The organism is Corynebacterium sp. ACRPO, assembly GCF_022347205.1.
In the GTDB taxonomy this organism is placed as follows: domain Bacteria; phylum Actinomycetota; class Actinomycetes; order Mycobacteriales; family Mycobacteriaceae; genus Corynebacterium.
In genome coordinates, this window is sequence record NZ_JAKRNE010000003.1 from 1 (window position 1) to 55,589 (window position 55,589).

Consider the following 55,589-nt stretch of genomic DNA (forward strand, 5'->3'; position numbering starts at 1 on the left):
GCTTCTTTTCAATCGCATCAATCTTGGCCTTATCAGCCGGATCTCGTCGTGCCACAGTAGTCATTCTGGTCCATCTCCTCATGCGGGTTAGGTACCCACACACAAACCATCAGACACTCTCATTGGATAATCTCCTGCTAACTGGTCTGCCCAAAGATGTGAAGCGACTGCGTTATACAAGACAAACTCACTCAAGTCATCGCGGTATCGCATACCAGCCCCCACCACTTCATACCCAGCAAAAGCCAACCCAGCCTCGAAATCAACCTCGACGGCTATGACAGTATCGATGGCTAATTCATGACGCACAATAGCAACAACCGTGAACTGGGGTTCTTTCCAGGTTCCTTCGTGAAAGTAACGGTTGTCCGAGGCAGTGAAACTATCAAGACGCGGAGCCAAATATTCTTCGATCTTTGAAAGATCTAGCTCTGCAATACCGATGCCCTCGGACGCGCTAGGCTTGCCTGTCATGACCTGACCATAACACCTCGCTATTGCCAACAGAACGCGTTACAGCAACGCAACTGGGATGAATGTCCGCATCGAGTTTGCGGCGACACAGAACCTTTCGGCGAAGCGCAATGGGCAGTCAGTGCCCAGAATTAAACCTCCTTAGCTCAAGAATGACTCAAGGTTCTCTGAGCTAAGGAGGCTAATGCCACTTGGGAAAGGCGTCCTCAAAACGCAAAGGAAGCTTTACTCCAAATCGTCGTGGGCAACGAGGCGTCGTGCAGCCTCGGTGATGGTGCCCGACAGGGACGGGTATACGGCGAAGGAATCGGCCAGCTGGTTCACGGTGAGCTGGTTCGTCACGGCCATGGCAATGGGCAGAATGAGCTCGGAGGCGGTCGGCGCAACGATGACGCCACCGATAACGCGGCCAGAGGTGGCGCGGCAGAAGAGCTTGACAAAGCCGTGCTGCAGGGAACGCATCTTGGCTCGCGGGTTGGTATTGAGCGGCATGGTGATGGTGCGGGCGGCGACTTCGCCGGCCTCAATCTCTGCCTGGGTGAAACCGACGGCGGCGATTTCCGGACGGGTGAAGACGGCGTTGGCCACGGTCTTCAGGCGCAGCGGGGAAACGCCCTCACCCAGTGCGTGGTACATGGCTACGCGGCCCTGCATTGCGGCGACGGACGCCAATGGGAAGAGGTCAGAGCAGTCGCCAGCGGCGTAGATGCCGGCAATATTGGTGCGGGAGACGCGGTCGACCTGAATGTGGCCGGACTTGGCGGTTTCCACGCCGACATTCTCCAGCTTGAGGTCCTGGGTATTCGGGACAGAGCCGATGGACATGATGACGTGGGAGCCGGTGATTTCGCGGCCGTCCTGCGTGGTGACCAGGACGTTGCCATCCTCGGTGCGGTTGACGGTTTCCACGCGGCAGTTCTTTTCCAGTTCCACGCCGCGCTCGCTCAGCACGGTCTCGAGGACGTCGGCCGCATCGGCGTCGTCATGCGGCAAAATACGGTCGCGGGAGGCAACCATAGTGACCTTCACACCCAGCTCTGCAAAGGCGGAGACGAACTCCGCACCGGTCACACCAGAACCGACGACGATGAGGTGCTCCGGCAGCTCGGTGAGGTTATAAACCTGCTGCCAGGTAAGGATGCGCTCACCATCCGGCTGAGCGCCAGGGAGAATGCGAGGGGTGGCGCCGGTAGCTACCAAGACGAGGTCTGCGTTAATGGTTTCTTCGTGGCCGTCCTCGTTGAATACGGCAGTGACCTTATGGCCGCCGAAGGCATCGGCTTCCTGATCCTCTGGGAAGTAGCCGCGGCCATCGATAACGCGGGCGCCCAAGGATTCCACGGTGGCGCGAATATCGGAAGACTGCTTGCTTGCCAGGTCCTGCACGCGCTTATTGAGCGCGGTCAGGGATAGGTCGGCCTGGCCAATGCCCTGGTTAAGTTCCATGTCCTCGGCACGGCGCAGGTCGGTCTTAATATTGGCGCCGGCGATGAAAGACTTGGAAGGAACGCAGTCCAAGATAACGCTGTTACCGCCCATGCCTTGGTCTTCAATAATGGTGATTTCTGCACCATATTTGGCGCCTGCCAACGCGGCCTCATAGCCGGCCGGGCCGCCGCCGATGATGACGATTCGCTTGGTCTGGTTCAACACGCACATGCTCCTTTATCGGCTCCACTTTAAAAGTCGCTTACGAGTCTAACGTGTAGGACCTTAAAGCGCGTTAGTCTGTCTCCGCATTCTCGCCTATGAACTGCTCAACCACGGCGCCAAAGAGTTTGATGCCCACGCCGATGGCCCTCTCGTCGACGATAAGATCGCCCATGTGCAGGTCATGCTGCTCGCCTTCGCCGGACCAGCAGCCCAGCCGCGCCATGGAACCAGGGACCTTTTCCAGGTACCAAGAAAAGTCTTCGCCACCGGAGGACTGCGGGGCTTGCACGACGGCCTGCGGGTCGATGGATTGGGCGGCGGAGGCAAGCAGGGCGGTTGCGACGTCGTCGTTAAGCACTGGCGGAACACCGCGGTTGTAGGTCAGCTCATGCTCAACGCCAACCGGCGCGAGGATCTGTTCCACCAGCTCGGTAAAGAGGCTTTGCATATCGCGCCAGATGCCAATATCGGCCGTGCGCATGGTGCCGGTCAGGCTGCCGGTCTCCGGAATGGCATTGGGCGCGTAGCCCGAATTCACCTGGCCAAAGACCAAAACGGTGCCGGTGCGCGGGTCAACCCGGCGCGAGAGCAGCGCGGGTAGCTCGGTGATGACCTTGCCCAAGGCGTAGATGACGTCGGCGGAAAGGTGCGGGCGGGAAGTATGTCCGCCTGGGCCCTTGATATTGAGCTCCACCACGTCGGTAGCAGAAGTGATCGCCCCGGCACGGATACCGATGCGCCCCACGCGCAGCTTGGGCTCGGCGTGGATGGCAAAAATGGAATGCACACCTTCCAGCGCGCCCCATTCAATAACGTCGGTCGCACCGCCGACCCAGACCTCTTCGGCCGGTTGGAAGATGACGCGAATGCCCAGCGGAAGATCGTGGACGCGTTGGAAATCCGCCAATGCGCAAGCCAGACCGAGCGCCACGGTGGTGTGCACGTCGTGGCCGCAGGCATGCATCTTTCCGGGAACTTCGGAGGTATATTCCAAGCCAGTGACCTCCGTGACTGGCAAGGCGTCGATATCGGCGCGGAAGGCCAGCCGGCCTAGCTCCGTATCAGGCCCGATATCTACCATAAGGCCGGTCTGTGGAAAGCGCTGTGGCTGCAAGCCATAGTCCTGCAAGACGGTGGCCAGGAAATTGGTGGTTTCCACCTCGTGGTTCGCGGTTTCCGGGTGGCGGTGGATATGGCGCCGCCACGCGATGACCTCCGCACGGTGGGCATTGAACCACTCGTTGATGAATTCCGAGATCATCCGCGTGCCTTCCCTGTCGTTGAAATACGTCTGGGTGCAAAGTCTACAACTAGACCATGCGGTTCAGTAACTCAGGTGGTGATGCGGGGTGCGCTAGTTCAGGGCGCCGTTCCACGTGGCGGCAAACCGACGCCGGTCCACATAGCCTTGTGGGAAGGGCGCGACGTCCTCGGCAACGGCCACCGCGGAATCGGTCAAATGCCCTTCCACCACGTCCCCACCAGCCGGCAGCAACACCGCTGGCGGGATTTCTAGGGCCAAGGCCAGCTTATATACCGTAGACAGCTGCGGATCGGCCATGGCGTGCACGCCATTCTCGTTGCGCTCCAGATTGGAAATTTGGCTGCGAGAGACCCCAGAAATCTCCGCCAGCGCCTGCTGCGAAATCCCCCGACGCTGTCGCACCCGCCGCAATTGTTGCGAAAATCCGTGGCCGTAGCTCGACCACATTAGATGAATGAAACTCATATTCTCCCCCTGGAAAGTGCGGTCGCCTTTCCAGGGAGAAGATTACCTTAAAGGTCGATATTGCGCGGACCGTAGAGGCGGTCGCCGGCATCGCCCAAGCCCGGAACGATATAAGCATCCTCGTTGAGCGAAGGATCGATAGCGGCGGTGACTAGGCGCACCGGCAGATCGGATTCAGCCAGCGCATCCACACCCGGCTGCGCCGAGACCATGCAGATGGCGGTGATATCGGTGGCGCCGCGGCCAGCGAGCAGGCGCAATGCGTGCAGCAGGGAACCACCGGTGGCCAGCATTGGATCCACCACGAAAACCGTACGGCCGGTCAGGTCCTCCGGCAATGCCTCCAGGTACGGCACCGGCTCGTGCGTCTCTTCGTTGCGGGCCATGCCAATGAAGCCGACCTGCGCATCCGGAATCATAGACAGGGCCGGGTCCACCATGCCCAGCCCGGCGCGGATGATCGGCACGATGATGGGCGGGTCCTGCAGGCGGGTTCCCTGTGCGGTAGAAACCGGGGTGGCGCAGTCGAAGTTCTCCACGGCAAGGTCGCGGGATGCTTCATAGACAAGCATGGCGCCCAAGTCTTTCAGGGCGGCGCGGAAAGCGGAGTTATCGCTGCGCGCATCGCGCATGAGGGTAAGGCGGGAGGCGGCAAGCGGGTGGTCTACTACGTGGATGTCCATGACCACCACTTTAAACTTTTTGGGAACCAAATGGGCCATCGGGCAGTCCAATAGGGCATGAGACCTTTCACGATCGATACTGACTATGCCCGCCACCTCGCCCGCGACCTGCACGCCCAGTCCCAAGTGGAGAATCCGCCCCATCCAATTTTGCCTGAAGATTCCGCATTCACAGCTTTCAATGAGGCCGTGCATGCCGCGCTCGATAATGTGGGCGCGCGCATGAGCGTGCTGCGCAACGATATGGGGCAGGTTGCCCACTCCGGTTTCCAGATGTCGCGCGAAGCAGAAGACACCGATGCCTCACTAGGCCAGCACCTTGGGGCGGCGATGTAGATGCTCGATACCGCGCTCAAGCAGATTGCCACCATGCAACCGGCACAACTTCCGGAAGTTGAGCTTCCTCGCGTGCCGGATCTCTCCGCCGCCGAGCCTTTGGCCGCTATCGCCCACGGCAATCCCGCTCCCCTACTCGAATCGGCGAAAACTATCGATCTCGATAATGCAACCATCTCTGCCGCGCTCAGCCAGGCCCGCACCTTGGTAGCAGGCACCATCCGGGATCTAGTGGGCATCGCCACGCAGCTGGTGCGCCAGGCCCTGCCTACCGCGCTGGGTTTCCTGTCGCTGGATCCATCGGCGCGTGCCGCCGCTCTGGCTCAGCTTCGCGCGCTTATCTCCCAGCACTTGGGCATGGCCACTGCCCGCGTGCAGCGCTTGATGGGCGATCTCAGCGCGGCCGCTCAGTCCTTGCAGCCGGTAGCGCAGCGGCCGGTGCACTCCGCGCTTGCCGACGCCCCCTTAAGCCCCACCGGTGCCCAGCACTCCGCCGCTCTTCCAGAACAATCCGCGGCGGGCGCTGGTGCCGGCGCCGATGCTGCCGCACACGACGCGCCTTCTCCCCCGCCCGCACCTGAGCCTTCTGCCGAGGGTGATTCGGCCGCCGGGCAGGCCGCGGTCGCCGCGGCGAAGAGCCAAGTGGGACAGCCCTACGTGTGGGGCGGCACCGGAAACGGCGGCTTCGATTGCTCGGGCCTTACCCAATGGGCTTATTCGCAGGCCGGGGTGGACTTGCCGCGCACGGCGGACCAGCAGGCGGTTGGTCAGCAGGTCAGCGCGGATCAATTGCAGCCCGGTGACCTAGTGGTATGGGATGGGCACGTGGCAATGTATTCCGGCAATGGCGAAATCGTGGAGGCCGGAGACCCGGTGCAAACCAACCCGCTGCGCACCACAAATATGGGTATGCAATTCAAAGGCTTTTGGCGGCCCACGGCCTAAGGCCGGTGCGGCCTCGCGCGCTGCTTAGGGCGTTGGGTAGACTAAAACGCCATGAGCACCCGCGCAATTGTACCTGTAAAGCTCTCGCTGACCGAGGGCGATTTTTATACCCTCTGGGCACCCAAGTGGCGCCAACATGGCTCCGAGTGGCAGGCCTTTTTGGGCGACGACGAGGCCGTCCTAGCCTTTAACTCACCCGCCGAGCTGCTGTGCTTCGTGGAGTCTGACACTAAGCACGATTTGCTGGACCACCCGCAGTGGGACCAGTTTGCTGGCCGCGATGCGGACCGCGTTACCCCGGCCGAGCGCGATGAGTATGACCTCATCGGCATGCCGGAGGCGCTGGCTGGTCGCCCGAGCCACCGGAACGTATCCACGGTGGCCCGCAACCTGGAGATGGCCTCTGCGCTTGCCGACGTCGCCGGTGCAGAGCACACCACCATCTTCTTCGCCTCCCACTCCATCCTGCGCAATGTCTCTCGCGGCGCCGACCACTACTCCGGCGAACAGGGCATGAGCGAGTGGTCCGGCGTGGGCCACGTCATCGCCGGCAACTGGAAGAAGGTCATCGAGGACCTGGATGAGCACGTCCGCGTGGTCTCCAGCGATGACTTTGATGCGGCCAAGGTTTCCGATGCCAAGGAGCGCATCTCTTCTGCTGCTGCCGCCTCCGCTGCAGCGGCCAAGGAAGCCGAGGAAAAGCGCAAGGCCGCCGCCGAGGCCGCTGACCCGTACGATAACTCCCCGTGGGCCGCGGCCGGCATCGATCCCATCAAGATCACCGCGCAGTCCAAGTCCGTCTACACCCTGCGCACCTACCTGGACCGCAAGCCCATCTTCTTGGGCAAGTGGGGCGAGATCTTCACCTTCGATTCCCCGAAGACCCTCGTGCGCTGGATCATGGACAACGATGACCACGACCTGGCACGCGTATCCACCTGGGAAGAGGTTGTCGCCGCCGCTAATGCCGGCGAGCTAGAAGTTCAGGTCCACCCGGATAACCAGTACTCCTTCAACGGCATCGTGCGCGATATCGAAAAGGGCCCAGAGGCCGTCGATTCCGATCAGATGGCGCGCTGCTATGAGGTATGCGCCGATGCTGCCGACTGGGCCGGGGACGATTCCATTAACTCCTATATGCTGGCCAACCCGCGCCTGCAGGACTACTTGGGCTACATGCTCGGCTCCACCGAGCACGCCGGCTACGTACCGTCCAAGCCATATAACGAGCACGCCGAGTCTTGGAAGGGCTTGGAGGATATGCTCATCAAGCGCTTCTCTAAGTTCTAAACCCACACGGTTCGCACGACCCCGGCCGCGCGTAGCACATCAGCCGCCCCCGCCATTGTCCCACTGCACAGCAGCTGGACGGTGAGGGGGCGGCTTTTGTGTCTAGTCGCTGCGTGCTTCTTCCTCTTGGCGTCGGGTCCGGTCGCGCATGTATTTATCGAAAATCAGCCACACTATCCCCAAACTGAGTCCAATAATGGAGCGGCCTAGAGTCCCTATTCCAAAGACTCCGCCCAGAATCAGACCGAGAACAATCACGCTGGCGAAAGTTACGACCCACGACACGTGCGTGTTGTATTTCATCGCTCGTGCTCCCTTAGTACGTGACTTTAGAGGTGGCGGCGAAGGTGGTCAATGAGGGCGTCGATAAGCTCGCGCGATTGTGGCGCCTTGGGTTTAATCTGGTCGAAGCCGTGGTAGGCGCCGGCCCACACGTCGAGGGTGGTATCCACGCCGGCTGCGTCGAGGGCTTGGGCAAAGGCCACGGATTCATCGCAGAAGAGGTCGATGCCGCCCACCCCGATCCACGTCGGCGGCAAGCCGGAAAGATCACTGCGCGTGGCTGGCGAAGCATAAGGCGGCAGGTCAACATCCAAGTGGTCATCTCCCAGGTACATGGACCACGCGCCGCGGTTCGGGCCCGCCGTCCAGATGAATTGGCCCACCGCACCGGACTTATCCGTGGTGCGGTGATCCAGCATGGGATAGACCAAGCCGAGCGCGCGGACCGGATGGCCCTCATCAAAGGCACGCTGCACCAGACCCGCGGCGAGGCCGCCGCCGGCGCTATCGCCAGCGACCGCGATGCGCGAGGTATCCCCGCCCAGCTTATCGCCGTGTTCTTGCACCCAACGCAGCGCGGCGTAGCACTCATCATGGTCCGCGGGGAACGGCTCCTGGGTGGATTTGTGGTAGCGCGGGGCCACCACGATGGCACCGAGCTCGGACGCCATGCGGGCATTCTGCGGGTCATACATGGCCGGGCCGCCGATGAGATGGCCGCCGCCGTGCGTCCACACCACCACGGGGCGCGGCCCAGCGGTGGCTGTGCCCTGGGAATCGCCGCGTGGGGTAAGCACGCGGGCGCTAAAGGCGTGGCCATCGAAGGAAGCGGAGAACTCCGTAATATCCACCGCGTGCCGCACCGGACGGGAGAAATCGATGCTGGCAAAGAAGCGGCTGGCGCGGGCAAAGGTGGCGTCGGCAAGCAAATGCATCGGCAGGTACAGAACCGGGCTGCGCAGGCCCGGTGCCACCTCACGCAGGTACGGCCGGCGGCTGAGCGCATACGCCGCCATGCCCGCGGCCCCGGCCACTCCTGTCAGGGCAGTCCCGGCCTTGAGGATTCGCGGGATGCGCATTTAGAAATCGCGCAGAATGCGCTGTGCCAGCGGCTCAGAGGAAGCCGGGTTCTGGCCGGTGTACAGGTTGCGATCCACGATGACGTTCGGGGACATCGGATCGGTCTCCTGGTAATCCGCGCCGAGCTCGCGCAGGCGGGTCTCCAATGCCCACTTAGCGGCGGCGACCATCTCCTCGCCTTCCTCGGCATTGCTAAAGGCGGTCATCTTGTAGCCTTTGAACGGCCAATTTTCGTTATCCAATGCCAATAGCGCGGCTGGGGCGTGGCAAACGAGGCCGAGCGCGCGGCCGGAATCCATACGCGCCTGAATCAACTTGGCAGAATCCTGATCGTAGGCAAGATCCTCCATCGGCCCGTGGCCGCCTGGGTAGAAAATGAGGTCATAGTCTTCCTCATTGACATCGGCCAGGTTCATCGGGTTCTCCAGCGCTACGCCTAACTCTGCCAGGTAATTTTCCTGCGCCATGCGCACGTTATCGGGCAGCACCTCCAGGCTGTACTCATCTACGACGGGAGCCTTCGCCCCCGGGGTGGCGAAGTGGATATCCCAGCCTGCGCCCTGGAAGACGCGGTGCGGGGCAATAAGCTCCTCGGCCCAATAGCCGGTCGGGCGCTTGGTGCCATCGGCCAGTGTCCATTCCTCAGCAGCGGTAACAACAAAAAGTACGGAAGGCATGTAATTCTCCTTTAATCGTTTCTATTCTTCAGCGGCGTCTGCAGCATCTGCGAGGGACCCTTCCGTGTCCGGGCCAGCAAGCTCCGGATCAGATAGTTCCTCGTATGCTGGCAAGATAACCGTTTCTAGCAGATGCTGCCGTAATTCCTGGTCAGCGAAGGAATTCTCCACCGCTTTGACGGTAAGATCGAAAAATTCCTCCAGCCCGTAGCCAAAAGTCTCACTCAGCGCAAGGAACTGCTTGGTCAAGGTAGTCGCGCCCGAGGAAATGGTGCAGGTAAAACCCAACTGTTGCAGCAGTGGCAGTGGGTGGTCGGTCAGCTCCTCGGCCTCCTCTAGTGGGGTAAAGACCAGGGGAATATGACGGTCGCGGATGTAGCCAGAGGCCTTACCCGGTACGATGCCTTCAATATTCGCAGTGAAGTCATCGATCATATTCACCGGGTGGATAAGGCGGTTCACGCCGGCCTGGACGGCGCGCTCTACTTCTGCAAAGTCCTCGCCCACGTGAATCTGGGTGGGCAGGTATGCGGCGCGGAAGTCTGCGGCCGCGTCCGCTTGGTCCTGGGGCAGGTTGTAGCCCACCACGGGGGCGTCGTCAGGCACTACTGCCTCAGGGGCCGTGCCGGCCAGCACAATGCGGGAGTCGAGGGAAGGAATGCGGGCTGCACCGGCGGCTTCGACAACCGCGGTAGTGTCTAGGCCGATCTCTGCTGGATCCAGGTGCAGTTCCGCATAGACCACACCATCGGCGGCCAAGGCTTCGTAGCGCTCACGGATGGTCGCGGTAAGTTCCTCCGGCGCGGTGGCCGTGGAGTTAATGGTCTCAAAGAGGGAGACCTTAGGCAGCTTGGCCACCAGGTCGGCGGCGGAGTCCTTGTTTTCAGGGCTAATCAAAGGCGCGTCATGCATGCGTCCCATCGTAGGCACGGGCCTAAGATGTGTCATGTCATGAAAAGAATTATCGCTAGTTCCCTCGTTACCGTCCTGCTCAGCGGCGCACCGCTCACGCTGGCGGAAGAGCCGGAAACTCCTACCACCACGCGCACCACCGCCCCGGATACCGATAAGTGCCCGCACGCCGAGCGCCCGGAAAAGGCCACCACCACCTCGGAGCGCTTGGCCCCTGGGCAAGCCTCACCCACCCCGCTGCCACCGGTGGACAGCGATGAGCCCTGCGGCACCACCCTGCCCGAAGGGTTCAAGGTGGATAAAGATGTGGTAGCTGCGGCGTGGATGGTCTCCGATATCGACACCGGCGAAATCATCGCGATGAAGGACCCTAACGGCCGCTACCGGCCGGCCTCCATCATCAAGGCACTGCTGGCGCTGGTGGTCATCGACGAACTGGATCTGCACCAGAAGGTCGAGGTGGGCGAAGAATCGGCGCAGATTGATGGCTCGGCGGTAGGCATCGGCCCGGGCGGCACGTACACGGTGGAACAGCTTTTGCAGGGCTTGCTCATGGCCTCTGGCAACGATGCCGCGCACGCCCTGGCGCAGGAATTGGGCGGCGACGAGGCCACGCTGCGCAAGGTCAATGACAAGGCGGCCGAGATCGGCACGAATTCCACTTATGCGGCCAGCTACTCCGGGCTCGATGCCCCGGGCATGTCTACCTCGGCCGAGGATATTTCCCGCATTTACCGCGCGGCTTTCCATAACCCGACCTTCGCGCGGATTGTGGATACGGAGTCCGTGGAGTTCCCCGGCTGGGGCGACCTTGATGGTTACCAATTAGGCAACGATAACGGGCTCTTCCTCAATGATCCGGACGGCATTGGTGGCAAGACGGGCTTTACCGATGACGCGCACCATACCTTCGTCGGCGCGCTCGACCGCCATGGCCGGCGGCTGCAGGCGGTGCTGCTCGATACCACCGTGGAGCACGGCCCGCGCGCGTGGGAGCAGGCCCAGAAGCTGCTGCACGAGGCCTATAAGGTGCATCCCGGGGATGGTGTAGGGCATTTGCTTGCCGACGCCCATTCCGACGCCAACTCCCCTGCGTCCCCTGCGGCAACGCCGGCGCCCGATGCCCAGGCGCAATCCGCGAACTCTTCCTTGGACGGGGTGCAGGGCTGGCTCGGCTGGGTTATCGCCGGCGCCGTAGTGTTGCTGGCTATGTGCGTGGGTGCTTTTTCACTACTTCGGCGTTAGCCCACTCATCGTGGGTGCCGCGGCGGTTATTCTTCTCCGAAATGGTGAAGGTATGCACGCCGGCGCCCACCCAGCTGGCGAACGTACCGGGGCCCGGCACGATATTGACTAGGCGCCACCACTGGCGCTTAGCGGACTGGGTGAGGCTAAGCCGCTCTTTGGTGTCGACATCGCGCACCGTGTAGCCCATCAGCAGCTTGGCCGGGCTGGCGCCGAGCCAACACTCGGTGCCCAAAACATAGAGCAGCAAGAGAATGGCGCCGCCAATAAACGTCGAAAGCTCATCCACACCGCCGGAGAGCAGCGCGACGCCGAAGCTACCGCTGATGAGTGAGAAAAAGAATAGGTCCAAAATGGCCATGCCGATGCGCGCATCTTGACCGGCGCGCTGGCTAATTTCGGCCGCTGGGTGTTGTAGCAGCGGTGCGGGGACGGCCGCGTTCGCCGTTGCCGGCGGGAATGGATTGTGCTGCGGGTCAAAGGGATTACGCGAATAGGGCGACCCATAGGGGCTCGCGGTCTGCGCAGATCGTGGTTCTTGCTGAGCATGACGGCCTGGCGCCGCCGCCTGACCGGGCTGGAAAGACTGAGCCTGCTGCTGGGACTGCTGTGGCCGCGGGTTCCACTGTCCTACCGCGCCCAGCTGCCCTAGGTCTCCCCAGGTGGGGCGCACTCCCGCCGCGCACGCCTTATCGTATTCCGCCCGCTTGGCAGCAGAGCCCAAGACGCTGGCAGCGATGCGCAGCTGCGCGCGCCGCGGATCTTCAATGTCTTGGCCTTGCTGCTCTAGCGATAAATCCTTGGACTCCAGTAAGACTAAGAGTTCCCGCTCGCCATCGCGGCGGTCTAGTCCCCATTCTTCATAAAGATTCGGTGCGATGTCATTGGCGTTCATAATGATTCATCCTAAAGCTAAACGACCGCTGCGTCCTCACCCCTAAGGAGGAGATTTTACTTACGGCGCAACAAGCTCCATGCGCCCACGGCCGCAGCACCCAATGCGGCACCGACGCCGAAGGTCGCACCTGCAGGCGCGCCTTCCTTGACCTCGTTGCGGACGCGAATAACGGCCGGCTCTGGGACCGGCGGGTGAGCGTACTTCAGGGACTCGGCGGTGGTGGCGGTCCACGCGGAGACGTACAGCACCACGCGCCAAATCAGATACATGACCACCATGAGCACGATGACGGGGCCGAAGACCGCGCCGGCAGGGCTGCCGGTAGCAGAGGACATGATGAGCGTGGACAGCTGCTTGAGCAGCTCAAAAGCCACGGCACCAATGGCCGCGCCGATAAGGCCGGACTTCTTCGGCACCTTGGTGCGCGGCAGGATCATAATCAGCCACCACATGACGATGAGGTTGGCCAGAAGGCCCACTGCCAAGCCGACAAAGAAAATAACCGAGTCCATGCCCGGGAAGGACTCGATTCCTACGCGCTCAAAGATTTTCTGGGTAAGGCCGGAGGACCCGGCGGCGGTGACGCCAAAGGCGATGAGGAATGCCACGATAAGGCCAATGAGGCCCACCAGGTCAGACAACTTCTTCTTCAAGAAGGAACCGCCCTCGTTGGCATCGATGCCCCACATGGCCGAGATACCGATGCGCAGGTTATTCATCCATCCCAGGCCGGACCACAGGGTGGTCAAACCACCGATACCGAACATGGCGCCGCGTTGGTCAATGGCGGTATCGAGGATTTTGTTAACCGTATCGCCCATATCGCCATCGATAGAACTGGTGATATGGGATTGCAGATCATTGAGCAGGTCCTCGCGGTTAGCCAAGACGGCGGCGACGGTGGCCACGATCAGCATGGCAAGCGGGAAGATGGAGAGCACCGAATAATAGGTGATGCCGGCGGCAAACTGGTTGCCGCCTTCGGCACCGTAGCGCTCGTTCATGCGCATGAGGTGGTCAACGAATCCGGACTTGGAGCGAATCTTATCTACCGCACCGGGATCGTCGGCATTGGCGCGTTCGATGCCGTAGTGGTCCGTCTTCTTCGAGGAGGATTGCGTGGTGGTAGGCACGTGCTTCCCTTCTTGCTCGCACAGTTTTTATCCCACCTAGAGTAACTGGCAAACCCCCACTTGTCCCTTTGTGGGGTGGGGCACGGGGGAAGCGGCCGCTTGCTACTTGCGCAGGCGGGGAAGGAAGCCGACCTTTTCATAAACGGCGTCGACAAGCGGCTGCGCAATCTCTTGCGCCGTCTCCGCGCCCTGCGCCAGGATGCGCTCGAGCTCGCCGCGGTCCGCCATCAACTCGTCATAGCGCGCCTTGAGCGGAGTGGTAAATTCCTGCAGCGCGTCGGCGGTATCGACCTTGAGGTGGCCGTAGCCCTGGCCGGCGTACTTTTCCACCAAGGAATCGATGGATTCACCGGTGAGCGCAGACTGGATGACCAGCAGGTTGGACACACCCGGCTGGTTATCGCGGTCGAAGGCCACCGAGCCCAAGTCATCCGTCACGGCGGACTTGATGCGCTTAGCCGAGGTCTTCGGCGCATCGAGCAGGTTGACCAGTCCCTTCGGGTTAGCGCCAGACTTGGACATCTTGGACGTCGGCTCCTGCAGGTCATAAATCTTTGCCGCACCCTCCGGGATGAATGGCTCCGGTACCTTGAAGGTCTCGCCGTACTTATTGTTGAAGCGCTCGGCCAGGTTGCGGGTCAGCTCCAGGTGCTGGCGCTGATCCTCGCCCACCGGCACATAATCCGGCGAGTAGAGCAAGATATCGGAGGCCATGAGGATCGGGTAGGTAAATAGGCCCACCGAGGTGCGATCCGAGCCCTGCTTGGCGGACTTATCCTTGAACTGGGTCATGCGGGAGGCCTCGCCAAAGCCGGTGAGGCACTGCAGTACCCAGGTCAGCTCCGCGTGGGCGGGCACGTGCGACTGCACGAAGAGCGTGGACTTTTCCGGGTCAATGCCCAAGGCAATGAGCTGTGCGGCACCCGCGATGGTGCGGTTGCGCAGCTCCTCCGGATTTTGCTCCACGGTGATCGCGTGCAGGTCAGGGATGAAGTAGAAGGCGTCATAGCCGTCCTGCAGGTCAATCCACTGCTTGAGCGCTCCCAGGTAATTACCCAGGTGATAGGAATCAGCGGTGGGTTGGATACCGGACAGGACGCGGGAAACGGTGGAATTGTCTGCAGTCATGGTGCCTTATCCTACCCCCTAGCCTCGCCGCGCGGTTCACATCCTTCCCCGGCGCCGCCTGAGCGAAGGATCGAAAAATCCCCTGCCCGATTAGGCAGGGGATGCGGCGCAAGGATGTTAGAGCTTGCGGGAGGTGGGGCTGACTACGTCCATCAGGATGGCCCAACCGGATACCATCAGCGCGCCGCCCACGCCCATGAGCACGATGGGGCCGAGGAAAGCGAAGGACGGACCAACAACGGTCCACCACCAGATGCTCAGGCCGAGGATTACAGCGCCGAGGACGAAAGAAATAATTGCGCGAGCCATGAACTTTCTCCGTTGCAGATTACTGAATTTTTTGACCTACCCATAGTAGCACTACTGCTTGTGTTTGGGTGCCTTGCGCTTGCCGACGTCCCCCTTATTGAAGCTCCACTGCTGCTCCACGTTTACTCCCCGTGCCCCTGGCGAGTGCCGGCCGCTCGGCCGCGTAATCGACTGCCGCTTCGGCCGGCGCGCGATGCGGTTGCTCGACATATCGCTGTAGTCCGTTCCTTCGGTCGCGGTAGAAAACGCTCGAGACTTGTTCCTGAAGGTGCGGCTCAAGGGTCGGCTAAGCGGCCGGGTCAGCGGGCGCGTGATCGGGCTGGCATAGCGCGTGGCCGCACCCGCCTTGCGCTTGGCCTTGCGGGCGCCATCGCGCACGATGCGCGCGGACAAACGCAGTCGCGGGTCCATCTGCTGCTCGGCATCGCGATATTCAAAGACGGGCAGGCCTTTCTTGAAGTAGATCGCGGCCAAGCGGGCAATAAAGCACACGGAGGCGGTGATAATCGCGGTCGGTTCCTCGGCCAGGCCACTGTGGTACAGCGCCATAAATAGCGCCGCGGCCAACAGCGAGATGGCGGCATAATACTCGCCGGAAAAGACCAGTGGGATGCGATCTGAAAGCAGGTCACGCAGCACGCCACCAAAGACGCCAGAAATCACCGCAGACACCGAGGTAATGATGAACCCGTGGCCCAAGTGGACCGCGATTTGGGTGCCCAGCACCGAAAAGACCGCAAGCCCCAGCGCATCCAGGATGAGGAAGAGGTGGCGGAAGTAGTGCATGAGGAAGGACATGCCCACCGTCACCACAGCCGCCACGATGACGATCACCAAATAGATGGGGTGCTCAACCCAGGTAAAGGGAGGATCATCGAGGATCATATCGCGCACCGTGCCGCCGCCCAGCGCCGTCATGGAGGCGATCATGGTGACGCCAAAAAGGTCGAGCTTTTGGCGGCCGGCGGACAATGCGGCGGTCATGGACTCGGCCGTAATACCAACTACATACAGGACGCTAAATAGTGGCGTCATCAGCGGTACTCCACCAGCAGTGGGGAATGGTCGGACCAGCGCTGCTCCACGGTAGGAGCTTTATCCACCCAGGTGCGCTGCGCGCGCTCCAGCATCGGGCGGGTGGCCGCCTGGTAATCGATGCGCCACCCGGCGTTGTTATTAAACGCCTGGCCGCGGTAGGTCCACCAGGTATAAGGACCATCTTCGTCCGGGTGCAGGCGGCGGGCGACGTCGAACCACTGCGGATCTGCGGCCGGGGACCACGGCTCGCCGCCGGCGTACTCGACCACACCCTGCCACTGACCCAGGTTCTTCTTTTCCTGCGGCTTGTCATCCGGGAACGCGCCAAAGACGTGATCCATGAAGGCGCGCTCCTCCGGCAGGTGGCCGGCCTTCTTTTCGTTGGCCTTATTATTTTTCAGGTCCTGGGCGCGGTGGCAGATATTCCAGTCGCCGCCGATGACCATGTCGGCGGGGCTGCCATCGGAGTTCGTCCGCGCCGCGTTCTTCGCCAGAATTTCCTGGAACTCGTCCAAGAAGCGGTACTTTTCATCCAACTTCGGCGAACCGGTATCGCCGGAAGGCAAGTACAAGGAGGCGACGCGAATATCGCGGGTGGTAGCCGCAATCCAGCGGCCGGCGTCGCTAAAGGAGCCGAAGCCCACTTCGACGTCGGCAAGCGGGGTGCGAGACAGGATACCGACGCCGGCGCGGCCCTTTGCGGCGGCGTCGGCAAGCGCCAAGTGCCATCCCGCCTCTAGGGCCGGGGCCAAGGCCTTTTCGGCCTGCTCCGGGGTTGCGCGCACCTCTTGCATGAGCACGATTTCGGCCGGAGTCTCCTCTAGCCAGGCGTTCATACCGGGGTTATTTTCATTGCGCTGCTTGCACGCAGCGCGGATTCCGTTGACGTTAACGCTCGCGATGGTAAGGGTCATGCCAACAGCATATCGGTATGCCTAGGCGCGGCGAGCAAGACGCTTTTTATCCCACATCGTTGCAGCCCACACCAGGCAACCCGCAGCCGCCAGGGCCGCACCGGCCAGCGCCGGGGCGGAGTAGCCCAAGCCGGCACCCACGACGGCGCCGCCAATGGTCGCACCGGCCGCATTCGCGATGTTGAGCGCGGACTGGTTCAGGGCTGCGGCCAGAGTCTGGGCGTCGCCAGCCACATGCACCAAGCGCAGCTGCAGCGAAGGAACCAAGGTGGAGCCCATAAACGCCACGCAGCCAAAGCACAAGGTAGCGGGGATGGCATGGCCGGAGAGGAAGTAGAAGGCCGTCAGGATAACGATGAGGCAGGCCAAGGCAAAGATAATGCCAAACTCCAGGTTGCGGTCAGCCAGCCAGCCGCCAAAGGCATTGCCGATGGTCATGCCGATGCCATAGGCCATGAGCACCACCCAGATGAGGCTCTGGTCCATGCCGGCGACCTCGGTCATGGTCCACGAAATATAGGTATAGACGGAGAACATGCCGCCAAAGCCGACCACGCCCATGATGATGGTGAACCACACCTGGCTGTTTTTGAACGCACCAAATTCGGTGCGGATATCGGTCTGCTTCATCTCCGTCATGTGCGGCATCAGGAAGAACAACGCAATGGCGGTGACAATGCCCAAGGCCACGACCACCAGGTAGGCCGCCTGCCAGCCCAGCGCGGAGCCGAGGGCTTGGGCGGCCGGCACACCAATCACCGTGGCGATGGCCAGGCCCATGCCCACATAAGCCATGGCTTTGCCGCGGCCGCCTGGGGGCGCCATGGATGCGGCAGAAAGGTTAGCCACGGAGAAATAAGCGCCGTGCGGCATGCCCGCAATAAAGCGCGCGACCATGAGGATGGCGTAGTTCGGTGCCAAGACCGAAAGGAGGTTACCCACCACGAGGAAGCCGATGAGCAGCAGGATGAGCCGGCGGCGCGGCAGCTTGCCGGTAAAAGCCGCAATCAACGGGGCACCGACCACCACGCCCATCGCATAGATGGTGATGAGCGTGGAGGCGTTTTCTTCCGAAACGCCAAAATCATCTGCAATAAGCGGCAGCAGGCCCATAGACACGAACTCCGTCGTGCCGATGGCAAACGCGCCCAGGGCCATGGCCACCATGACGATGGCGCGGCGACGGGCAGTAATCTCCGTTTGCAACGGCAGCGGGCGGCGGCGAACGCGGTGTTCGCGTGCGCTGCGCGGGCTTAGCTCATCGATGATTTTCATGGAGAGTGAGGGTACACCCCGTCTGCGCCGGTGGCATGCCCGCAGCGGGGGCTCGTGAATATCTCCACCCCTCCCGCGCATGGGTGACAGCGGCCACGCAACCCTTTTCAAGGGGCGGCAAATGGGGGATCACTTTCAGCAAACTGGCCCACATGCCGCCCACAAAATCGGTAATCTGGGCACTTGAACAATTTTCCAACGTTAATTAGGAGAATCATGGCAAAGATTACGTGGACCCGTACCGATGAGGCGCCGCTGCTGGCGACCTACTCCCTCAAGCCCATCGTGGAGGCCTTCGCTTCCACCGCTGGCATCGACGTGGAAACCCGCGATATCTCGCTGGCCGCCCGCATCGCCGCGCAGTTCCCGGAGCGCCTGACCGAGGAGCAGAAGGTCGAAGACGCCCTGGCCGAGCTGGGCAAGATGGCCAAGACCCCGGAAGCAAATATCATCAAGCTGCCGAATATTTCCGCTTCCCTGGTGCAGCTGAAGAAGGCCATCGCCGAGCTGCAGGCCGCAGGTTACGATCTGCCTGATTACCCGGATAATCCTTCCACCGAGGAAGAAAAGGACATCGCCGCCCGCTACGACTCCGTCAAGGGCTCCGCTGTTAACCCGGTGCTGCGCGAGGGCAATTCCGACCGCCGCGCACCGGAGGCCGTGAAGAACTTTGTGAAGAAGCACCCGCACCGCATGGGCGAGTGGTCCAAGGACTCCAAGACCAACGTTGCCACCATGGCGGACAACGACTTCCGCCACAATGAGAAGTCCGTCATTCTGGAAAACGAGGACACCCTGTCCATCGTCCTCAAGACCGCCGATGGCGAGCAGACCCTGCTGCCGGAGCTTCCGGTTCTCAAGGGTGAGGTCATCGACGGCACCTTCATGTCCGCCAAGGCCCTGGATGAGTTCCTCCTCGCACAGGTCAAGCGCGCCAAGGAAGAGGGCGTGCTCTTCTCCACCCACCTGAAGGCCACCATGATGAAGGTCTCTGACCCCATCCTCTTCGGCCACGTCGTCCGCGCCTTCTTCGCCGATGTTTATGACAAGTACGGCGAGGAGCTGCTGGCTGCCGGCCTCAACGGCGAGAACGGCCTGGGTGCTATCTACGAGGGCTTGAAGAACCTGGACAAGGGCGAAGAAATCAAGGCTGCTTTCGACGCCGCGCTTTCCGACGGCCCCGACCTCGCCATGGTCAACTCCCACAAGGGCATCACCAACCTGCACGTGCCTTCTGACGTCATTATTGACGCCTCCATGCCTGCCATGATCCGCACCTCTGGCCACATGTGGAATAAGAACGACGAGGAGCAGGACACCCTCGCCGTTATCCCGGATTCCTCCTACGCCGGCGTTTACCAGGCCGTTATCGAGGATTGCAAGGAAAACGGCGCCTTCGACCCGACCACCATGGGTACCGTGCCGAACGTTGGCCTCATGGCGCAGAAGGCCGAGGAGTACGGCTCCCACAACAAGACCTTCAAGATCCCGGCTGCGGGCACCGTTGAGGTTCGCAACTCCCAGGGCGAGGTTCTCATCTCCCACGACGTGGAGGAAGGCGATATCTGGCGCGCCTGCCAGACCAAGGACGCCCCGATCCAGGACTGGGTCAAGCTCGCCGTCAACCGCGCTCGCCTGTCCGGCATGAAGACCATCTTCTGGCTCGACCCAGAGCGCGGCCACGACCGCAACATCAAGTCCTTGGTGGAGAAGTACCTTAAGGACCACGACACCGAGGGCCTGGATATCTCCATCGAGGATCCGGTCACCGCTACCAAGACCTCCATCGAGCGCATCCGCCGCGGCGAGGACACCATCTCCGTGACCGGCAACGTGCTGCGTGACTACAACACGGACCTCTTCCCCATCCTCGAGCTGGGTACCTCCGCCAAGATGCTGTCTGTGGTTCCGCTCATGGCTGGCGGCGGCCTCTTCGAGACCGGTGCGGGCGGCTCCGCCCCGAAGCACGTCCAGCAGGTAGAGGAAGAAAACCACCTGCGCTGGGATTCCCTCGGCGAGTTCCTGGCGCTGGCCGAGTCCTTCCGCCACGAGAAGCAGACCAACGGCAACGAGAAGGCCGGCGTCCTGGCCGCCACCCTGGACAAGGCCACCGAGCGCCTGCTCAATGAGGGCAAGTCCCCGTCCCGCAAGGCTGGCGAAATCGACAACCGCGGTTCCCACTTCTTCCTGGCCACCTTCTGGGCCGAGGAGCTGGCTAACCAGACCGACGATGCCGATCTCGCCGCTGCGTTCAAAGACGTGGCTTCCCAGCTGTCCTCCCAGGCAGACGAGATTGCCCAGGCGCTTGTCGACGCCCAGGGCAACCCCGCCGACCTCGGCGGCTACTACTGGCCAAATGACGAGAAGACCTCTGCCGTCATGCGCCCAGTTGCTCAGTTCAACGAGATCATCGACGGCCTGAAGAAGTAATTCTTCCTAGGCAAAAGCCGCCCCGCAGCGTTTATTGATTCGCTGCGGGGCGGCTTTGGTGTATCTGCATGCTTAGAAGCTGTCGAGCCAGGCGGCGTGCACGCGGGCGTCGCCATTTTCTTCTGGGTGGAAGCTCAGCGCCGTTACGCGGCCCTGGCGCACGCCGACCACCGCGTCGCCGTCCTCGCCCGGCACCGTCGCGATGACCTCGACGCCCTCGCCCACGCGGGTGACCAGCGGGGCACGAATGAAACTCGCCTCAATGTCGAGCGTTTCCTCGCCCGCCGTCACCGGAACCGTGCGCTCTTCGGAAAAGCGCTGGTTGCCAAAGGCATTGCGGCGTACAGTCACGTCCAATAGCCACAGGGTTTGCTGCCCCGGCGCGGGGTTTTCGAGCTCGCGGGCGCAATAGATAAGCCCCGCGCAGGTCGCGAGCACCGGCATTCCTGCGGCCGCGGCGTCGCGCAGCGGCGCGGCCAGCCCGAAGCTACGCGCCAGCTTGTCGATAACACTCGACTCGCCGCCCGGGATCACCAGCCCGTCGAGCCCGTCCAGGTCGCGCGGCACCCGCACCCGACGCGTAGCAACACCGAGCACGTCCAGAATGCGCAGGTGCTCCTCGACGCCGCCCTGCAGCGCCAGCACCCCGACGGTGGCTACCATCCGCGCTCGGCCAGGCGGTGCGGTGCAGGCACGTCGTTGACGTTGATGCCCACCATGGCCTCGCCCAGGCCGCGGGAAAGCTTGGCGAGTTCTGCGGGGTCGTCGTAAAGCGTGGCAGCCTTCACGATGGCTTCCGCGCGCGCTGCTGGATTGCCGGACTTGAAGATGCCGGAGCCGACGAAGACGCCTTCGGCGCCCATCTGGCGGACAAGGGCGGCGTCGGCAGGCGTGGCCACGCCACCGGCAACGAAGAGCACAACCGGAAGCTTGCCGGTCTCCGCAACCTCTGCAACCAGGTCGTACGGTGCCTGGAGCTCCTTGGCCGCGACATAGAGCTCGTCTCGGTCCAGGTGGCGCAGGCGGGCAATCTCGGCCTTAATGGTGCGCAGGTGCTTCACGGCCTCGGAGACGTCGCCGGTGCCGGCCTCGCCCTTGGAGCGAATCATGGCCGCGCCCTCGGTGATGCGGCGCAACGCCTCACCCAGGTTGGTTGCACCGCACACGAACGGCACATCGAAGTCCCACTTATTGATGTGGTTGACGTAATCGGCCGGGCTGAGCACCTCGGACTCATCAATGAAGTCCACACCCAGCTCGCCCAGGATCTGCGCCTCTACAAAGTGGCCGATGCGGGCCTTGGCCATGACCGGGATATCCACGGCCTCGACGATGCCCTCGATAAGCTCCGGGTCAGACATGCGGGCCACGCCGCCTTGCGCGCGGATATCGGCTGGCACGCGCTCCAGCGCCATCACGGCCGACGCTCCCGCATCTTCCGCAATGCGCGCCTGCTCCGGCGTGACGACGTCCATGATGACGCCGCCCTTCAACATATCGGCCAACCCTCGCTTCACGCGCGTGGTAGCGCGTCCTTGTTCATTTACCTGTTCAGTCATAGGTGCCATAGTGGCCCACATAATTGGTACAAGACAAGAGCCATTTTCAGCGTGTTGGATTAGACCACTTATGATGGGCCCGTGCCCCTTCGCCTCGATCCCTCTGATACGCGGCCGCTGCCCGTGCAAATCGCCGCCGCCTTGCGTGCCCAGGTCGCCGCCGGCGTCCTCCTGCCCGGCGAGCGCGTTCCTTCGACCCGCCACCTGGCTTCGCAGCTCGGCATTTCCCGAGGCAGCGTGGTCACCGCCTACGACCAACTCACGGCCGAGGGCTACCTCACCGCCGCGGTTGGCTCCGGCACCGTCATCAACCCACTGCTCCCCCACGCGCGTGCCCCACGGCCGGAGCCAGCCCCCGAACCGGCCGCTGAGCCCGAACTGGTGTCGCTGACACCCGGCCTGCCCGACACCGCCGGCATCCTCACCCCTGAATGGAGGGCCGCGTGGCGTGCGGCGGCCGTCGACCCCTCCGGCGATCTGCCCCGCGAGGTCGCCGCGCACCTGCGCCACATGCGCGGGCTCACCGTGGACCCAGCCTGCGTGCTGATCACGGCCGGCGCCCGCGACGGCCTCTCCGTTCTCCTGCGCTCCCTCAGCCGCCACCTGCGTGTGGGCGTGGAATCCCCCGGCTACCCCAGCCTTCGCCGCGTACCCCAGGCTCTCGGCCACACGTTGGTGGAAATCCCCACCGACCCCGACGGCGTCACCGTGCCTGCGGCCGATCTCGACGCCCTCATCGTCACCCCCAGCCACCAATACCCCTACGGCGGCTCGCTGCCCGCAGCCCGGCGCGCCGAACTCGTCGAATGGGCCCGCGCACACGACGCCCTCCTCATCGAGGACGACTTCGACTCCGAACTGCGCTACGTCGGCCAGCCACTGCCCGCCCTAGCCGCGCTCGCCCCGGAACACACCGTGCTGCTGGGTACCTTCTCCTCGGTCATCTCCCCCTCGATTGCCTGCGGCTACCTCGTCGTTCCACCGCGCCTGCGCCCGGCCGTTGACCGCGTACGCGATATCTTCGGCCAACCCGTCGGTGCCATTCCCCAGGCCGCGCTCGCCCACTACCTTGCCAGCGGCGCTTTACGGCGCCACACCGGCCGCATGCGCCGCACCTATAAACGCCGCCGCAACCTAGTGGCCGAAACGCTCGGCACCATCGAAGGCGCACAACTCCTCCCCATCCACGGTGGCCTCCACGCGGTATTGCTGTGCGACCCGGCTGTGGTCCCCCGCGCCGCCGCCCGCGGCATTAAGCTCACCCCGCTGCGCGACTATTGGGGCGGCGCCGACGCCGAAGACGGCGTCGTCCTCGGCTTCGGCCACCTCAGCGACTCCGAGCTGCGCACGAGCCTCACCGCGGTCGCGGCCGCATTAGGCGAGTGATACCGTAGCCCCAAAGACCATAAAAGAAAGGTGATAAATGTCCCTCGGCCCGCTTGAATTTCTACTCATACTCATTCCTTTCCTCATCCTCGCCGGAATCATCGCCATCGTGGTCAAGCTCGTGCGCAATAGCAACGAAACTCGTGCAAACACCCGCCGCATTGCCGATCAGCTCGAGGAACAAAATCACCACCCGTAGAAACTCTTAGCCACGAGGCCACGTGCGCTGCCGCGAAAGCCCCGCCGTGCGCCTTCCGACGCCCACATAAAACTCGAGACTGACCGCTTAGTCTATTTTTATTCTCGCTCCTGCCAGCAGGTTTCACTAAACCCGCTCGCAAGACATACCGCTTGGTCTAGTCTTGCCAAGCATGACGACGAAATACGATAACTCCAATTCCGACTGGTCCTTCGCTACCCGCTCCGTACACGCGGGCCAAAACCTCGATGGGCACCACAATGCCCGCAACGTGCCGATTTACCAGACCACCTCCTACGTCTTTAACGACGCCGAGCACGCGGCCAACCGCTTCAATCTTTCCGACGCCGGCCCCATCTACACCCGCCTGACCAACCCCACCCAGGACGCGCTGGAAGAGCGCCTCGCTTCCCTCGAGGGCGGCGTCGCGGCCGTCGCCTTCGCTTCGGGACAAGCTGCCGAAACCGCGGCCATTTTGAACCTCGCCTCGGCCGGCGACCACATCGTGACCTCCCCGCGCCTCTACGGCGGCACCTCCACCCTCTTTACCGTCACGCTCAAGCGCCTAGGCATCGACGTCACCCTCGTCGAGGACCCGGACGACCCGCAGTCCTGGCAGGACGCCGTCCAGCCAAATACCAAGGCCTTCTACGGCGAGACCTTTGGCAACCCCGTGGCCGATGTCCTCGATATCCCGGCCATAGCCGAGGTCGCCCACAACAACCAGGTCCCGCTCATCGTGGATAACACCATCGCCACCGCCGCCCTCGCCCGGCCGCTGGACCTCGGCGCGGACATCGTCGTGGTGTCCACCACCAAGTTCTACACCGGAAATGGCTCGGCCATCGGCGGCGCGATTATCGACGGCGGCTCCTTCGACTGGACCGTCACCCGCAACGGCGAGCCCGTATTCCCCTACTTCGTCACCCCGGATGAGGCCTACCACGGCCTGAAGTACGCCGATCTCGGAGCCCCAGCCTTCGCGCTCAAGGCCCGCGCCGGCCTGCTGCGCGATACCGGCGCCGCCATCTCCCCCTTCAACGCCTGGCTGACGCTGAATGGAATCGAGACGGTGGGGCTGCGCGTCGAAAAGCACAATGCCAATGCCCAGGCCGTTGCCGAGTACCTGGAAGGCCACGCCAAGGTCACCAAGGTCAACTACGCCGGCCTGGATTCCTCGCCGTATAAGGCCACCAAGGAAAAGCTCGGCTACGCCTACACCGGCTCCGTGCTCTCTTTCGACATCGACGGCGGCCGCGAGGAAGCCTGGGCGTTTATCGACGCCCTCAAGCTCCACTCCAACCTCGCCAATATCGGCGATACCCGCTCCCTGGCCGTGCACCCGGCAACCACCACGCACTCCCAGTCCGACGAGTCTGCGCTTGCCGCGGCCGGCATCACCCAGTCCACCATCCGCCTATCCGTGGGCATCGAGCACATCGATGACATCATCGCGGACCTCGAGCTAGGCTTTAACGCACTGGCATGAAGCTAGTTAGCATCGGCGACTTTCACACCGAAGCCGGCGCCACGCTTGCCGACGCCCACATTGCCTACCACCGCTTCGGCCACCTCCTTGGCGATCCCCACGGCCGCAATAATGTCATTGTGGTTGAACACGCCCTGACCGGTGACTCGAATGTGGCCGAGTGGTGGGCCGATCTGGTCGGCCCCGGCAAGGCGCTAGATACGACGAAGTGGTGCATTATCGCCACCAACGCACTGGGCGGCTGCGGCGGCTCCACCGGCCCCGCCTCCCCGCACCCAGACGACGGCCGCGCCTGGGGCTCGCGCTTCCCCGCGCTTTCGGTGCGCGACCTCGTTGCGGCCGAGCGCGCCGCGCTCCGCGAGCTCGGCATTACCCACGTCCACGCCATCATTGGCGGCTCGATGGGTGGCGCACGCACGCTGGAATGGACACTGATGCACCCCGAGGCCGTTGATGCGGCTTGCGTCATTGCCGTATCGGCCCGCGCTTCCGCCTGGCAGATTGGCATCCAGTCGGCGCAAATCGCGGCCATCGAGCAGGATTCCTTCTGGCACGGCGGCGATTACTACGCCTCCGCCCAGCGCCCGCGCGAGGGGCTGGCGGCCGCGCGTCGCATTGCACACCTGACGTATCGCGGCGAGCAAGAAATCGACGAGCGCTTCGGCGTCCAAGCCCAGGCCGGCGAGAACCCGCTCGGGCCCTACCGCCGCCGCAATGAGCGCTTTGCCGTCAACTCCTACCTGGACTATCAGGGCATCAAGCTGGCCGATCGCTTTGACGCCGGCTCCTACGTCACCCTCACCGAGGCGCTCAACCGCCACGATATCGGCCGCGGCCGCGGCGGCCTCAACCGCGCGCTGGGCTCATCGGAGGTGCCGACCATGGTCGTCGGCGTGGACACGGATATCTTGTACCCGTATCACCAGCAAGAACACATCTCGCGCAACCTCGGCAACCTGCTGGCAATGGCGAAGGTTGTCTCCCCGGTAGGACACGACGCCTTCCTCACCGAGTCACGCCAGATGGATCGCATCCTCCGAAACTTCCTCACGCTTTCCCAACCGGACCCGAGCATCGATTCTGCGACAGGCGATCCCACCGAGTACTCGATTTAAAGGCTAGCTGCATCTGCGATCGCCAAAACCGCGCAGCGCGCACTAGCTATAAGCGGTGCGGCACGCTGCGCTGGTCCTATGGCCAGTCGTGGCGAGCAGAGACGGGACGGGATCAGCCGTCTTCGGGCGGTGTGGCCCAGGGCGGGCGCCAGACAATACCTTCGCCGGGGCGACGCTCGAGCCGGCCGCGGCGCGGCGGCGCATTGGGGTCATCATCATTGACTCCGTTGTGATATTTGCAGGCCATGGTGAGGTTCTCAGGATTCGTGTCCCCGCCGAGCAGCCACGGGGTGAGGTGGTGGACCTGGCATTCATCCGCTGGCGTATGGCAGTCGGGCCACGGGCACACTGGATTTTCCGCCATCGCCATCTGGCGTTGCTTCCATGTAGCCCGGCGCCGCGATTGATAGAGGTTTACGGGGCCGGTGACGGGGTGGATGAGGGTGATAAGGCCGACGTCGGAAAGCGCGCGGCGGGCAAGGTCCGCACCGGAGATTTGCGCGCCATTGGTCAGCTGCAGGGTGACGTCCTCGCCGTGGATGACCTTGACCATCTCATTAAGGGTGAGCACCACATTGGTGGTGATTGTGGAGGCGGCGGCACCCTGGGAAAAGACGCGGCGAGCATCGGCAACGGTGGAGACATGGTTATTAATCTCTGCCACCAGTTCGGACTCGGCGGTAATGGTCAACGTCCACAGGTCGTCGCGGCGGCGGGTCAGGCGCACGCCCTCAGAGCGCTTGGTGGTGCGCTCCTCGCGCACCAGGCGGCGGGCGCGCTTTTCAATCTCGCTGGTAGCCACACGCAGGGCGCAGAGTTCCTCGCGCAGCGCCCAGGCCGCACGCTGGGTTTTCATCTTCTGGGCGTAGTGCTCGATGATTTTTAGCGCGTCGAGCGGCAGCGTGGTGCGGCGGGCGGTGCGCTGCTTGGCGCGAAAGGAGGTGCGGCCGAAGTAGGTATCGGCAAGGCGGGCAAACTCGGCGGCTTCGCGGTCGCTAAAGCCCTTATCGACGAGCTCTTCTACCGACAGCCCAGCACACTCCTCGATGAGCACCATCGGGGAGTTCACGGCTGTCAGGTAGGTCGAAATCATGGCCCTGAGCCTAAGTGGGCCGCGCAACCCGACGCGCGGTGGCGGGCGCTGGCCTGTGGATAACCGCCGGAACTACACCTTTTAGGGCCGAGATGGGTGATGGTTCTACAAAAAGCCTGTGGACAACTAGCTGCCGAGCGAATCCACGGAGAAGGCCAGAAAGGCCATCGCGGCGCCCAGTAGGCCGGTAAAGCAGGCGTCGAAGCGGCGCGAGCGTACGGCCAGCACGCCGACGCGGCGGGAATCGCAGGTAAGGCGAACCACGGTGAGCCACAGCAGAGCGAGGCCAAGGAGGAACGTGGCCCGGCGCCAGTACTCGAATGCCGCGTAGCCGCCAGAGACAACTACGCCCGCCACGAAGATGCCGATGGCCGCCCACTGCGCGGCGGGCGGCAGCGGGGAGGGCGCGAGGCCGGCGTCGTGCGGATTGTCTAGATTCACGCCAAATTTTCCGCGCGCTCGACGATATTGCGCACCAAGAAGGCGCGGGTCAGCGGGCCGACGCCGCCCGGGTTCGGCGAGACGAATCCGGCCTTGTCCCAGCAGTCTGGGTGGATGTCGCCGGTGAGCTTGCCGTCGACGCGGGAGACTCCGACGTCGAGAAGCGCGGCACCTTCCTTAATCATGTCCGCGGTGAGCATGTGGGGCTGGCCGGCGGCGGCGATGACGATATCGGCCTCGCGGGTCTCGGCGGCCAGGTCCTTGGTGCCGGTGTGGCACAGGGTGACGGTGGAGTTCTCGCTGCGGCGGGTAAGCATCAGGCCAATGGGACGACCCACGGTCACGCCGCGGCCGATGACCACGGTCTTGGCGCCGTCAAGCTCAACGCCGAAACGACGCAGCAGGTGCAGGCAGCCGTTCGGGGTGCAAGGCAGTGGCGCTTCCTCGTTGAGCACCAGCTTGCCCAGGTTGACGGGGTGCAGGCCGTCGGCGTCCTTTTCGGGGTCGATGCGCTCGAGGATGGCGTTTTCGTCTAGGTGCTTGGGCAACGGGAGCTGGACGATGTAGCCGGTGCAGGCGTCATCGGCGTTGAGCTCATCAATGACGGCCTCGAGTTCTTCCTGCGTAATATCGGCCGGCAAGTCCTTGCGGATGGAATTGATGCCGAGCTTTTCGCAGTCGCGGTGCTTCATCTTCACATAGGATTGGGAGCCTGGATCCTCGCCTACGAGGACAGTGGCGAGGCCGGGGGTAATCCCCTTCTCCTTCAGCGCGGACACGCGCTGGGCAAGGTCGGAAAAAATCTCGTCGCGGTACAGTGTGCCATCTAGTTTGGTAGCGCTCATAGCCACCATCCTAGACTGAAGGCATGAGCCAGCTGCACATTGTCTTTGATAACCCAGTCATCCCTACTAATACGGGCAACGCCATCCGTACGGCCGCGGTGACGGGCGCGAGCTTGCACCTGATTGAGCCGCTGGGCTTTAATTTCGACGATAAGCACTTAAAGCGCGCTGGACTGGATTATCACGATCTGGCCGATGTGCAGATTCACAAGGATTTTCAGGCCTGCATGGACGCGCTGCCGGGGGCGCGCGTCTTCGCGTTTACCACGCATACGGATAAGTGGTTTACGGATATCGAATACCAGGAGGGCGATGTCTTGCTTTTCGGCACGGAGCCGACCGGCCTGCCGGAGGAGCATATTAACCATCCGCGCGTGACGGACCGCGTGCGCATTCCGATGGTGCCGGCTAGGCGCTCGATGAACCTGTCGAATTCGGCGTCGACGGCCGTATTCGAGGCGTGGCGCCAGCTGGGATTTAACGGGGCGGTTTAAGCCCTGGCAGCTGGCGGGAGCGCAGGCGGGCAAGGAGTGCGGTGGCGTCGGCAAGCGTGAGGTTGCGCGCGGCCATGCGCACGGGCCCCTGGACTAGGTCGAGGTCGACGGTGGCTAGGCCGAGCGCCTGGGAAATCGGCCCGCGGCGGTAGGTTAGCTCCTGGATATGGGAGGCGTGGATGGCCTTGACCCGGCGGTTGAGCCGGCCGTTGCGCACGATGACGTAGTCGCCGGTGAGCGCGACGGTTTGCTGGCGGTAGTCCAGCGGGGAGACCCACTTGGCGCGGGCCGGCGAGGCGTAGGTGGGGGCGGCGTCGGCCGGGAGGAATTGCCGAGCTTGGGCGAGGGTGCCCACTGGCAGGATGCGGGTGGAGCCAGAAGCCTTGCCGCTTGCCGACGCCCCATATCCCGCCACCGACACCCTCACCTCGTACCAGCCCAAGGGCCGCCAGAGGAAGGGCTGAGTTATCTGCACGGCGTGGATGCGGTCAAGGCGAATGCTTTGGCGGCGGCGATCGGCCAGGCCGTAGGTGATATTGAGTACCTCGCCGTCGGTGCGGGCGGTATAACGCCAGGAAGAATCGAGCACGTTCCAGGCGTTGGGCAGCGCGCCGACGAGGATGGGCAGCGCGGCCGAGAGCGGCAGCCGCGTAACCACAACGAGGATAAGGAAGCCGACGAGGAAAAGCGTGGAGGTGCGCAGCGCGGCCGCCACAAGGGAACGGGCGATCGGAATTTCGGGCACGAGGGTCGGTTCTTCGGCCGGCGGGGCGGGTGTTGGGGCGCTGGTCAAGTCGGCTGCGGTTGCGTCGATGTCAGTGTCCGCGGCCGGTGCGGGTGCGCCGTGGACGCGGGCGAGGATGTCCTCGCGCAGGGCTTCGGCGTCGGCCTTTTTGAGGTAGGCGATTTCGATGACTGATGATTGGCCGCCGGCTGTTTCTACACGGACGGCCGCTAGCCGGAAAAGGCGAGCGATGACAGGCTCGACGACGTCGACGGCCTGGGTGCGGTCATAGCGCGCGGTGCGCAGTTGGGTGGAAAAGAGTCCGCGGCGCAGGGATAGCTCGTCCGCGCCGAGCTGGTAGCCCATGCGGCGCCACCACAGGCCGGAGGCGAGCCACACGACCGCGCAGACCGCAACGAACCCGGCGATCGCAATGGCGGTATCGCGCAGGGCCTCACCGCGGTGCTCGCCAGTGATGAAGGCGAAGATATCGCGCAGGGCCTCCAGGTTGACGTTGAGGGCGAAGGCCGCGATGAGGGCCAGGATCACTGACCATAGGCGCAGCAGCGGGGTGAGGCGGTGGACGCGGCGGAAGCTTGGTTGGGTGCTGGACTGGTCGCTCATAGGCCGCTCATCCGTTCGCGGGCTTGGTGGGCAAGGCGGGTACGGAGGGCGTCGGCAAGCGGGGCCTCCAAGCCCTTAATGGTGGCGTCCGTGCTGGCCGAGGCCGTGTGGAGCTGCAGCTTTTTTAGCCCGAGGGCGCGGTCGATGGGCCCGGAGGTCACGTCCACGAATTGGATGCGGCCGTAAGGCACCACGGTAAAGGAATGCCAGAGCTTGCCGCGAGTGATAAGCAGCTCATCGTCGGTTTCGAGCCAGCCCATGTTGCGCACCTGGGCGGGGATGAGCCAGAGCAGCCAGAAGAATAGGGCGACGAAGACACCGGCCGCCCAGTAGAACCACGGGGTCCACCAGAAACCTGCCGCACCGGCGGCCGCGGCGAGGACAATCATCCAGCTCAGGTGGTGAATATAGCGCGAGGTCACCAGGCGTGGCGAGACGGGATTCATTTCTTCGCTCATAGTTATTGACAGTATCAATCGGGCCATACCCTTGCGCCACTTATCGTTAATCGATATTATCGAATTACGACAACATCGAGAGTCGATAAACAATCGGCGGAAAGGATTGTCATGACCACCCCACAACCCACCTCCAAGGCCGAGCGCCGCGAAATTAACACAGCGGCCACCATCAGCCTCTTTACCATCATCATCCTGGGCCCCACCTATCTGCGCGACCTTGCCACCGGACGCTTTTCCACCGCACTGAGTGCGGCCATCCCGGAAGGCCTAAGCAAACACAACCTCGACGGCGGACCATTCTGGATGCTCACCGCAGCGCTCGTCGTTAAGATTGCGGCCATTTTGATCATCGCGTTCTTTACCTACCGCTTGGTCAAGCCCATGCTTCGCGGGCAGGTCTTCACTACGAAAAATATTCGCTTTCTCAATGGAATGACCATCGGAATCCTAATCTGGTTTATCGGACGCTTCCCGCTCGAAGGTATGGGCAATAACTGGGCTTCCTCACAGCTAGGGATCGACTGGTGGTCCAGCCAGAGCGGAACGTCATTTGGCGAGCTCACACTGCTCTACCTCTTTGTCTGCGCCCTACAGCTCTTCTCAGCCGCCATCAAGCGCGGCTGCAAGCTAGAAGAGGAGGTCGAAGGACTTGTCTGAGCCACAAGGACCCCAGGTAGTCTGCCACCTCGACCAAATAATGGAAGAGCGCGGCATAACCGGAGCGGCACTCGCTAAAGAAGTAGGCATCACCCCAGTCAACCTCTCTGTCCTCAAGAATAATCGCGCCAAAGCCGTACGCTTTAGCACTCTCGTGGCGCTGTGTGCGGCGCTGGACTGCCAGCCGGGAGATATCTTCGGCGTCGAATAGCAACCCTTGCCAGGGCGTTGGGTTTATGCAATACTTTGACTCATGTCCCCAAAGAAGAAGCCCTCCGCACCCATTTATAACCGGGTCCGCGTGCTGCGCGCCGAGCGGGACATGTCGCGCGCGCAGCTGGCTGAGGCCATCGACGTCAATCCCCAGACCGTCGGAGCCCTCGAGCGCGGGGACCACTCCCCCAGCCTGGACCTAGCCTTTCGCGTCTGCGAAGTCTTTGACCTTCCGGTGGAGGCTATCTTTTCCCGCCAGGAATTTGCCCCTATGTCCACTGAAATCTATAGGAAGAATTCCTAATGGCTACCACAATTCCCGCCTCCGTTTCCCGCCGCAAGCGCTTGATCCTAGCCGGCGATATTTTTCTCGGCCTGGCCATCGTGGCGGCGGCCCTGCACTTTTTCGCGCTTGGCTTGTCTAATCTGCTGTGGCCGATAGCCGGCATTGCGGCGACCACGTGCACCACGTGGCTGCGCCAGTCCATTCGGCACCTCGACGTTCCCACTACGGAGATGGATGAGTACGAGCTGCGTCTGCATACCGACGCCCGCGACAAAGGCCTGAAAACCGCATTGGCCACGGCCATAGTGCTCTTCCTCGTCGCCGGCGCCACCGCATTTGGTCTGCGCTTCTCCGGCGCGGAGCAGGTTGCGGTAGAGGAAGCGACCTCGGGGGCCAATATCGCCATCTTCTTTGCCAAGCTCATCTATATCCAGCTGCTGTGGATTCCGTTTGCGGTAGCCAAGGAATTGGCCAATAAGCTCAACGCGGACGAGCTGCGCAGCGGCGGCAACTAGCGGAAGTCACGGGAGCCGCGGGAGAGGAATTCGCCAAAGTCCAACGGCTCGAGCTTATCTGCGACCACGCTGACCGCGCCGGTGGCATTTTGTACGATGCCGCGGATGATCATTGCCCGGGCGGTGCGGGCCAGAACTTTGTGCCGCGACCACAATCCGGGTGAGACCATCACGTTCATCAGGCCGGTTTCATCCTCCACACCCAAAAAGGTCAGGCCAGATGCGGTACGCGGGCGCTGGCGGTGGGTAATAATGCCGGCAATGCGCACGCGGGTGCCATCGGGGACATGGGGGAGCTGGGAGGCAGGGAGGACGTCGGCAAGCGAGGCACGCACCAGCTCCATCGGCTGCTGGTTATGGGTCACGCCGGTGGAAGCGACGTCGGTAGCCATAAGCTCGAAGGCGGACATACCGGGCAGGTGCGGTGCAGCCAGCGCGGAAGTGCCAGGCAGCATGCCTTCGCGCTCGGTGGCGGCAACGCCGGCCTGCCACAGCGCTTGGCGACGATCCAGCCCCAGACACTCCAGCGCCCCGGCCGTAGCCAGCGCCTCCACCTGCTCCACGCTGAGATCCGCCCGGCGCGAAAGATCTGACACGCTAGTAAAAGGCGCGGCCGCCTCCACGCGCTCGGCGGCGGACTCCCCTAGCCCCTTGATGAGGTTAAGACCCAAACGGATCTCAGCCGACCCCGTCGCACGGGCCTGGGCGCCGGAGTCATTAATGCTTACCGGCAGCACCTGCACGCCGTGGCGCCGGGCGTCTTGGATGAGCGACTGCGGGGAATAGAAACCCATCGGCTGCGCACGCAGCAATCCCACGCAGAATTCCGCCGGGTAGTGGTACTTAAACCACGCGGAAAAATACACCAGCGAGGCAAAGGACTGCGAGTGCGACTCCGGGAAGCCATAGGCGGCAAAGGCCACAATCTTGGTCCAGAGCTTATCGGCCACCTCGCCCTCGATGCCATTGGTTTCGCACAGACCGGTATAGAAACGGCTGCGCAGCGCGGCCATCTTTTCCGGGGAGCGCTTCGAGCCCATGGCGCGGCGCAGGTCATCGGCCTCGGCACCGGAGAAGCCGGCGGCGTCGACAGCGATCTGCATCAGCTGTTCCTGGAAGAGTGGGATGCCCAGCGTCTTGCCCAAGGATTTTTCCAGCACGGGATGGTCATAGGTGACCTCCTCCAAGCCATCGCGGCGGCGCAGGTAGGGGTGCACGGACCCGCCCTGGATGGGGCCGGGGCGAATGAGCGCGACCTCGACCACCAAGTCAAAGAAGCGGCGCGGCTTCAGGCGCGGCAGCGTGGCCAGCTGCGCGCGGGATTCCACTTGGAAGACGCCCACCGCATCGGCGCGGCAGAGCATGTCATAGACCTCCGGCTCGGCGAGGTCGAGCTCCCACAGGTGCACCTCGCGGCCGGTGGTGGCGCGCACGGCATCGATCATATGATGCAGCGCCTCCAGCATGCCCAGGCCCAAAAGATCGAATTTCACCAGGCCGGCGGCCGCGCAATCGTCCTTATCCCACTGGAGTACGGAGCGATTTTCCATGCGCGCCCATTCCATAGGAACGACGTCCGCAATGGGCCGATCGCACAGCACCATGCCGCCGGAGTGGATGCCCAGGTGACGGGGCTGGCCGAGGAATTGCTCGGCTAAAGAGGAGACGTCGGCAGGCGGCTCGGAGGTACCTTTCGACCACGCATCGGCCGAGCCCTGCGGGTAGCCCAACGCGCGGGCGGCATCGCGGGTCGCTCCCTTGCGGCGATAGGTAATGACATTGGCCACCTGCGCGGCGCGATCGCGGCCGTGGGTGCGGTAGACATACTGGATGACTTCCTCGCGGCGGCCGGACTCGATGTCGATATCAATATCGGGCGGGCCATCACGGTCTGGGGAGAGAAAACGCTCGAAAAGCAGCTGCGCAGAGATGGGCTCGGCATTGGTAATGCCCAGCGCGAAGCACACCGCAGAGTTGGCGGCCGAGCCGCGACCTTGGCACAGAATATTCTCGCGGCGGCAAAAATCCACCAGGTCGCACACGATCAGGAAGTAGCCGGGAAAGCCCAGCTGCTTGATGACGTCCAGCTCATGCCGAATCTGCTTCCGCGCCGCCTGCCTAATCTCGGCCGGGCGCGAAGCATAGCGGTCCTTAGCGCGGCGCCAGACCTCGTGCTCCAGCCAGCTCATTTCGGTGTACCCCTCCGGCACCGGAAAATGCGGCAGGTTGGGCGCGAGGGCGTCCCAGGTAAAAGAGCACTCGCGGGCGATCGCCACGGTTTCGGCGATGAGCTCCGGCCGATCCGGCAAGAGTTGCGCCATCTGCTCGCCGGATCGCAGCCAGCCAGCTCCCATGGGGTGGGCGTGCGGCGCGGCGGCCGCGAGGGATTCGCGCTGGGCCAGGGCACGCTTGGCGGCGGCGAGCCGAGCTTGGTCGCGGGTCGCCGCCGCGGGTCGTGCGGTTGCGATGGCCCGCAGGTTATTGTATTTATCGAGGAAACGGTGCTGATCCGCATCCTCGGGGGACATGCTGCACGAATATTCGAGAACTATGCTGTCTATTTTTATTCTTTCGAGCAAGTTATCGATTTCTGCTAGCGCCTCCGGCCCCACCAGAAAGAAGCACTCCCCTTCCAGTTCGCGCGCCACTTCATCCAAGGACGGATAAGCCACGCGATCCTTCTCCCCGGCTTCCATCCGGGCGCGCGCGATGAGGCGCGACAGGCGGCGATACCCCTCCGGGGTGCGCGCCAGGACGGTCACCGAACCCTCCGCGAGCGATAGCTCCGCGCCATATACAGCCGGAAGGTCCGCTTTAGCTGCGGCTTCAGCAAATTTCATCAGGCCATAAAAACCATCGCGGTCCACGATGGCCAGCCCCTCAAGCCCCAGTTCCACAGCCCGGGCCACCAGTTCCTCCGGCTCGGCGGCGCCATCAAGAAAACTATAGGAACTTACCGCATGCAGCTCCGCAAAGGGCACGGCGGAGTGACCGCGCTGGGTAGGAACCGTTGGTCCGTGAAGGTGATCCACCGGCACGGGCGCAGCAGATTCACGGCCGGAGAGGATACGCTCCACCCGCGACCACGACAGCGCCTTTCCGCCATTAAATTTCACTCCACACAGCGTAATATCGAATCATTGTTCTAGACAAGCCAGTAGAACGTGATGCCCACAATAGACAAAGCGGTTCGCTGATTGCTAAGTTGCTAAACAGACAAATTATTTCACCTCCTACAAGAAGGGGATTCCCCATGCAGATCCGTCGCGTAGTGGCTGCTACCGCCGCCGCAACCATCGCCGCCACCAGCCTGGTGGCATGCTCTTCCGACTCCGATGGCTCCAAGACCATCAAAGTCGGCACCACCGATGATGCAAAGAAGGCTTGGGTAGCGTTCGAGCAGGAAGCAAAGAACGCAGGCTATGACATCGATATCCAGCCTTTCGCGGATTACAACACCCCGAACCAGGCTCTGGACCAGGGCGAGCTGGACACCAATAACTTCCAGCACCTGAAGTTCTTGGCGGAGTATAACCACGGCAACGGCACCAACCTGGTGCCTATCGTGGCCACCGAGATCGTGCCGCTGGCACTGTTCTGGAAGGACCACGACTCCCTCGACGGCATCGAGGGCGAAGAGGTCGCCATCCCGAATGACTCCACCAACCAGGCTCGCGCCATCAACGTGCTGGTTCAGGCCGGCCTTCTTACCCTGAAGGACAAGGACAACCTGGAGCCCACCCCGCTGGACATCGATGAGAAGAAGTCCAAGGTCAAGGTCACCCCGGTAGACGCGGCACAGACCACGTCCGCACACGGCGAGGGCACCCCGGCGATTATCAATAACTCTTTCCTGGAGCGCGCCGGCATCGACCCAGCCACCGCCATCTTCCAGGACGACCCGAACTCTGAAGAGGCAGAGCCGTACATCAATGTCTTCGCCGTTCGCGAGGAAGATGCCGATAACGAGGACATCAAGAAGCTCGCCGAGCTATGGCACAGCGACGCCGTCCAGGAGGGCGTTGACGAAGACTCCGCCGGTACCTCTGTTGAGGTGGAGCGCAGCCAGGAGGATCTGCAGAAGATCCTGGATAAACTCGAAGCAGATCTGGACTAATCACCCTTGCTTTTACCCCGCCGGAGCCCCCGGCGGGGTTTGGCACTTTCCTAGCTAAGGACGCAAACACGTGGCAGATTCCACTCAACGCGGCACCCGCATCGAGTTCCGCGAGATCACCAAGGTCTTTAAACAGAAAAAGACACGAGTCAAGGCCCTCGACAATGTCTCCATGACCATCGAGCCCGGCGAAATCGTCGGCATCATTGGCTATTCCGGCGCCGGCAAGTCCACCCTCGTGCGCATGATCAACGGTTTGGACACCCCGTCCGCCGGCGAGCTGTTGCTCGACGAGACCAATATCGTTGGCATGTCCGAGAAGAAGCTGCGCGGCATTCGTCGCAATATCGGCATGATCTTCCAGCAGTTCAACCTGATGAACTCACGCACCGCGGCCGGCAATATTGAATACCCGCTGCAGCTGCAGGGCGTCAGCAAGCAGGAGCGCGCCCAGCGCGTGCAAGAGCTGCTGGACTTCGTCGGCCTGGGAGACAAGGGCAAGAGCTACCCGGAGCAGCTCTCCGGCGGCCAGAAGCAGCGCGTTGGCATTGCCCGTGCGCTGGCCACCAACCCTTCGCTGCTGCTTGCCGACGAAGCCACTTCCGCCCTCGACCCCACCACCACGCAGGAAGTCCTCGACCTGCTGCGCCGGGTGAACAAGGAATTCGGCATCACCATCGTCGTTATTACCCACGAGATGGAAGTCGTACGCTCCATCGCCGATAAGGTCGCCGTGATGGAAAACGGCCGCGTAGTAGAACAAGGCAGCGTCTACGAAGTCTTCTCCAACCCGCAGACCTCCGTGGCCGCCAAGTTCGTGGCCACCTCGCTGCGCAACGAACCCGACGTCGTCGAAACCGACGACCTGCTCGCGCACGAAGGCCGCCTGTTTACCATCAACCTCACCGAGGAATCTGGCTTCTTCACCGCCGCCGCTCGGCTCAAGGAAGCCGGCGTGTCCATCGCCGTCGTGCACGGCGGTATCACCACGTTGCAGCAGCATTCCTTTGGCAAACTGACCGTGCGACTCAGCGGCGATAATAACGCCATCGAAGAGTTCTACCGCACGCTTTCTACCACCACCCAGATTGAGGAGATTGCACGATGACCGTCACCAACCTCGCCCAAGCCAACTGGGATCGCCTTGGCCCCTCGCTCGCCGACGCCATCGTCGACACCCTCATCATGGTCTCGACCACCCTCATCGTCTCCGGCATCCTCGGCCTTGGCCTAGGCATGCTGCTCTACACCACCCGCGCGGGCGGCATCCTGCAAAACCGGTTTGTCTACGTCATTGTTAACCTGCTGGTGAACTTCGTCCGCCCCATCCCCTTCATCATTTTGCTGGCCTTTGCCCAGCCACTGACCGTCGCCGTAATGGGAGGTTCCATCGGCCGCGGCCCAGCGACCTTCGTCATGGTCATCGCCGCGACCTTCTCCGTGGCCCGCGTGGTGGAGCAAAACCTCGTGGCTATCGATCCCGGTGTTATCGAGGCCGCCCGCTCCATGGGCGCCTCGCCGTGGAAGATCATTACCTCCGTCATCGTTCCGGAGGCCCTCGGCCCGCTGATTCTGGGCTACACCTTCTTGTTCATCGCCATCGTGGATATGTCCGCTATGGCCGGCTACGTCGGCGGCGGCGGCTTGGGCGACTTCGCCATCGTCTACGGCTACCGCGCCTTCGAGTGGGAAGTCACCGTCGTGGCTACGCTCATCATCATCGTGCTGGTGCAGGCCGCCCAGTTCCTGGGCAACTGGCTTTCTTCCAAGGTCATGCGCCGCTAGCCCCCGCTTGCCGACGCCGCCCCCGCCCCGCGCAGCCTACTCCGCGACCGGCTCCACGCCGGTCGCTACGATGGCTTGGCCTTTCTTCGGCGCATCGCCGCACGAGGAGACCACGCCTTCTACCTCGCGCTCCTCGAGCGCCACACGCCAGCGCCGGCCGTCAGCGTGGCTGACCTCGCCGCCGTCGGTGGCGGTGAGCTGGCCGTAGGAGAGGTCCTCGCCGGCGTCGATAAGCGAGCGGGCCACCGCCAACTCCGCCACCTGGCCGCGCGGGCCGAAAATACCGCGCCCGCGATTTACCGGGTAGAAATACTTCCCCTTCGCCGCCGCCGCAATCATCTGCGCGGCGGCTTCTTTATTCATGCGTCCAAAGGAATAGGCCCATGGCATGAGCATGACCGACGGCGCGAATCGGTGCCCCTTCGTGTGCGAGGTCTCCCACACCATATCCGGATAGTCCGCCACCAGCTCCGCGGCCAGCGGCCGACCCTTGACCGCACAGCACGTATCGCGCTTCGCATGCGTGCACACCAGCACCAGCGGCGTATCCAAAGCGCCGCCCCCATTGCGGCCAGGCCCGGTCAGGTCCAGATCGAGGATCTTCTCCGGGCCCGTCAGCAGCACGAGTTCCATCACGCCCTGCTCGGCCCACACCAGGTAGCAGCGGTGCATCTTGCCCACCTGGCGGCCATCGCGGCCCGGCCGGCGAATAAGCTGCAGCCCTGCCGCGCCCTTCAGCTTGGTCTTGAGCTGCGCTGTGAGCTCCGGCCCAAAGGTATCGCCGTCGAGCACGTCTCGCGACCATCCGCCCGGCCACTCGAAAAGCACATAGACGGATTCCTTCTTCGCCGTGCCTGGCAGCGGCTCTACCTGGATATCTGAACAGAACTCGGTCATATACCTAAGCCTAACCTTTCTGCTTTTCAGCTCACCCCCTTGGCAACCCCTTGGCAACAATTCGGCCACGAAGTACCCCCTCAGCTATACAGTTCACGGCCGAAAATATAACCTAGGGGACATGTTGAAAGTCCGTCTCGCCGCAACGCTTCTCGTCGCAGCTTTCCTCAGCGGCTGCGCTGCCCACGAGACGGACCGCACCACCATGGCCGCGTCTGCGGATAACTCCCAGATCAATCCGCTAGGCCAGGCCAATATGGAGATGAAAACCCTCCGGCCGCAGGCGCCCTCCGAACTCACGGTGACCGACGTGCGCATCGGCCGGCACGAGGGGTTTGAGCGCGTCGTCTTCGAGCTTGATGGCGGCGGCGCTCCCGGCTGGTTCGTGGATTACGCCGACACGCCCACACAGCAGGGTTCCGGCAAGGCCATTGACCACTCCGGTAAGACCGCACTCAATGTCAATATCGACGGCGTGGTCTATCCCTTCGAGGCCGGCAAGGACGATCCCCGCATCGGCGTGGTGGATGCCCCTACGGAAGGAATTGTCACCCAAGTGGTCAATGGCGGCACCTACGAGGGCCGCTGCCAATTTGTCATCGGCATGACCTCTCGCAAGCCTTATTCCGTGCAGGTGCTCGATAACCCCACCCGTCTCGTAGTCGATATTCGCGATTAATAGGTCGCCTCAACCCGCCAACGGCCGCCGGACCATACCAAGAGCCAGGCCCGTTGATGCTCTTCGTGCTCGGCTTGGCCCACCACCTGCAGGCGCGCTACGTGCTGTGGAGTATCGGTCCACCACTGCGTATCCACCGGCCAGGGTCCGGCCCAGCCCAGCACGCGGAAGCGGTTCGCACCCCAGCCCAAGGCCACCGGCACACTGGAGAGGAGGGCTTCGGCAGTAACAAAGACGGGGCGCTCGGCGGCGTCGATAAGCCGAATGCGCGCGGCCGGATGATTCGGACCACCGCCCAGCCGTGCAGGCAGGGGCGCGGGAATGCGGCCGGGCCACTCGCCCTGCGGCGGTGCGTCACGCTGCTCGCCATAGGGCACGTACTCGATGCGCTCGGCCACCCCACGGCCGCCCACCGCCCGCGGCTGCAGCACACGATCCACCCCCAGCTGCGATTGCACGCGGGCGATCACGCGCTTGACCTGCTCCTGCGAGCCTTCCCCGCCCCAGAGACCGGTAGTGGACGGGGCGGCAACCTCCACCGGCTCCAGCGCCAGGCGGCGAATGGCTGCGCCCTCACCAGTAGCGCGCGTGAGCCAGCCATCGAGCTGCCAGCGCACGCGGTCCGCGGTAGCCTGCTCCGTCAGCGCTTCCTGCGTGCGCCACACCCGCGCCAGCTCCTCACCGGTGCCAAACTCCGCCACCACGCGCAGCCGCAGGCACACCTTGCCGGCCGCTTCCAAGCGGGCATGCAGCTGGGCCGCGAGTTGGCGGGCCGCGAAGGCCGCCGCGTCCACGCGCTCGATGCGCTCTTCCATTTCCACCGCCAGATCCGGGCGCGCCAACTCTGGGGCCACGCGCCTATCCGCACGGGCCTGGGCCAGTTCGTGGGCACGCCGGCCCGGCTCACCAAACCGGGTAGCTACCTGCTTAAACGACAGCGCGGCTAAGTCGCCCAGGCGTCGCACACCCAGCTTATCCAGCTGTGCGATAAACCCAGCCTCAAAGCCCAAGGCCTCATCGGCCGCCAGCACGCCTATGGGCTGGGTGGCCAAAAACTCTCGCGAGCCACCCTCCGGTACCACTGCTCCCACGCCGCGGTGCCGGGCCGCGATGACGGCCGTGGCAATCTCATCGGCGACGCCGAGGGTGGAGTCGAAGCCGGCGTACGAAGAGGCGTCGACAAGCATCTCTAGTGCTTTCTCCCCGTGGTAGCGCAGCGCCGCACCCGCATCCACAATCGCCAGGCCCGGGCGCAGCACCTCCACCGAGGACGCCACCGCATCTAAGCCGGCTGCAACCTCCGCAAACGCCGCGCCATCCCGGTCCGGATTGGCCTCCACCACTGCGGCCTCGGGGCACAGCGCTTGGGCCTGACGCAGGCGCATCCCCCGCCGCACACCCGCCCGGCGCGCCTTCCTATCGCACACCGCCACCGCGTGATTGCGCGCAATAACCATAGGGCCCTGCCCGCCGGCGGCCTGGATGGGCCAATCCGGAAACCACACGGCCGCTACCCTCATACGACCTCCAACCGGCGACGCTCACCCACCGTGAGCACCCCGTGCGAGGCACCCTGCTTCGAGGTCACCTCCACGTCCATGTCCACTCCGCGAATACGCCCGCTGCCCTTGCCGACGCCCCGATAGGCACTCACCCGCGCCCCTATCCCCACCGCCGTGCCGGGCAGGCGCGTGCCCACCGTAAGCACGGCCGCGCGCCCGCCGCGCACCTTCGCCAGCACCGGCCGCGCCTTGGTAGGGCTCACCTCGCCGGGCGGCCCATGGTGGACAACAAGGTCTAGCCCTTCCGCCAATACTCCCGCCACCATCCAGGATTCCAAGCCCGGATCCGGCACGGTTACCACGCGTTCGATAGCACCCTCCTCGGCCACTTGTGCGAGTAGCAAATCCGGCCACCCCACCACTCCCACATACCCGCCGCGGGCGGTGAGATGACAGATAAGCTCCACCACCAGCGCCGGGCAGTTCACACAGTGCACCACCTGCCGGCGCGCCAGCCCACCTGCGGGAAGCAAGCGCGCCAGGCCAGGGAGCGTATCTACCAGCTCTTCTTCCGGGCCGCGCTCCATAGCGCGCATGCGGGTACGCAGCATCGCCACGCGGTCCGACCTACTTAGCCCGGCCACCGCTTTCTCTAGGCGAACGCTCGTTTGACTCACCCGAATAGTATGAACCCTCACCCGGACACATGCAAGTGTATGTTCGAATGGTAGCCTTAGCGGCATGAACTTCAACGCTGCCTACGGCGCCATGCGCGAGCACACCACCCCCATCCCCACTCCGCCATGGGTGCGCTTGGGCTCGTCCATCCTCATCGGTGCGGCCGTGGCACTCTTGGCAAGCCGCGCGCATATCTTTGCCGCACTGGTTGGGGCGCTCGTATGCCTCGTGGCGGCCTTCGTCCTCGTCTTTGCCCACCCCTACCGCCGTGCGATGCGCGCTTATGCCGACAAGCGCAATGTCGCTCTAGTTCCTACCATCGCACAGCTCGTGCCACTGATGATTCTGTGGCTTATGGTGATGCTCGCGCCCATCGTGTCCCTGCCCGCGTGGGGCGTCGGGCTGGTGTGGCTAATGGTCTTTGGGCTGAGCTTTTTCGTCTTCCCCCATGTGGATGGCACGCGCCGGCTCGCGTTTGCCTAATCTAAACGACACTTTTCGGGGTTATCCACAGCTTTTTCGGCCCACGGCGGGTATGCAGGGCGGGTTATCCACAGAATTGACCGTAGCGGTTGCGCCGGCCGTGCGCCGGTGTAGGTGCGCGCCGTAGCGTTGCAGGCATGAACGCACTCGAGACCTACCTCACCGCCTTGGGCCCTGGCATGGACATCATCGCCGGGTGCCAAGGCATGTCCGGGTCCGAGCTCATGGACCGCGGCGCGCCCGATGCCATCGCCGCCGATCTGCTGCTTTTGTGCGAAAGCTACTTCGGCCGCACCAAATTTACGCGCCTGCAGCACCGCGCTATTGCCGACGCCCGCCGCAACACCCACTCCATCGCCACCCTTGCTGCCCTAGAACGCATTGTTAACCGCGCGCCCAGCAAGAAGCAGGCCTGGCAGCTGCGCGCGGAATGCTGCGCGATGACCGGCTCGATGAGCCACATCCTTAAACACGCCCGACGGCGCCTGCGCGAGATGAAAGACAACACCGTAACCCCAGGCGTGCGCACTTACCGACGCCCCAATGACTACTGGACGCTGGCCATCACCGGAACCTCTAGTTTCATCGCGGATCTCAACGCCGCCCTGGCCGCGACCGGAAAGCAATCGCTCGAGGCGGTAGAAAAGATCTTCTTTGACCAAGCTGCGGCCGCGCGGGCAGAAGTGGTGACCAATGCCATCGTGCCGTTAGACAAATTCATCCGCATCCGCGACGGCCGCGGCGATGATATCGAGCTCGATCTGACCAATGGCGCCACCATCACCGGCACCGAATATCTGCGCCGCGTGCTCAACGACGTCGGCTTTGCTGGCGACAAAGAAACCGGCTACGTCACGCTCGTGCACCCCGAGGAAGGTCCGGTTAATCTCTACCGCACGGCGCGCGTGGCCAATGACAAGCAGCGCATTATGGCCGCTGCAGAAAATCCACGCTGCGCCTGGCCGGGCTGCAACCAACCGGCCGACCTCTCCCAAGTCCACCACCTCAAGGCGTGGAGCAATGGCGGGGAGACGAATATGAAAAACCTGGTCATGTGCTGCGCTTACCATAATGGTGTCAACGACGATGACCCCAACGCCCCACCTCGGCGCGGCCGCCTCGAGCGGGTGGGCGGGCGCATTGTGTGGCGCCCGCCGTTTACCCCGCACGAGTAAGCGCCGGCGCCAAAACGAGCGAAAAGGCGCTCAGCACTAGACTGAGCGCCTTCTACGCATGCCGTTTTACTCCCACTCGATGGTTCCCGGTGGCTTGGAGGTGCAGTCCAAGACCACGCGGTTGACGTCCTTCACCTCGTTGGTGATCCGGGTAGAAATCTTCTCCAGCACCTCGTACGGCAAGCGAGTCCAGTCCGCGGTCATGGCGTCCTCCGAGGACACTGGGCGCAGCACAATCGGGTGGCCATAGGTACGGCCGTCGCCCTGCACGCCAACGGAGCGGACATCGGCCAGCAGTACTACCGGGCACTGCCAAATCTGGTCATCCAGGCCGGCATTGGTCAGCTCGGTGCGAGCAATAAGGTCTGCCTCGCGTAGCGTCTCCAAGCGCTCCTCGGTTACCTCACCGATGATGCGGATACCCAAGCCCGGGCCAGGGAATGGCTGGCGGCTAACGATCTCTTCTGGCAAGCCCAGCTCGCGGCCGACGGCGCGAACCTCGTCTTTAAACAGCAGGCGCAGCGGCTCGACCAGCTTGAACTCCACGTCATCTGGCAGACCGCCGACATTGTGGTGAGACTTAATATTCGCCGTGCCATCGCCGCCGCCAGACTCGACAACGTCAGGGTACAGAGTGCCTTGGACGAGGTAGTCGATGGTGGAGCCTGCGGGGGCGTCGTCAAGCACGCCTGCAACCGCGCGCTCAAAGGAACGGATAAACTCCGCGCCGATGGCCTTGCGCTTGGCTTCTGGGTCGCTAACGCCTGCCAGCTTTTCCAGGAAGGCAGCGCGCTCATCCGCAGTCACCAGCTTCGCGCCGGTGGAGGCAACGAAGTCCTTTTCTACCTGCTCGCGCTCGCCGGCACGCAGCAGGCCGTGGTCAACGAAGACACAGGTGAGGCGATCTCCAATGGCGCGCTGCACCAGTGCGGCCGCCACAGCGGAGTCCACACCGCCGGACAGACCACAAATAGCGCGGCCTTCCTCGCCCACCTGTGCGCGGACATCCGCGATGAGCTGCTCGGCGATATTATCGGCCGTCCAATTCTGCTCTAGGCCAGCGATCTCGGTAAGGAAACGGGTAAGCACCTCTTGGCCGTGCGGCGAGTGGAGCACCTCAGGGTGGTACTGCACGCCGGCCATCTGCTTGGCTGGGCACTCCATAGCGGCAACGGGAGCACCGGCCGAAGTAGCAGTAACCTCAAAGCCTTCGGGAGCGGCAGATACGGCATCGCCGTGGGACATCCACACTTTGTGGGTAGCCTCCAGGCCTTCGTGAAGTACACCGCCCTTAACATTCATATCGGTACGGCCGTACTCACGCTCGCCGGTGGAAGAGACAGTGCCACCAAGCGCATGGTTCATGGCCTGGAAGCCGTAGCAAATGCCGAAAACCGGAATGCCGAGCTCAAGTAGCTCCGGCTTGAGGGCCGGGGCGCCATCGGCATATACGGAAGAAGGTCCACCCGACAAAATGAGAGCGGCTGGATCCTTTGCTTTAATTTCCTCTACAGAAGCGGAGTTGGGGACAACCTCGGAGTAAATCTTGGCCTCGCGCACGCGACGGGCAATAAGCTGCGCGTACTGAGCGCCAAAGTCCACAACGAGGACGGGGCGCGGGGTAGTATTTGGCTTAGTCACGCCCCATAGTCTAACCCACTAAACTGATAGCTTATGAAGCGCTTGACTATTGTGCTCGCCGCGGGGCTGTTGTTGTGCGGTTGTGACGCCACCCCAACTACGGCCGAGGTGGCGTCTGCGCTGGATGAACAAGGCCCGCAACAGGTGACGCTTCCGGCCGCGGAAGTCTTTGGAAGCGAGTGGGATGAGTGGGTTCCATTGTGCGGCACGCAGCAGGCAGAGCGCGTGGGGCATCCAGAAGTAGCGCAAAATTCGGTGGTTCTACGCGCGAGCGGCGAAGAAAAGGTTGTAGAGCTCAATCCCTCGGGAGTACGCGTGTGCCCAGTCCACAACGCAGGGCAATGGCGGCCGATGACGGGCAAGACCACGTGGAGGCGCGAAGGCGGCTGGCAATTGGTTTCCTAACCACTCTCCTACCTCGCCACCTGGCATCTGTTCAGCGGCGAAGGAAGCAATAGGGCAAAGAAACGCGGCTGCGCCAAGAAGGCACAGCCGCGTCGGGGACTCTCGCGCGGATTAGTAGCGAACGGCGAGTTCGACCTTCTGGAAGGACTTCAGGTCGGTGTAGCCGCACTTGGCCATGGACCGGCGCAGCGCGCCGACCAGGTTGGTGCGGCCGAAGGGCTCGCTGGAGGGACCGTGCAGCACGGTTTCCAGCGACGGGGCGGCCGACTCTTCGGCGGCTTCGGCCGAGGTACCAGTGGTGAGGAAATCGACGTCCAAGTCGGTATCGGCCCCGGAGAACTGGACGAAGCCGCGTGGGAAACGCGGGTGGCCGGCTGTGGCGGGCCAGTACCAGCCCTTGCCGCCGGCCTCGCGGGCTTGGGCAAGCAGTGGGCCGAGAGCAACACCGTCAGCGCCGCAGGCAAAAGCCTTGGCAATATTGCCGGAGTTTTCAAACTCGGTATCGGCGATGATGTGTACGTAGCGGCCGCCGGTCTCGTCGAGGTAGTCGCGGCGGGCTGCGGCGGCGTCGGCAATCGCAGTGCCCATGGCCGAGTCGATGCCCACGGTCTCGGCGTTGGTGGTCACACCCGCGCCTACGATGACGCCGGCCGCGCCGGTGCGCATCAGGTGTAGCGCGGTGGTGTAGTCGGTGACTCCGCCGGCAATGACGGGAACGTCAAGGGAGCCAATGAACTCCTTGAGGTTCAGCGGCTCACCACCGGTAGCCACGTGCTCGGCCGAGACCAGGGTGCCCTGGATAAACAGCAACTCGGCACCGGCCGCGATGACCTTCGGGGCCATCTCGCGAGCATTTTGGGGGGATACGCGCACAGCAACGGTGACACCGGAGTCGCGGACTTGGGAGATGCGCTCGGTAAGGAGGGCGTCGTCAAGCGGGGCGGCGTGCAGCTCCTGGATGATGGAGTTATCGCCCGGCTGCGAGTAAATGCGGGCTAGGGCGCCCTCGAGGTCCTTGTGACGGCCCCACAGGCCCTCGGCATTAATGACGCCCAGGCCGCCTTGCTTGCCCATCTCGATGATGAACTCGGGGGTGGCGAGCGCATCAGTGGGGTGGGACACGAAGGGGATGTCGAAGGTATAGGCGTCGATGTGCCAGGTGGTGTCCACGTCCTTGGAGGAACGAGTGCGGCGCTGCGGCACGATGGATAGTTGCTCTAGATCGAAGGTACGGCGGGCCTCGCGGCCGATGCCGATTTCGGCGTATTCACGCATGATATTCCTAGCGGTAGTTTGGTGCTTCTGCGATTTGCTGCAGGTGGTGCGGGTGGGATTCCTTTAGGCCCGCGGCGGTGATTTGAACGAAGCGCTTGGTCTTCAGCTCGGCCAGGGTGGCGGAGCCGGTATAGCCCATCGAGGCGCGCAGACCGCCGATAATCTGGTGCACGATGGCATCGATATCGCCGCGGAAGGGCACGCGACCCTCGACGCCTTCCGGAACCAGCTTGTCCTCGCTGCGGACGTCGGCCTGGAAGTAGCGGTCCTTGGAATAGGAGCGCTTCTCGCCGGAAAGTCCGCGACCCTGCATGGCGCCCATGGAGCCCATGCCACGGTAGCGCTTGTACTGCTTGCCCTGGTAGACCACGATGTCGCCGGGGGCTTCGGTGGTACCGGCAAACATGGAGCCCAGCATGACGGTATCGGCGCCGGCCGCCAGGGCCTTGGCGACGTCGCCAGAGTACTGCATACCACCATCGCCGATAACCGGCACACCGGCCGGTCCAGCTACTGCGGCGGCCTCCATCAGGGCGGTAATCTGCGGCGCGCCCACGCCGGCGACGACGCGGGTGGTGCAAATGGAGCCCGGGCCGATGCCGACCTTGATGGCGTCGGCACCGGCATCGATCATTGCCTGTGCGGCCTCGCGGGTGGCGAGGTTACCGCCGATGACATCGACCTTGGAACCGAAATCCTTTTGCACGCGGGAGACCATTTCCAGCACGCGGTTGTTGTGGGCGTGGGCGGAGTCGACGACGAGGGCGTCCACGCCGGCGTCGACAAGCGCGGCGGCGCGCTGGTAGGACTCTTCCCCGGTACCGATGCCGGCCGCAACCAACAGGCGGCCGGCCGAGTCCTTGGACGCGTTGGGATACTGCTCGGTCTTGACAAAGTCCTTGACGGTAATCAGGCCGGTGAGCTTATTATCCGCATCGACGATGGGCAGCTTTTCCACCTTATTGGCCGAAAGCAGTTCGAGGGCTTCCTTTTTAGATACACCCTCGCGCGCAACAACAAGCGGCATGGCCGTCATGACTTCACTGACCTTGCGGTCAAAGTCAGGCTCGAAGCGCATATCGCGGTTGGTGCAAATGCCCACCAGGGTGCCGTCCTCGTCTACCACCGGCAGGCCGGAGATGCGGAAGCGGGCGCACAGCGCGTCTACTTCCCCGATGGTCATATCCGGGCGGGCGGTGATGGGGTCGGTGACCATGCCGGACTCGGAGCGCTTCACAATCTCTACCTGCTCGGCCTGGTCCTCGGTAGAAAGGTTGCGGTGCAGCACGCCGATGCCACCCTGGCGGGCCATGGCAATGGCCATGCGGGCCTCGGTCACGGTATCCATGGCGGCCGAGGCAAGCGGAACGCCGAGGCGGATATTGCGGGTAAATTGCGCGCCGGTATCGACCTCGGAGGGCACGATATTGGATTCGGCGGGCAAAAGGAGCACATCATCAAAGGTCAGGCCGCGCAGGGCTACCTTGTTCGGGTCATCTCCACCAGTATGAATACGGTTCTCGCTCATCGAGGTCTCTCCTTAACAGGTTTAGCGGCTAACCTAACTGTAGTGCGTTGCCGGCCGACGACACCATTTGGGCAGGGGGTAAATTGCCTCGGGCGAGCAAGTTCAATAGGCTCGCAGGCGTGAACTTCTTCGCCAATATGCCCCGCGATCCTTTCGCCGACGACCCGAATGACCCAGCCTCCTTTTTGGAGGAGGACGAGCAGGTCATGCCGCTTACCGACGACGACCGGATCGCCATCATCCACGACCTCGCGCTGGTGCAGAAATTCGCCTCCATCCTCGGCCCACGCGGCATCGATGGCATCTTCTTCCTGTGCGAGGATTGCCAGGAGAACCACTTCTATGAGTGGGATATTATGGCCGCTAATATGCGCGCTACGCTCGAAGGGGAGCTAGCGCCCGTGCATGAGCCGGGCGCCGAGCCAGATCCCTCCCGCTACGTGCCTTGGGACTACGCCTTGGGCTACTTGGACGGCCTAGAGGGCCGCTAGTTTCTACTGCTGCTGGCCCAACTCGATGGTGGTCGTCGGCTCATCCTCAACGTTGGGATTGGGCTGCGGGTTTGGCTGCCCTTGTTCCGTGACCACCACGGTTTCGGTGGCGTACTGAGTTTCGGTCACGGTGACCTGCTCCGGTTGCTGTTCCGGTTGCGAAGCTTCTTCCGCCACGGTTTCGGTGGCAGTCTCCGTCACGGTGTGCGGGGTGGGCTTCGGGTGCGCAGAGCGCTTTCGATCCGCCTCGCGGTTGGCGGCGATGGCCTTTTCTTCTTTGCCTTCGGCCTCATCCAGCTTGGCGCGGGCATCCTTCATCAATTCGCGAGCGCCTTCAATATCGCCTTCGGCCGCGCGAGATTCCATCTCTTCCAGCGTGCCAGCCAGCTCTACATTGCGGGTCTTATCGCCCTTATCAAAGGTTCCGGCGTGCAGCATGGCTCCACCGGCTCCAGCGATGACTAGAGTTGCGGCCGCCGCACCGATAAGCCCATGTACGAACGGGCCGCCACGGTGGCGCTTGCGGGCCTGGCCTAGGTCGATGACCTCAGGCTCAGCATCGGCGCCTTCTACCAGCGGGGCTGGAGGCATCTGCTTGTCGACGTCCCCCTTTAACTCCAGCAGCAGCTCCGCCAGGTCATCCTGGCCGTCGGAAGGGTTAGTTCCCTTCGAAAGCTCGGTGAGGAATGCATCATCATCTACCAAGGGCTGGAGCTGGTCTGCTAGGCCGGCATTATCGCCGTGGTGCTTCGGTGCCATGATGGTGTCTCTCCCCCTTCCTTTCTATTAAGAGATATCTGCTGTAAGAGTCGGCCTCTAGGCCCTTAGCGCGCAGTTTCCTGGGCGGCTTGGAGAGCCTTTCGCAATTGAGCGAGTGCTCGGTGTTGCGCGACACGAACCGCACCTGGGGTGGAACCCACAATTTCCGCGGTCTCTTCTGCCGACAAACCGTTGAACACGCGCAGAATAACGATGTTTTTCGCCTTGTCACTTAACGTATCGAGCAAGGCGCGCATTCTGTTACTACCGTCGGCCTCCAATGCCCACTCTTCAGGGGTTGCGTCACGCGCGGAGTCTTCCGGAATTTCTTCGGTAGGGGTGGACTTATCGCGCCCCATGGCGCGGTGGGCATCGGTGACCTTATTGAACGCGATGCCGTAGACATAGGCCATAAACGGGCGGCCTTTGTCCTCGTAGGAGCCAATAGAGGTGGCAACTGCAAGACAGATCTCTTGGGCTACATCCTCCGCGGTAGGTTGGCGACCGCCACCGATGCGGGCGCGGCAGTAGCGCAGCACCTGCGGGTGAATGATCCGCAGGACTTTTTGCAGCGCTCGACGGCTGCCGTCGACGGCATGCGGGACGAGATCCGCTAGCTCCTGTTCCTTATCACTCACGTATGCACCCTCTGACATGTTTTAAACCGGTAACTAACCATATTGGCACACGGGAAGTTTATGCAAAGGCGACGCGCGACCCCAGCGCCTGCACAACCCGAGCGGCAGAAAATTCATAAACCGTTAACCTTTGCCGTTTCCGCTGGTAGACCGTGGTGCAGGCGGGGTGAGCATGGGAAGAATACCTAAAAGTCAAAAATCGGTAACCCACCGTTTACCCACGCACGAAACACTACGTGAGGTTGCTTCCCGTAACGCTGCGGAAGCCACACTAGAATTCTCGCCCTTACAAAGGAGCTAAGTAACGTGTCTCAGCCTCATTTGCTTCCCGGTCCCACCGCTGACCTGTGGGATTGGCAGCTACAAGGCGCCTGCCGCGGAGAAAACTCGGACGTGTTTTATCACCCAGATGGCGAGCGCGGCCGCGCCCGCGCCCAGCGCGAGAACCGTGCCAAGGCCATCTGCAATTCTTGCCCGGTCATTGATCTGTGCCGCGAGCATGCCCTGCAATCCGCCGAGCCTTACGGCGTCTGGGGCGGAATGAGCGAATCCGAGCGCGTCGTTGCACTGCGCCAACGTCGCCGCGCCGCAGCGCCGGTCAACGCTTAAGGCAGAAGGTTAGGAGGAGACGAGGGCGTCGGCAAGAAAGCGCCCCGTCACTGAGTCTTGCTGCTCGGCTAAATCGGCCGGGGTGCCGCTAAAGACAAGCTGGCCGCCGGCCGAACCGGCACCGGGCCCCAAGTCGATGGCGTGATCCGCATGCGCGAGAACGGCCAGATTGTGGTCGATGCAGACGACGGTATGTCCGGAGTCCACCAGCTCATCCAGCAGCGCCAGAATCCGCGCGGTATCCGCTGGGTGCAGGCCGGTGGTGGGCTCATCGAGGACCAGCACATCAGCGGTAGATTTCTTATCGCTCAGGTGCGCCGCAAGTTTGAGGCGCTGACGCTCGCCGCAGGACAAAGTAGATAGCGGCTGGCCTAGGGCGACATACCCCAGGCCGACGGTGCACAAGGTATCGCAGATTTTCGCCGCGGCCGGTGCCCTCGCATTCGGGGCACATGCCGCCGGTGCGCTCGAAACGGCGCACCTCCTTGGTGCCGTTAACCTCGATGGCGCCCTGGCCGGAGGCGGAGGGCACATTAAAGGAGTAGGCCGCCGGGCCGCCGGCGCGCGGGGTGGCCATGCGCGAGTACAGCACGCGCAGCATGGCAGTGATACCGGTGGCGGTGCCAAAGGTGGAGCGAGAGGAGGCGGCCATGGGCTCCTGGCCCACCACGATGGCGGCCGTAAGATGCTCTAGCTTATCGACGTCCGGCCGGGCCAACGACGGCATAAACCCCTGCACGAAGCCGGGGTAGGTCTCGTTGATAAGCCGCTGGGACTCGGCCGCGATGGTGTCGAAGACCAGGGAGGACTTGCCGGAGCCGGATACACCGGTGAGGACGGTGAGCTGGCGCTAGGGGATGGACAGGGCGATATCGCGCAGGTTGTTTTCGCGCGCGCCGGTGACCTTGATGTATTCCACGGCCCTAGTCTAGGCACAACAAAACCCGCCGCGCGGGAAGCGGGCGGGCGTTGTTGGGAAGGTTTAGTGCTGGTGGCCGTGACCGGCGTCAGCAGGCTGCTCTTCCTGTGGTTTTTCCACCACGGAGGCCTCGGTGGTTAGAACCATACGGGCCACGGAAGTGGCATTGACCACGGCCGAGTGGGTGACCTTGACTGGGTCGATAATGCCGTTATCGATGAGGTTGCCGTACTCCAGGGTATTGGCGTTGAAGCCCTCACCGTTAGACATCTCGGCGACGCGGGAGACGACGACGGCGCCGTCGAGGCCAGCGTTTTCGGCGATCCAGAACGCCGGACGGGTCAGGGCGCGGGCGACGGCGAGAACGCCGACCTTAGCCTCGCCCTCGAAGCCCTCGGCAAAGGACTCGAGTTCCTTGGAAATCTGGACCAGCACGGAGCCGCCGCCGGCGATGACGCCCTCTTCGACGGCCGCGCGGGCCGCGTTGATGGCATCTTCGACGCGCAGCTTGCGCTCGTTGACCTCGGTCTCGGTAGCGGCGCCAACGCGGATGACGGCCACGCCACCGGAAAGCTTAGCCAGGCGCTCCTCGAGCTTTTCCTTATCCCAGGTGGAATCGGTGCGCTCGATCTCGCGACGGATCTGCTCGCGGCGTTCCTCTACTGCTTCAGCGGTGCCGCCGCCATCGACGATGACGGTGTCATCCTTGGTGATGGTCACGCGGCGGGCAGAACCCAGCACGTCGAGGCCAGCCTCGTTGAGGTTAATGCCCACCTCTGGGTCGATGACGGTGGCGCCGGTAACGACGGCCAAGTCATCCATGAATCCCTTGCGGCGCTCGCCAAAGTACGGGGCCTTAACGGCAGCGACCTTGAGCACCTTGCGGATGGAGTTGACGACGAGAGCCTGCAGCGGCTCGCCCTCGACGTCCTCCGCAATAATGAGGGTCGGGCGGTTGGTCTCGGCGATCTTCTCCAGCAGCGGCAGGAAGTCCGGCAGGGAGGAGATCTTGTTGCGGACGAGCAATACTGCGGCGTCGTCCAGCACGGCGTGGTAGGTCTCTTCCTCCGTAGCGAAGTACGGGGAAAGGTAGCCCTTGTCAAAGGAAATACCCTCGGTGACATCGACGGCGGAGTCGATGGTCTGGGATTCCTCGACGGTGACCACACCGTCCTTGCCCACCTTGTCCATGGCGCCGGCAACCATCTCGCCGACCTCCGGGTCACGGGAGGAGACGGTGGCTACCTGGGCGATTTCAGAGGAGGAGTTGACCGCGGTGGCGCGGGCCTTGAGCTCCTCGACGGCCTTTTCGGCCGCCGCCGCGATGCCGCGGTTGAGCTCGATGGGGTTGGCGCCGGCCGCTACGTTGCGCAGGCCCTCGAAGATGAGCGCCTGGGCCAGCAAGGTAGCGGTGGTGGTGCCGTCACCCGCGGTGTCATTGGTCTTGACCGCAACGGACTTGACCAGCTGCGCGCCGAGGTTCTCGAAGGGCTCCTCAATGTCGATATCGCGGGCGATGGTCACGCCGTCATTGGTGACGGTGGGGCCACCGAAAGCCTTGGACAGCACGACATTGCGGCCGCGCGGGCCGAGGGTGACCTTGACGGCATCAGCCAGCGTATCGACGCCGCGCTGGATTCCCTCGCGGGCTTCTTGGTCGAATGCAATGAGCTTTGCCATATTTGGGCCTACTTCTCGATGACGGCGAGCAGGTCACGGGAGGACAGCAGCAAGTACTCCTCACCGTTGTACTTCAGCTCGGTGCCGCCGTACTTGGAAAAGACAACGGTATCGCCCTCGTTGACGCCTACCGGGGTGACCTCACCCTTGTCGTTGGTGCGGCCTGGGCCTACGGCAACGACGGTAGCTTCCTGCGGCTTTTCCTTGGCGGAATCTGGGATAACCAGGCCGGAAGCGGTGGTGGTTTCAGCTTCTACGATCTGTACGAGGACGCGGTCCTCGAGAGGCTTAATGTTTGCCATGATGTTTCCTCCGTAGTGTTCGTATGCGCGCCGGTATGGCGCGCGCGTGCCGGTTGTGGATGTCCAGCACAGCCGTCGTCGCGGGTGAACAACTGTGGGTCAAACAACCTGATTAGCACTCTACCCTCGTGACTGCTAACCCTCAACAATGACCCGGCCCACATTCCTACGCCCTCAGCGATCCCTTCAGCGCTCTCGTTGCCCGGCGCACACGAAGCCGGCCAGCGCCAGCTTGACGACGCCCAGGGCGATAAACATGACACCAAAAATCACGGCGAAGGCCGGCCACCACAGCTCGTCTACCAGCGTTCGGCCGAAGGAAACCTGTGGGGTGAGCAGGTGGTGGAGTGGGAGGAGCGTCGCCAAGCACAGCGCCCACACCACGCCGGCCGCAGTAAGGGTAAGGCAGGCCGCCTCCCCCACTTGCACGCGCGCCCAGGCCGAGGGGGTGGCGCCAGCCAGAGTGAGGCCGCGGATATCGGAGGCGATGCGCCCGCGCATCAGCAGCGAGGTAAGCACGGCGCCCACGATGCTGGGTGCAAAGACCGGCCCTAAAAGGGCGACAAAGACCTGCCACGAGGACAAGGTGCCGCCGGCGCCTGCGTCGTTTCCAAAGCGCAGGCCCGAGCCGACGGCGACGATAAAACCGCCGACCAGCACCCACGGCACGATGTGTGGGGTGGAAAAGTGCCGGCGCACGCGCACGTTGGCCCCAGCGATGCCGGCCGTGCGGGTCCATTGGTCGATGCCGGGCATGAGCCAAGGTAAGAAGAGGGCGACGAGGATGACAAGCCCCATTTCGGCCGACAAGAGATCACCCGGGTCATCGATGTGCAGGCACCCATAGACCGTGCCGCCGACGGCCACGGCCGCAAGCAGGAATTTCACCAGAAGCCACGCCGGGTGTGCGGTAGTGCGCGGCCGGAATACGCGGCGCAGTGGAGGCAGTGCACCAACCAGGGCCGCGGACGTGCAGACGGCTACCGAAATGACAACAACCTGGCCGGTTATGGCAATGTCCGGCATGGGAATGCCGTCGCTGCGCAGGGCGCGCACGCACGGTGCGAGCAGCGGATGGGCCGGCAGCACACCGAGGAGCCCGGCGACCGCGCTGACCACTGCGACGTGGCCCAGGATGAAAGAGAGAATCATCCAGCCGGGCATGCCCACCATGCGCCAGGAGCGGTAGACCGGCTCGCGCTCGGCAATGATAAGGCGCATCTGCGATAGCGTCACCAACACCACCACGCACAGGGCCATGCCCAGCACCGTGCCACCCAGCGGGCCGGCGGGATTTTCTTCGGCGCCCGAGGAAGCCACCAGCATGGCCAGCGCCAGGGTGCACGAGGTGGAAGACACTACCAAGGTCAGCGCCACGGCCAGCCACGATAGCCAATTGGACTGTAGGTCCTTAAGCCACACCAGCATGGGCCACCTCCTCTAAGGAGATGATCCGGTCGGCCGCCTCAGCGGCGAAGTGCGAGTGAGTCACCA

General features: G+C 63.1%; 58 protein-coding genes and 1 pseudogene (1 of these 59 running past the window's edge). 23 read left to right on the top strand and 36 right to left on the bottom strand.

All coding sequences use genetic code 11. The features are described from left to right. Positions 1-87: 87 nt before the first annotated feature. From MHY22_RS03125 to upp, 5 genes are all read right to left on the bottom strand, one after another. On the bottom strand, positions 88-474 hold the full coding sequence (locus MHY22_RS03125; protein WP_239278035.1) for a hypothetical protein: 387 nt from the start codon (positions 472-474) through the stop codon (positions 88-90). A 225-nt stretch (positions 475-699) separates the two neighbouring features. Beyond that, positions 700-2,127, bottom strand: coding sequence for an NAD(P)H-quinone dehydrogenase (locus MHY22_RS03130; RefSeq protein WP_239278036.1), 1,428 nt, complete (start codon positions 2,125-2,127; stop codon positions 700-702). 70 nt (positions 2,128-2,197) lie between these two features. After that, positions 2,198-3,388 carry an amidohydrolase gene (locus MHY22_RS03135; RefSeq protein ID WP_239278037.1) on the bottom strand — a complete coding sequence of 397 codons (1,191 nt, stop codon included), beginning with the start codon at positions 3,386-3,388 and terminating at the stop codon, positions 2,198-2,200. A 93-nt stretch (positions 3,389-3,481) separates the two neighbouring features. After that, entirely contained in the window at positions 3,482-3,856 is a 375-nt protein-coding gene (locus MHY22_RS03140; protein WP_239278038.1) for a helix-turn-helix domain-containing protein, read from the bottom strand. A gap of 47 nt (positions 3,857-3,903) precedes the next feature. Then, the gene (gene upp, locus MHY22_RS03145) at positions 3,904-4,539 is read right to left on the bottom strand and encodes a uracil phosphoribosyltransferase (RefSeq protein WP_049378022.1); all 636 of its coding nucleotides are present in this window, start codon (positions 4,537-4,539) and stop codon (positions 3,904-3,906) included. A gap of 57 nt (positions 4,540-4,596) precedes the next feature. Between upp and MHY22_RS03150 the strand changes: the two genes are divergently transcribed. Genes MHY22_RS03150 through MHY22_RS03160 form a run of 3 tightly spaced genes read left to right on the top strand, consistent with a single transcriptional unit; the run spans position 4,597 to position 7,110 of the window. After that, positions 4,597-4,875, top strand: a complete 279-nt coding sequence (locus MHY22_RS03150; RefSeq protein ID WP_225745901.1) for a chemotaxis protein — start codon at positions 4,597-4,599, stop codon at positions 4,873-4,875. Further along, positions 4,876-5,820 (top strand): C40 family peptidase, encoded by a 945-nt coding sequence (locus MHY22_RS03155; RefSeq protein WP_239278039.1) that lies wholly within the window; start codon positions 4,876-4,878, stop codon positions 5,818-5,820. Positions 5,821-5,871: 51 nt separating this feature from the next. Then, complete coding sequence (locus MHY22_RS03160; RefSeq protein ID WP_239278040.1) at positions 5,872-7,110, top strand: hypothetical protein; 1,239 nt, start codon at positions 5,872-5,874, stop codon at positions 7,108-7,110. A gap of 329 nt (positions 7,111-7,439) precedes the next feature. Here the strand turns inward: MHY22_RS03160 and MHY22_RS03165 are convergent, their stop codons facing one another. From MHY22_RS03165 to MHY22_RS03175, 3 genes are read right to left on the bottom strand one after another with little or no spacing between them, the layout of a single operon-like run. Beyond that, positions 7,440-8,471, bottom strand: coding sequence for an alpha/beta hydrolase (locus tag MHY22_RS03165; protein ID WP_239278041.1), 1,032 nt, complete (start codon positions 8,469-8,471; stop codon positions 7,440-7,442). Then, entirely contained in the window at positions 8,472-9,149 is a 678-nt protein-coding gene (locus MHY22_RS03170; protein ID WP_239278042.1) for a type 1 glutamine amidotransferase domain-containing protein, read from the bottom strand. 21 nt (positions 9,150-9,170) lie between these two features. Further along, positions 9,171-10,061 (bottom strand): adenosine deaminase, encoded by an 891-nt coding sequence (locus tag MHY22_RS03175; protein WP_239278043.1) that lies wholly within the window; start codon positions 10,059-10,061, stop codon positions 9,171-9,173. A gap of 39 nt (positions 10,062-10,100) precedes the next feature. Here MHY22_RS03175 and MHY22_RS03180 point away from each other — a divergent pair, with 39 nt between their 5' ends. After that, entirely contained in the window at positions 10,101-11,306 is a 1,206-nt protein-coding gene (locus tag MHY22_RS03180; protein WP_239278044.1) for a D-alanyl-D-alanine carboxypeptidase family protein, read from the top strand. On the opposite strand, the gene MHY22_RS03185 is transcribed toward MHY22_RS03180, so the two are convergent. The 7 genes from MHY22_RS03185 to MHY22_RS03215 all read right to left on the bottom strand — a co-directional run bounded on the left by MHY22_RS03185 (position 11,269) and on the right by MHY22_RS03215 (position 18,001). Next, the gene (locus tag MHY22_RS03185) at positions 11,269-12,201 is read right to left on the bottom strand and encodes an RDD family protein (RefSeq protein WP_239278045.1); all 933 of its coding nucleotides are present in this window, start codon (positions 12,199-12,201) and stop codon (positions 11,269-11,271) included. The genes MHY22_RS03180 and MHY22_RS03185 overlap by 38 nt on opposite strands. A gap of 56 nt (positions 12,202-12,257) precedes the next feature. Further along, on the bottom strand, positions 12,258-13,337 hold the full coding sequence (locus MHY22_RS03190; RefSeq protein ID WP_239278046.1) for a YhjD/YihY/BrkB family envelope integrity protein: 1,080 nt from the start codon (positions 13,335-13,337) through the stop codon (positions 12,258-12,260). Positions 13,338-13,439: 102 nt separating this feature from the next. Beyond that, positions 13,440-14,465 (bottom strand): tryptophan--tRNA ligase, encoded by a 1,026-nt coding sequence (trpS, locus tag MHY22_RS03195; protein ID WP_005322617.1) that lies wholly within the window; start codon positions 14,463-14,465, stop codon positions 13,440-13,442. 117 nt (positions 14,466-14,582) lie between these two features. Beyond that, a complete protein-coding gene (locus MHY22_RS03200; protein WP_005322618.1) occupies positions 14,583-14,774 on the bottom strand; it encodes a hypothetical protein in 192 nt (63 codons plus the stop codon). 51 nt (positions 14,775-14,825) lie between these two features. Further along, positions 14,826-15,809: a trimeric intracellular cation channel family protein gene (locus MHY22_RS03205; RefSeq protein WP_239278047.1), complete on the bottom strand. Its 984-nt coding sequence runs from the start codon at positions 15,807-15,809 to the stop codon at positions 14,826-14,828. Then, entirely contained in the window at positions 15,809-16,726 is a 918-nt protein-coding gene (locus MHY22_RS03210; RefSeq protein WP_239278048.1) for an exodeoxyribonuclease III, read from the bottom strand. The genes MHY22_RS03205 and MHY22_RS03210 overlap by 1 nt, the downstream gene beginning before the upstream one ends. Positions 16,727-16,747: 21 nt before the next feature. Beyond that, complete coding sequence (locus MHY22_RS03215; protein ID WP_239278049.1) at positions 16,748-18,001, bottom strand: MFS transporter; 1,254 nt, start codon at positions 17,999-18,001, stop codon at positions 16,748-16,750. Between the two features lie 216 nt (positions 18,002-18,217). On the opposite strand from MHY22_RS03215, the gene MHY22_RS03220 reads away from it, so the two are divergent. After that, positions 18,218-20,431 (top strand): NADP-dependent isocitrate dehydrogenase, encoded by a 2,214-nt coding sequence (locus tag MHY22_RS03220; protein WP_238801184.1) that lies wholly within the window; start codon positions 18,218-18,220, stop codon positions 20,429-20,431. Positions 20,432-20,503: 72 nt separating this feature from the next. Here MHY22_RS03220 and pdxT read toward each other — a convergent pair whose 3' ends face one another. Together pdxT and pdxS are read right to left on the bottom strand one after the other, a co-directional pair. Further along, complete coding sequence (gene pdxT / locus MHY22_RS03225; RefSeq protein WP_239278050.1) at positions 20,504-21,094, bottom strand: pyridoxal 5'-phosphate synthase glutaminase subunit PdxT; 591 nt, start codon at positions 21,092-21,094, stop codon at positions 20,504-20,506. Next, the gene (gene pdxS / locus MHY22_RS03230; protein ID WP_040424867.1) at positions 21,088-21,990 is read right to left on the bottom strand and encodes a pyridoxal 5'-phosphate synthase lyase subunit PdxS; all 903 of its coding nucleotides are present in this window, start codon (positions 21,988-21,990) and stop codon (positions 21,088-21,090) included. The genes pdxT and pdxS overlap by 7 nt, the downstream gene beginning before the upstream one ends. A gap of 81 nt (positions 21,991-22,071) precedes the next feature. On the opposite strand from pdxS, the gene MHY22_RS03235 reads away from it, so the two are divergent. From MHY22_RS03235 to MHY22_RS03250, 4 genes are all read left to right on the top strand, one after another. Continuing rightward, positions 22,072-23,376: a PLP-dependent aminotransferase family protein gene (locus tag MHY22_RS03235; RefSeq protein ID WP_239278051.1), complete on the top strand. Its 1,305-nt coding sequence runs from the start codon at positions 22,072-22,074 to the stop codon at positions 23,374-23,376. A 37-nt stretch (positions 23,377-23,413) separates the two neighbouring features. Further along, positions 23,414-23,575, top strand: coding sequence for a hypothetical protein (locus MHY22_RS03240; protein WP_239278052.1), 162 nt, complete (start codon positions 23,414-23,416; stop codon positions 23,573-23,575). Positions 23,576-23,747: 172 nt separating this feature from the next. Then, complete coding sequence (locus MHY22_RS03245; protein WP_239278053.1) at positions 23,748-25,064, top strand: O-acetylhomoserine/O-acetylserine sulfhydrylase; 1,317 nt, start codon at positions 23,748-23,750, stop codon at positions 25,062-25,064. Further along, a complete protein-coding gene (locus MHY22_RS03250) occupies positions 25,061-26,179 on the top strand; it encodes a homoserine O-acetyltransferase (protein WP_239278055.1) in 1,119 nt (372 codons plus the stop codon). The genes MHY22_RS03245 and MHY22_RS03250 overlap by 4 nt, the downstream gene beginning before the upstream one ends. Before the next feature lie 112 nt (positions 26,180-26,291). On the opposite strand, the gene MHY22_RS03255 is transcribed toward MHY22_RS03250, so the two are convergent. From MHY22_RS03255 to MHY22_RS03265, 3 genes are all read right to left on the bottom strand, one after another. Then, positions 26,292-27,272 carry an HNH endonuclease signature motif containing protein gene (locus tag MHY22_RS03255; protein WP_239278056.1) on the bottom strand — a complete coding sequence of 327 codons (981 nt, stop codon included), beginning with the start codon at positions 27,270-27,272 and terminating at the stop codon, positions 26,292-26,294. Positions 27,273-27,398: 126 nt separating this feature from the next. Beyond that, on the bottom strand, positions 27,399-27,713 hold the full coding sequence (locus tag MHY22_RS03260; protein ID WP_239278057.1) for a DUF3017 domain-containing protein: 315 nt from the start codon (positions 27,711-27,713) through the stop codon (positions 27,399-27,401). Next, positions 27,710-28,558, bottom strand: a complete 849-nt coding sequence (locus MHY22_RS03265; RefSeq protein WP_239278058.1) for a bifunctional methylenetetrahydrofolate dehydrogenase/methenyltetrahydrofolate cyclohydrolase — start codon at positions 28,556-28,558, stop codon at positions 27,710-27,712. The genes MHY22_RS03260 and MHY22_RS03265 overlap by 4 nt, the downstream gene beginning before the upstream one ends. A gap of 23 nt (positions 28,559-28,581) precedes the next feature. Here MHY22_RS03265 and MHY22_RS03270 point away from each other — a divergent pair, with 23 nt between their 5' ends. Beyond that, positions 28,582-29,052: a tRNA (cytidine(34)-2'-O)-methyltransferase gene (locus tag MHY22_RS03270; protein WP_005322648.1), complete on the top strand. Its 471-nt coding sequence runs from the start codon at positions 28,582-28,584 to the stop codon at positions 29,050-29,052. On the opposite strand, the gene MHY22_RS03275 is transcribed toward MHY22_RS03270, so the two are convergent. Continuing rightward, the gene (locus MHY22_RS03275) at positions 29,036-30,400 is read right to left on the bottom strand and encodes a PH domain-containing protein (protein WP_239278059.1); all 1,365 of its coding nucleotides are present in this window, start codon (positions 30,398-30,400) and stop codon (positions 29,036-29,038) included. The genes MHY22_RS03270 and MHY22_RS03275 overlap by 17 nt on opposite strands. Beyond that, complete coding sequence (locus MHY22_RS03280; protein WP_225745925.1) at positions 30,397-30,858, bottom strand: PH domain-containing protein; 462 nt, start codon at positions 30,856-30,858, stop codon at positions 30,397-30,399. Before MHY22_RS03280 ends, MHY22_RS03275 begins: the two co-directional genes overlap by 4 nt. A 111-nt stretch (positions 30,859-30,969) precedes the next feature. Between MHY22_RS03280 and MHY22_RS03285 the strand changes: the two genes are divergently transcribed. Genes MHY22_RS03285 through MHY22_RS03300 form a run of 4 tightly spaced genes read left to right on the top strand, consistent with a single transcriptional unit; the run spans position 30,970 to position 32,532 of the window. Continuing rightward, on the top strand, positions 30,970-31,518 hold the full coding sequence (locus MHY22_RS03285; protein ID WP_239278060.1) for a hypothetical protein: 549 nt from the start codon (positions 30,970-30,972) through the stop codon (positions 31,516-31,518). Next, complete coding sequence (locus MHY22_RS03290) at positions 31,511-31,729, top strand: helix-turn-helix transcriptional regulator (RefSeq protein ID WP_255717985.1); 219 nt, start codon at positions 31,511-31,513, stop codon at positions 31,727-31,729. The genes MHY22_RS03285 and MHY22_RS03290 overlap by 8 nt, the downstream gene beginning before the upstream one ends. A 42-nt stretch (positions 31,730-31,771) precedes the next feature. Then, on the top strand, positions 31,772-32,035 hold the full coding sequence (locus MHY22_RS03295; protein ID WP_005322660.1) for a helix-turn-helix transcriptional regulator: 264 nt from the start codon (positions 31,772-31,774) through the stop codon (positions 32,033-32,035). Continuing rightward, positions 32,035-32,532 (top strand): hypothetical protein, encoded by a 498-nt coding sequence (locus tag MHY22_RS03300; RefSeq protein WP_225745927.1) that lies wholly within the window; start codon positions 32,035-32,037, stop codon positions 32,530-32,532. The genes MHY22_RS03295 and MHY22_RS03300 overlap by 1 nt, the downstream gene beginning before the upstream one ends. On the opposite strand, the gene MHY22_RS03305 is transcribed toward MHY22_RS03300, so the two are convergent. Continuing rightward, positions 32,529-35,648: an error-prone DNA polymerase gene (locus tag MHY22_RS03305; protein ID WP_239278061.1), complete on the bottom strand. Its 3,120-nt coding sequence runs from the start codon at positions 35,646-35,648 to the stop codon at positions 32,529-32,531. The genes MHY22_RS03300 and MHY22_RS03305 overlap by 4 nt on opposite strands. 137 nt (positions 35,649-35,785) lie before the next feature. On the opposite strand from MHY22_RS03305, the gene MHY22_RS03310 reads away from it, so the two are divergent. From MHY22_RS03310 to MHY22_RS03320, 3 genes are all read left to right on the top strand, one after another. After that, a complete protein-coding gene (locus MHY22_RS03310; protein WP_239278062.1) occupies positions 35,786-36,649 on the top strand; it encodes a MetQ/NlpA family ABC transporter substrate-binding protein in 864 nt (287 codons plus the stop codon). A 70-nt stretch (positions 36,650-36,719) separates the two neighbouring features. Further along, positions 36,720-37,757, top strand: a complete 1,038-nt coding sequence (locus MHY22_RS03315) for a methionine ABC transporter ATP-binding protein (RefSeq protein WP_239278063.1) — start codon at positions 36,720-36,722, stop codon at positions 37,755-37,757. Continuing rightward, positions 37,754-38,434, top strand: a complete 681-nt coding sequence (locus MHY22_RS03320; RefSeq protein WP_239278065.1) for a methionine ABC transporter permease — start codon at positions 37,754-37,756, stop codon at positions 38,432-38,434. Before MHY22_RS03315 ends, MHY22_RS03320 begins: the two co-directional genes overlap by 4 nt. A gap of 36 nt (positions 38,435-38,470) precedes the next feature. Here MHY22_RS03320 and MHY22_RS03325 read toward each other — a convergent pair whose 3' ends face one another. After that, positions 38,471-39,331: a sucrase ferredoxin gene (locus tag MHY22_RS03325; RefSeq protein ID WP_239278066.1), complete on the bottom strand. Its 861-nt coding sequence runs from the start codon at positions 39,329-39,331 to the stop codon at positions 38,471-38,473. A 121-nt stretch (positions 39,332-39,452) separates the two neighbouring features. Between MHY22_RS03325 and MHY22_RS03330 the strand changes: the two genes are divergently transcribed. After that, positions 39,453-40,010, top strand: coding sequence for a hypothetical protein (locus MHY22_RS03330; RefSeq protein WP_239278067.1), 558 nt, complete (start codon positions 39,453-39,455; stop codon positions 40,008-40,010). Here the strand turns inward: MHY22_RS03330 and MHY22_RS03335 are convergent. Then, positions 40,007-41,530 carry a DNA polymerase Y family protein gene (locus MHY22_RS03335; RefSeq protein WP_239278068.1) on the bottom strand — a complete coding sequence of 508 codons (1,524 nt, stop codon included), beginning with the start codon at positions 41,528-41,530 and terminating at the stop codon, positions 40,007-40,009. The two genes, MHY22_RS03330 and MHY22_RS03335, sit on opposite strands and share 4 nt — an antisense overlap. Continuing rightward, on the bottom strand, positions 41,527-42,123 hold the full coding sequence (locus MHY22_RS03340; protein WP_239278172.1) for a hypothetical protein: 597 nt from the start codon (positions 42,121-42,123) through the stop codon (positions 41,527-41,529). The genes MHY22_RS03335 and MHY22_RS03340 overlap by 4 nt, the downstream gene beginning before the upstream one ends. Positions 42,124-42,253: 130 nt before the next feature. Here MHY22_RS03340 and MHY22_RS03345 point away from each other — a divergent pair, with 130 nt between their 5' ends. Next, positions 42,254-42,673: a hypothetical protein gene (locus MHY22_RS03345; RefSeq protein ID WP_239278069.1), complete on the top strand. Its 420-nt coding sequence runs from the start codon at positions 42,254-42,256 to the stop codon at positions 42,671-42,673. A gap of 137 nt (positions 42,674-42,810) precedes the next feature. Next, on the top strand, positions 42,811-43,848 hold the full coding sequence (locus MHY22_RS03350; RefSeq protein ID WP_239278070.1) for an HNH endonuclease signature motif containing protein: 1,038 nt from the start codon (positions 42,811-42,813) through the stop codon (positions 43,846-43,848). 66 nt (positions 43,849-43,914) lie between these two features. Here MHY22_RS03350 and guaA read toward each other — a convergent pair whose 3' ends face one another. Then, complete coding sequence (gene guaA, locus MHY22_RS03355; protein ID WP_239278071.1) at positions 43,915-45,489, bottom strand: glutamine-hydrolyzing GMP synthase; 1,575 nt, start codon at positions 45,487-45,489, stop codon at positions 43,915-43,917. A gap of 33 nt (positions 45,490-45,522) precedes the next feature. Here guaA and MHY22_RS03360 point away from each other — a divergent pair, with 33 nt between their 5' ends. After that, on the top strand, positions 45,523-45,894 hold the full coding sequence (locus tag MHY22_RS03360; protein WP_239278072.1) for a hypothetical protein: 372 nt from the start codon (positions 45,523-45,525) through the stop codon (positions 45,892-45,894). Between the two features lie 111 nt (positions 45,895-46,005). Here the strand turns inward: MHY22_RS03360 and MHY22_RS03365 are convergent, their stop codons facing one another. Together MHY22_RS03365 and guaB are read right to left on the bottom strand one after the other, a co-directional pair. Beyond that, positions 46,006-47,169, bottom strand: coding sequence for a GuaB3 family IMP dehydrogenase-related protein (locus MHY22_RS03365; protein WP_239278073.1), 1,164 nt, complete (start codon positions 47,167-47,169; stop codon positions 46,006-46,008). A gap of 7 nt (positions 47,170-47,176) precedes the next feature. Next, positions 47,177-48,697, bottom strand: a complete 1,521-nt coding sequence (guaB, locus tag MHY22_RS03370) for an IMP dehydrogenase (RefSeq protein WP_049378915.1) — start codon at positions 48,695-48,697, stop codon at positions 47,177-47,179. A gap of 119 nt (positions 48,698-48,816) precedes the next feature. Here guaB and MHY22_RS03375 point away from each other — a divergent pair, with 119 nt between their 5' ends. Then, positions 48,817-49,188, top strand: coding sequence for a DUF5319 domain-containing protein (locus MHY22_RS03375; protein ID WP_005326826.1), 372 nt, complete (start codon positions 48,817-48,819; stop codon positions 49,186-49,188). 3 nt (positions 49,189-49,191) lie between these two features. On the opposite strand, the gene MHY22_RS03380 is transcribed toward MHY22_RS03375, so the two are convergent. Both MHY22_RS03380 and MHY22_RS03385 read right to left on the bottom strand, forming a co-directional pair. After that, on the bottom strand, positions 49,192-49,947 hold the full coding sequence (locus MHY22_RS03380) for a hypothetical protein (protein ID WP_239278074.1): 756 nt from the start codon (positions 49,945-49,947) through the stop codon (positions 49,192-49,194). A 65-nt stretch (positions 49,948-50,012) separates the two neighbouring features. Next, complete coding sequence (locus MHY22_RS03385) at positions 50,013-50,585, bottom strand: sigma-70 family RNA polymerase sigma factor (protein WP_239278076.1); 573 nt, start codon at positions 50,583-50,585, stop codon at positions 50,013-50,015. A gap of 306 nt (positions 50,586-50,891) precedes the next feature. Here MHY22_RS03385 and MHY22_RS03390 point away from each other — a divergent pair, with 306 nt between their 5' ends. Beyond that, positions 50,892-51,194, top strand: a complete 303-nt coding sequence (locus MHY22_RS03390; RefSeq protein WP_005326832.1) for a WhiB family transcriptional regulator — start codon at positions 50,892-50,894, stop codon at positions 51,192-51,194. 27 nt (positions 51,195-51,221) lie between these two features. On the opposite strand, the pseudogene MHY22_RS11600 reads toward MHY22_RS03390, so the two are convergent. The 5 genes and pseudogenes from MHY22_RS11600 to MHY22_RS03420 form a co-directional block, all read right to left on the bottom strand. Further along, positions 51,222-52,113: pseudogene (locus tag MHY22_RS11600) on the bottom strand (AAA family ATPase); the annotation flags it as partial. 63 nt (positions 52,114-52,176) lie between these two features. Then, positions 52,177-53,793: a chaperonin GroEL gene (groL, locus tag MHY22_RS03405; RefSeq protein ID WP_239278078.1), complete on the bottom strand. Its 1,617-nt coding sequence runs from the start codon at positions 53,791-53,793 to the stop codon at positions 52,177-52,179. Positions 53,794-53,801: 8 nt separating this feature from the next. Then, a complete protein-coding gene (gene groES, locus MHY22_RS03410; protein ID WP_005322702.1) occupies positions 53,802-54,095 on the bottom strand; it encodes a co-chaperone GroES in 294 nt (97 codons plus the stop codon). A gap of 186 nt (positions 54,096-54,281) precedes the next feature. Continuing rightward, positions 54,282-55,523 (bottom strand): FtsX-like permease family protein, encoded by a 1,242-nt coding sequence (locus MHY22_RS03415; RefSeq protein WP_239278079.1) that lies wholly within the window; start codon positions 55,521-55,523, stop codon positions 54,282-54,284. Further along, on the bottom strand, positions 55,507-55,589 hold the 3' end of the coding sequence (locus MHY22_RS03420; RefSeq protein ID WP_239278080.1) for an ABC transporter ATP-binding protein. The gene runs 523 nt beyond the window's last position; the window shows 83 of its 606 coding nt (coding positions 524-606); its start codon lies beyond the right edge, outside the window; the stop codon is at positions 55,507-55,509. Before MHY22_RS03420 ends, MHY22_RS03415 begins: the two co-directional genes overlap by 17 nt.

Excerpts from the sequence above, each read along its gene's own strand:
- trpS (WP_005322617.1), bottom strand. The coding sequence starts at position 14,465 with ATGACTGCAGACAATTCCACCGTTTCCCGCGTCCTGTCCGGTATCCAA.
- MHY22_RS03280 (WP_225745925.1), bottom strand. The coding sequence starts at position 30,858 with ATGAGCGAAGAAATGAATCCCGTCTCGCCACGCCTGGTGACCTCGCGC.
- groES (WP_005322702.1), bottom strand. The coding sequence starts at position 54,095 with ATGGCAAACATTAAGCCTCTCGAGGACCGCGTCCTCGTACAGATCGTA.
- MHY22_RS03185 (WP_239278045.1), bottom strand. The coding sequence starts at position 12,201 with ATGAACGCCAATGACATCGCACCGAATCTTTATGAAGAATGGGGACTA.
- MHY22_RS03155 (WP_239278039.1), top strand. The coding sequence starts at position 4,876 with ATGCTCGATACCGCGCTCAAGCAGATTGCCACCATGCAACCGGCACAA.
- MHY22_RS03250 (WP_239278055.1), top strand. The coding sequence starts at position 25,061 with ATGAAGCTAGTTAGCATCGGCGACTTTCACACCGAAGCCGGCGCCACG.
- MHY22_RS03275 (WP_239278059.1), bottom strand. The coding sequence starts at position 30,400 with ATGAGCGACCAGTCCAGCACCCAACCAAGCTTCCGCCGCGTCCACCGC.
- MHY22_RS03165 (WP_239278041.1), bottom strand. The coding sequence starts at position 8,471 with ATGCGCATCCCGCGAATCCTCAAGGCCGGGACTGCCCTGACAGGAGTG.
- guaB (WP_049378915.1), bottom strand. The coding sequence starts at position 48,697 with ATGAGCGAGAACCGTATTCATACTGGTGGAGATGACCCGAACAAGGTA.
- MHY22_RS03415 (WP_239278079.1), bottom strand. The coding sequence starts at position 55,523 with ATGCTGGTGTGGCTTAAGGACCTACAGTCCAATTGGCTATCGTGGCTG.
- groL (WP_239278078.1), bottom strand. The coding sequence starts at position 53,793 with ATGGCAAAGCTCATTGCATTCGACCAAGAAGCCCGCGAGGGAATCCAG.
- MHY22_RS03170 (WP_239278042.1), bottom strand. The coding sequence starts at position 9,149 with ATGCCTTCCGTACTTTTTGTTGTTACCGCTGCTGAGGAATGGACACTG.
- MHY22_RS03200 (WP_005322618.1), bottom strand. The coding sequence starts at position 14,774 with ATGGCTCGCGCAATTATTTCTTTCGTCCTCGGCGCTGTAATCCTCGGC.
- MHY22_RS03265 (WP_239278058.1), bottom strand. The coding sequence starts at position 28,558 with ATGAGCGCTACCAAACTAGATGGCACACTGTACCGCGACGAGATTTTT.
- MHY22_RS03335 (WP_239278068.1), bottom strand. The coding sequence starts at position 41,530 with ATGAGGGTAGCGGCCGTGTGGTTTCCGGATTGGCCCATCCAGGCCGCC.
- MHY22_RS03380 (WP_239278074.1), bottom strand. The coding sequence starts at position 49,947 with ATGGCACCGAAGCACCACGGCGATAATGCCGGCCTAGCAGACCAGCTC.
- MHY22_RS03245 (WP_239278053.1), top strand. The coding sequence starts at position 23,748 with ATGACGACGAAATACGATAACTCCAATTCCGACTGGTCCTTCGCTACC.
- MHY22_RS03175 (WP_239278043.1), bottom strand. The coding sequence starts at position 10,061 with ATGCATGACGCGCCTTTGATTAGCCCTGAAAACAAGGACTCCGCCGCC.
- pdxT (WP_239278050.1), bottom strand. The coding sequence starts at position 21,094 with ATGGTAGCCACCGTCGGGGTGCTGGCGCTGCAGGGCGGCGTCGAGGAG.
- MHY22_RS03125 (WP_239278035.1), bottom strand. The coding sequence starts at position 474 with ATGACAGGCAAGCCTAGCGCGTCCGAGGGCATCGGTATTGCAGAGCTA.
- MHY22_RS03345 (WP_239278069.1), top strand. The coding sequence starts at position 42,254 with ATGAACTTCAACGCTGCCTACGGCGCCATGCGCGAGCACACCACCCCC.
- MHY22_RS03210 (WP_239278048.1), bottom strand. The coding sequence starts at position 16,726 with ATGACCCTTACCATCGCGAGCGTTAACGTCAACGGAATCCGCGCTGCG.
- pdxS (WP_040424867.1), bottom strand. The coding sequence starts at position 21,990 with ATGACTGAACAGGTAAATGAACAAGGACGCGCTACCACGCGCGTGAAG.
- MHY22_RS03220 (WP_238801184.1), top strand. The coding sequence starts at position 18,218 with ATGGCAAAGATTACGTGGACCCGTACCGATGAGGCGCCGCTGCTGGCG.
- MHY22_RS03160 (WP_239278040.1), top strand. The coding sequence starts at position 5,872 with ATGAGCACCCGCGCAATTGTACCTGTAAAGCTCTCGCTGACCGAGGGC.
- MHY22_RS03150 (WP_225745901.1), top strand. The coding sequence starts at position 4,597 with ATGAGACCTTTCACGATCGATACTGACTATGCCCGCCACCTCGCCCGC.
- MHY22_RS03310 (WP_239278062.1), top strand. The coding sequence starts at position 35,786 with ATGCAGATCCGTCGCGTAGTGGCTGCTACCGCCGCCGCAACCATCGCC.
- MHY22_RS03325 (WP_239278066.1), bottom strand. The coding sequence starts at position 39,331 with ATGACCGAGTTCTGTTCAGATATCCAGGTAGAGCCGCTGCCAGGCACG.
- MHY22_RS03140 (WP_239278038.1), bottom strand. The coding sequence starts at position 3,856 with ATGAGTTTCATTCATCTAATGTGGTCGAGCTACGGCCACGGATTTTCG.
- MHY22_RS03285 (WP_239278060.1), top strand. The coding sequence starts at position 30,970 with ATGACCACCCCACAACCCACCTCCAAGGCCGAGCGCCGCGAAATTAAC.
- MHY22_RS03300 (WP_225745927.1), top strand. The coding sequence starts at position 32,035 with ATGGCTACCACAATTCCCGCCTCCGTTTCCCGCCGCAAGCGCTTGATC.
- MHY22_RS03365 (WP_239278073.1), bottom strand. The coding sequence starts at position 47,169 with ATGCGTGAATACGCCGAAATCGGCATCGGCCGCGAGGCCCGCCGTACC.
- MHY22_RS03350 (WP_239278070.1), top strand. The coding sequence starts at position 42,811 with ATGAACGCACTCGAGACCTACCTCACCGCCTTGGGCCCTGGCATGGAC.
- MHY22_RS03360 (WP_239278072.1), top strand. The coding sequence starts at position 45,523 with ATGAAGCGCTTGACTATTGTGCTCGCCGCGGGGCTGTTGTTGTGCGGT.
- MHY22_RS03330 (WP_239278067.1), top strand. The coding sequence starts at position 39,453 with ATGTTGAAAGTCCGTCTCGCCGCAACGCTTCTCGTCGCAGCTTTCCTC.
- MHY22_RS03255 (WP_239278056.1), bottom strand. The coding sequence starts at position 27,272 with ATGATTTCGACCTACCTGACAGCCGTGAACTCCCCGATGGTGCTCATC.
- MHY22_RS03180 (WP_239278044.1), top strand. The coding sequence starts at position 10,101 with ATGAAAAGAATTATCGCTAGTTCCCTCGTTACCGTCCTGCTCAGCGGC.
- MHY22_RS03295 (WP_005322660.1), top strand. The coding sequence starts at position 31,772 with ATGTCCCCAAAGAAGAAGCCCTCCGCACCCATTTATAACCGGGTCCGC.
- MHY22_RS03135 (WP_239278037.1), bottom strand. The coding sequence starts at position 3,388 with ATGATCTCGGAATTCATCAACGAGTGGTTCAATGCCCACCGTGCGGAG.
- MHY22_RS03205 (WP_239278047.1), bottom strand. The coding sequence starts at position 15,809 with ATGACGCCACTATTTAGCGTCCTGTATGTAGTTGGTATTACGGCCGAG.
- MHY22_RS03270 (WP_005322648.1), top strand. The coding sequence starts at position 28,582 with ATGAGCCAGCTGCACATTGTCTTTGATAACCCAGTCATCCCTACTAAT.
- MHY22_RS03215 (WP_239278049.1), bottom strand. The coding sequence starts at position 18,001 with ATGAAAATCATCGATGAGCTAAGCCCGCGCAGCGCACGCGAACACCGC.
- MHY22_RS03240 (WP_239278052.1), top strand. The coding sequence starts at position 23,414 with ATGTCCCTCGGCCCGCTTGAATTTCTACTCATACTCATTCCTTTCCTC.
- upp (WP_049378022.1), bottom strand. The coding sequence starts at position 4,539 with ATGGACATCCACGTAGTAGACCACCCGCTTGCCGCCTCCCGCCTTACC.
- MHY22_RS03340 (WP_239278172.1), bottom strand. The coding sequence starts at position 42,123 with ATGCTGCGTACCCGCATGCGCGCTATGGAGCGCGGCCCGGAAGAAGAG.
- MHY22_RS03320 (WP_239278065.1), top strand. The coding sequence starts at position 37,754 with ATGACCGTCACCAACCTCGCCCAAGCCAACTGGGATCGCCTTGGCCCC.